The following is a 50403-nucleotide window of genomic DNA, read 5'->3' on the forward strand; positions in this document are numbered from 1 at the left end:
TGCTCTGTCGAAGGGGTTTGTGATAGCTGGTGCACGAGGACCGCGTTACGTTTTGAGTTTTATTGCTGTTTTTCTGCTGACACAAGTCACAGGCGGGCTGATGGGGTCTGCTTTTTTTGGCAGCCTGCAGTTCTTTTTCGCTCATAAAAACTTTGAGTCCTTAACGCAAAATATTGTTGTTGCGGATCCGGTTATTTCAGGGGAGATTAATACCTTATTTTCACCCTCTTACGGTATTTCCCTTTCCCATCTGTTGGGCAAAGAGCAAGACGCATCTCAATTAATTGAAAAGTTTAAGTTAACAGCCAATATTTTTGCTTATGGTGATGTTTTTCGGCTTTATTTTTATATTGCAATGGGTGTATTTGCTGTTTTCCTTGTCAAAATATTTGTCAAGTCATGCTTTTTGCGTAGATGCAAAAAGTAGAGTAATGCCATGGTAGTGTAGTGCCATAAAAGAGAGGGATGCAAAAAATGATAAAATTACTACGGTCAAAAGCGACACTTATTGCATTCTTCTCTGGGGTTATTGGTGTTTTGTTAATTTTATGGGCTTGGAAACTTCCTCCCTTTGTTAGTACTATACAAATGACCGATAATGCTTCCATTAAGGGGAATGTGATCTTGGTGAGTTCACGGACCTCTGGAGTGATTTCACGGATTTATGTGCAAGATTATCAACGCGTTGAAAAGGGAATGCTGCTCTTTGAACTCGATGATTCTCTCTTTCGTCAACAGCTTGCAAGAGCACAGGCTGTTCTGGATGCAAAAAATGCAAAACTTGAAAGTATCGCCTTTCAGGATAAGCTTTTGCAAGGAGAAATTAATACAGTAGAAGCAGAATTGGCGCGGTCGCGTGCGTTCTCTAATGTTCTTTCTGAACACAAGAAGCTCGGTTTTGGGGATGCTGCAAATTCCGTTTCTCGTCCTCTTTCCCAATTATTGGCTGCACTTGAAACAAAACGGCAATTGCAAAAACAATTAGATCTTGAACGGAAAAATTTAGAGTCAGAGGTCACAGAAGCAAAAGTTGGTGTTGAATTGGCTAAGCTCAATTTGGAGCATACGAAGATTTTATCTCCTAGAACAGGAACCGTTGGATTGGTTGGTGCACGGGTAGGACAATATGTTTTTCCTGGTACGCAATTGGTGTCGGTCATTTCTAATGATGTTTGGGTTATCGCCAATTATAAGGAAACACAGCTTTCTCAAATGCGTGTGGGACAGCCGGTTATTTTCTCTGTTGATGCATTGGATAATAAAAAATTAACAGGGCGGGTGGTTCGTTTCGCTCCTGCGACAGGTTCGGAATTTTCCCTCTTAAAAACAGATACAACAATTGGAAATTTCATTAAAATTGCGCAACGTATTTCGGTACGTATTGCTTTAGATCCTGGACAAGAGGGGATTGAAAAACTCATTCCTGGAATGTCCGTCGTCACCTATGTAGATACTTCACAACGCGCTTCTGGAGGCTAAGATTTTGGGCTTTTTGACTTTGATTTTTATTCCCTTTAATTATAGTAAATGGGTATTCACTTTAGAAGATTTTGTTTGGTATGTTATGATTCATCTCTTTAAATTCTTATATGCTGTACTGTAAAATATTGTCCTTTAGGATCTTTAGAGGAATCTTAAAGGCAGTGTTTTTTGCATCAACCCTGTGCAGAAATGTAAAGTTGAAGAGAAGATGTAAAGACTGAATTTGCCTTATGTGTTTATGAAGTAAATTAACTCAGGGGTGTGTGGAATCCACGAGGAGAAGCCAATTGTCCATCAGATTGATATTAAAATATTCTCATCTTTTAGAATGGGAGGGAGGTCTGGGAGGTCTATTTTAGACAAAATGATGATGGTGTTTTGTCACGTTTTGTTAAAGCTATAGAAAAATGCCCGACTCAAAGAAGCATTAAAGGGCTGGGGCGATCATTAAGAGGTTGGACGGGCATTAAAAGGTTGGTTGTTGATTGCGTTGTTAATTTTTACGTTTTAGCAAGAAGCTTGCTAAAATGATGCTTGCAGCTAATGCAATGGTTTTTTTAGGATTTTCTTTAGCTTTTTTCTTCCATTGTGTAGCGTGTTTATTAAGATGGTAAAGTGCATGCTGGACTTTTTGTTTCCATGTGTCAAGCATATCAGAGATGGTCTCAAAGCTGCTGTTATTGGAATGCCATGGGCTTATGGAGCTTAGTTCGTTTTTTAATTGTGCAATAGGCTTTTTAATTTTAGCATTTTTGGAATGGGTTGAAAATAGACACATCTGTTAACTCCTTCATATTTTATAATGTTTTGCGATAGTTGAAATGATATTCAGGGTTTTTGTATAATGGCTTGAGGAAAGAAAGGTTGCATTGATTGCTTTGCTTGTTGGCATGTAAGAGCAGACGAAAATTTTATCACAATGAGGCATTTTCTTTTATTCCTTTTTAAAATTATATTATGACGGGCGTTGCCGAAATGATGATCAAGAGCGCTTTTTTGAAAATTTGAGGATTTGATGAGTACAACCTATTCTTTCTCTAAACCTCTTGAGCGCCGCCGGTCTGTTGCGGTTGCAGTTGGCGATGTGGTGGTTGGTGGTTTGAGCCCGATCGTTGTGCAGTCAATGACAAATACTGATACTGCTGATGTTGATGCAACGGTTGCGCAAGTTGCTGCTCTTTGGCAAGCAGGTTCGCAATTGGTGCGGATTACCGTTGATCGTGACGAAGCTGCTGCTGCTGTACCAAAAATACGAGAACGTTTGGAGCGGTTGGGCTTGTTTGTACCATTGGTGGGGGACTTTCATTATATTGGTCACAAGCTCTTATCAGATCATCCTTCTTGTGCTGAGGCGCTTGCAAAATATCGCATTAATCCTGGAAATGTTGGTTTTGGTGCGAAAAAGGATAGGCAATTTGCCGAAATTATTAAAATTGCCTGTCGGTATCAAAAACCTATTCGCATTGGGGTGAATTGGGGTTCTCTTGATAATGTATTATTGACACACCTTATGGATAAAAATGCACAACAGCAAAATCCCTTATCTGTTGTTGAGGTTATGCGGGAAACTGTTGTTCAGTCGGCCTTGCATTCAGCTGCTTTTGCTGAAGAGTTGGGCTTGGGACGTGATCGCATTATTCTTTCTGCTAAGGTGAGTGATGTTCAAGATCTCATTGCTGTTTACTGCTCTTTAGCAGAGCGTTGTGATTATGCACTCCATTTGGGATTGACTGAAGCAGGGATGGGAACAAAGGGGGTGGTAGCTTCTTCCGTGGCTTTGGGAATTTTGTTACAGCAAGGAATTGGCGATACCATCCGTATTTCATTAACACCTGAACCTGGTGGAGATCGAACACGAGAAGTGAGGGTGGGGCAAGAACTCTTGCAAGTGATGGGGTTTCGGCAATTTTTGCCCGTTGTGGCCGCTTGTCCTGGATGTGGTCGTACAACTTCCACAGTATTTCAGCAATTGGCACAAAAAATTGAAGCGGATTTATACAAAAATATGCCCCTCTGGCGTGAAAAATATCCTGGAGTTGAAAGTTTAAAGGTTGCAGTGATGGGATGTATTGTCAATGGACCAGGAGAATCAAAACATGCGGATATTGGAATTTCATTACCTGGAATGGGGGAAAGTCCAGCGGCACCTGTTTTTATTGAAGGACAAAAGGTAAAGACTTTGCGTGGCAATCATATTGCTGAGGAATTTGAATCTCTTTTAAGTGACTATATTCATAAACGCTTTGGAAAAGAGTGAAACCAAACCGCTACTTATCATTGGCATTCCATTGATTTATTATGAGAATTCCTCGTTTTTCATGTTTGGATTATAACGCCGAATAGACGAAAATTGTCTTATCTTGAATCCTTAAAATCACTTGCTTGCACGCCATAAACGGAGTTTTTGTGGGAGATAAAACACTGAAAAAGAGGTAAAATGCTCTTCATGGTCTCTCTTCATGCAAGGGGTGCTGTAACATTGAGCACTAGAAAATGGAATGATGGTGGTAGCTTGTTTCTTCACAATGGTCAGATGGTGATGGACAATGGTTTTACGGTTTAGAAAGCTTTGGTTATAGCATTCGTGGGCGCTATCGTGAGATGGGCTTTTGTACCTTGAAAAATGTTTCTTAAGAAAAATGCGTGCATTGATACAGAGAAAAGCTTTTATTTTGCAAATCCTTCTGCGGGGGAGCTGTTGGTAAAATAGGGAGCTGTTAATTTTTGCGCGTTGCACTAAAATGCGCTGCTTGTTGGAGTGGTTTTGCTTTTTCACCAAATGGGTGTAACAGTGATTCTGCTTTAGCAATCAGTTCGTCTCGTTTTTTTTGCGTTTCTTGGATGCCGTAAAGACGAACAAATGTCGCTTTTTTGGCTGTCTCATCTTTACCAGCAGTTTTGCCTAAAACTTCACTGTTGGCAGTCACATCCAGAAGATCATCCGTCAACTGAAAGGCTAAACCAAGATATGTTCCAAAAGCAGCAAGTTTTTCCGTTAATTTTTGAGGAGCATTGCCGATGATTGCTCCTGCTTGGCATGCAAAACTTATAAGCGTAGCTGTTTTCATGCGTTGGAGAGTTATAATATTGCGGCTCTCTTGCGGTGTTTTTTCTGCTTCAAGGTCAAGCATTTGGCCGCCTATCATACCACCAAGCCCTGCGGATTGCGCAAGAGCTGTGATCAGTTTTATTCGGGTTGCAAAAGAGAGTGCAAAAGCGTGACGAGCGATGATTTCAAAGGCAAATGTCAAAAGAGCATTGCCCGCTAGGATTGCTGTTGCTTCATCGAATGCTTTGTGGACGGTGGGTTGTCCACGACGAAGTGTGTCGTTATCCATGGCGGGGAGGTCATCATGAATGAGTGAGTAACAGTGTATACATTCTAAGGCGCAGGCTACATCAAGAGAGTGTTCAGGGGGGATATCAAAAAGTACTCCACTTTGAATGACCAAAAAAGGACGTAAGCGTTTTCCACCATTCAAGACACCATAGCGCATAGCTTTGAGGAGAATCTCAGGGCGGGCAATTTCACCATTTTGAACTTGATCATTTAACAGTATGTCAAGCCGATTTTCAACGCTGCGGCCATGTTGTGCAAGAAGGGTGGTAAATTCATGCATTCTTGCTTCCTTTATTTTTGCAAACTGAGAGAAAAAGAGAAAAGTGTCATTTTTTTTCTTCTTTTAAACAATCTGCATCGTTTTTTTATTAAAAATCAATTTCTTTTTTGACCTTTAAAACATACTGTATGCGAGCGCTGTCTTAAAGCCAAATAAAAAATAAAGTGAAAATCTCATTAAAAGCTTTTCATCAAAGTATAAAATGGTCAGTTTTGAGCATAACTTTATCATTTGTGTATCTTTTTTAATGAAGCTGCGGTCATTTTGACATTGCCTCTTCTTTCTTATCAGTGTATAAGTCTGCTAGATTTTCTGATGTTATGGATAAAGGCTCTGTCATTTTGACATTGCCTCTTCTTTTTAGTGGATTTGGAGTGTCTCTTTATGGCTGTACCTAAACGAAAAACCTCTCCCTCAAAGCGGGGTATGCGCCGTTCGGCTGATGCCCTTAAGGCGCCAACTTATATCGAGGATAAAAATTCTGGTGAATTGCGTCGTCCTCATCATATCGATTTGAAGACTGGGATGTATCGTGGGCGTCAGGTTTTATCCGCTAAAGATTGAGATTCTTCTCTCTATTAGTGGTGAGGTTTATTTGATTCCGCAAGTAAGTTATATGCATGAGCAGAGGGGTGCTGTTCAATAATTCTTTTCAATGAGAATTTGAAAAGAAAGGTTTTTCTTTTTGTCACGCGGTGAGTTTTTATGGGCTCTTTGTTTTCTGAAGTAATCATTTGAAGCGTTATGCGTGTGTTTTTTTAAATCCGTATATTGCGGGACCGTTAAAAGCTTTCTTCTTAGAAAGTTTATTTTTAGCATCGGATAAATGACTTGAAGGATTCTCGTGCGCTATGGTATATGCTGAGAGAGTGTGGTGAAAGCAGCTCTCGAGGAAATAAACTTTAGGTGAGTATTTTCCTCAATGACACATATGCATTTAAAGTTCTAAAAGAACAATCAAAATATAAATTTTATCATGAGATATAAGGCTATGATACCAATTGTATCATACTCATTCCACCATCATCTTTCCGCTTATGAAGGTGCAAGCCGGCACCATCATACTATTTACCGGCACCCAATGTTGCGACAGCCCTTGCATTAAGCGATTCATTAAAGGCATTTTACTCCTTTCTTCTCTCTTTTTTATCCATACGATAATCCCGCTTGTGACGTGCAAGGGGATGATTTTGATTGATTCAATATAAGCAGGTTTGAAATGAGAGAATTTTAGGATATTTGGGACTCTCATTCAACATGCAAAACAGTGAATTATCATTATAAATCAATGTCTTGTCCACTACCAACAAAGTGTTGAATGACAACACATAGATTTCTAACTCCTTGTGTCACGAAAAATATATAAATCATAAAATAAAACCAGCAGAACGCTGGTTTTGTTGTGATAAAAATATCTCAGTTCAATCATTATGCAGCATAAACATTACCGTTTGCATTTGTTTCATTTCTTTCAGCTTTAAATTCACGCTTTGGTTTGTTTGAAAGATGCATCTCTATAAGATTGATGGCCTCTGTTTCAGAAAGATTATTAATAACAGCTATTTCACGTGCCATCCGCTCAAGTGCAGCGGTATAGAGTTGACGCTCAGAATAAGATTGTTCAGGCTGCACGTTCGAGCGAAAAAGATCACGCACCACTTCAGCGATACAAAGAAGATCTCCCGAATTGATTTTTGCATCATATTCTTGTGCGCGGCGCGACCACATGGTTCGTTTAACACGTGCTTTTCCATGTAAAATTTTTAAGGCGCGTTCAACGGAATCACCGGCGGATAGTTTGCGCATTCCAACGGAAATGGCTTTAGCGATGGGTACTTTGACATCCATTTTATCTTTTGCAAAATGAATGACAAAGAGTTTTAATTTATGTCCTGCAACTTCCTGATCTTCAATCGCGATAATTTGCCCTACTCCATGGCTAGGGTAGACGATATATTCAGAGGTTGCAAATCCTTTAGCATTGGAGGATGTTCCGTGCTGGGATGCCATATTTTAGTTTACTCCCTTTATAACCAATAAATGTACCGGAAAACAGGCTATAAACCTGAGGGTTGAGCGCTCTTTAACCAAGTATACTATACTAATTGAATGAGCATAAAAGCTGAGTACTTTTAAATCCAACAAAAATACATCGCTTTATAACAATAAAGCAAAAAACAATACTTAGAAAGATGATCATATTAAAACAACATTAACACCAAACTTTAAAAGAATCAATCATTTCACTTAAGAATTTTTCTTTTTAAAAAGAATGTTCTCAACTTTTTGAAGGAGCATGAGAGGGCTGATAGAATTATTCACCGCTTCCTGGATTTTCTGAAAAATACTTTTCTAATTTATTGGTAACGCCATCCATTTCTTTTGCTTGTGGAAGAGGATCTTTTCGGGCGGTTAAGTTTGGCCATTTGTTCGCATAATGAAGATTAAGCTCTAACCATTTCTCTAGACCTGGTTCGGTATCAGGTTTAATAGCTTCCGCTGGGCATTCTGGTTCGCAAACACCGCAATCGATACATTCATCGGGATGAATGACAAGCATATTTTCACCTTCATAAAAACAATCAACAGGGCAAACTTCAACACAATCTGTGTATTTGCAATGAATGCAGTTGTCGGTTACTACATAAGCCAAGATCGAACTCCATCTTTTTTAATGATCTTTGGAAGAAACTGTATGGGGGTCTTTATCCTTTGTGAGTTGATCGCGTAGCGCAGCTAATTTTGCAAAAGGAGAATCAGGATTAGGGCGTTTTTCTTTTTGAAAGGATTTATGATTGGTACGTTTGGTAAACGGTTTATGAGACTTATAAGAGTGTTTTTCCTGTGATATGGCTGCTTGCGGAGCGGTTTCATTGGCGTTTTCTCCTTTTTTGAAAGCCCTTTTCGGTTTGTTTTTTCCTCTGTGCCCCGATTTATCACGGTTTTTGTGTGCAGAGTGGTGAAATTGAGGGTGATAACGCCACAATAAAATAACTTTTTCTTCTGTTGTAACGCGTTTTTGTTTGGCAAAATCACCAACAGGTTCAGCTGCCGGTAAGCAATTTGTGGTACCTTGCTGTGTTTTAACACACGGAGACAAAGTTTCTTTCTCTCCTACGGTTTTTGAGACTTTCATTGTTTGCCATTGATCGCCAACACATTCTGCTGCTGGAATATGTTGTGCATGCATATTTGTATGAGTAGAGCTTTGTTGCGTAAGAAGATGTTGTTCAAGAACAATACTGCTTATGGGGTGAGATTGATAGCCAAGCCCTTTAAGAATTTCTTCCATATCGGTTCCATTGGCTCCAAGAATGGACATCATTGCGGATGTGACAAAAAAACTTTTTCCATCATAGGCACCATCGGGCTTTGGTTTATGCTCTTGTTTCCAATGAAGTGTGGGGCGGATCAGGTTGGCAAGGCGTTCTAAAATATCAATGCGTACAGCACGTTTTCCTAAGATTCGATAACCGGCTAATTGATAAAATTGGCGATTATAGGTAGGATCAACAGCTAGTGAAGTTCGTCCAGCAGCCAACGCGGAAAAAATTTCACCCATACCTGTTTGATCATGCCCCTCATTTTGAAGGTTCCACAACAGTGTAATTGCTTGGACTGGTGCTGGTTTAAGCATTGCTGCAATATAGATGTGAAAAGCGCCAAAACGAACCCCAAGTTGCCGCAGAACTGCACGCGATTCTTGGTCAAGATTTTTGACAACGGTGGCAACTTCTTGACGCGGTAATATTCCTAAAGCCTTGACAAGTTGTAAGGCAAGACTGCTTGTTGAATCCGTCAAGCTATCACTATTGCGCAAATCAAACAGGGGCTTTAAAGCCGTTTCAAAATGAAAAGCAACAAAACGCTCTAACCGTTTTATCACATTATCTCGAGCTTCTCCCATTAATTGCGTATCTGCTAAAACGATAAGTTTGGGTTTTAAAAAATCTTCCGTTGCAACAAGTTGCCCTACAGGTTGGCCAATCCAGCGCACAATTCCATCAGAACTAAGTGTAAAATCTCCATTAGCACAAGCACAAAAACGCGCTGCACGTTTGGAAAAAGCAAGAACCAAATCTTCATTATCGGCTACATTTTGTCTCTCAGTGGTTTGATCGGTCTGGTTTTTGTTAGCATAAAAACGAAAACCTTCAAACTTACCATTTCCATGTTTTTCAATAAGAATATCATCCTGAAGAATATCATTTTGTGGAACAATCTTGTTATCCATGATCAATTTCTTTCTCAGTGCAACACACTGGTAAAAAGCTTATTCTCTACAATTCTATCATTGTGTTGCTCCTTTAACACGTTTGTTACGTTTGCTTCAATCATTCTTGTCGTTTTTTGATGCTTTAATTTGAGCTCTTTCCTTTTCATTCATGTTTCATTCATTCGGTATGCTTTATAGGCATCACACCTGTTGGTTGTATTGCCATGCTGTAAGCGTAAAATGACTTCTTCATGAAAAAGGCAAGATCAGTCGAAATGTAAACAAAATAGTAATTGGTTCGGTTGAGCCTTTTATTTAAGGAATGTTGTTTTTGTACACGCGCGCATTTCTTATGAGAGGCATAAAGCAGAGCGTCTTTTGTTGATGAATCGCTGTCTTTTAACAAGAAGTTTTACAATTACCGTAAAAAACAATTGCGATTATAAATTTACACGCTAAAGTAGTAGGAAATGAAAGCAAACAACTTTTGCGTTCTTTTAAGAAAGAATAATGATGTCGTTGCCAAATCAATTTTGATATTTTTAATCGCAAGGGGTTATTATGAGTAATCTTTCAAATGCTGTTTATAAAAGCAGCAAAAATTATAGCGACGCTGACAAAAGCTTGGGACGTAATATGATGCGTTCTGCTATGCAGGCACCTTATCTTGAACGAGAAAAAGAACATGATTTGGCCCTGCGATGGAAAGACAAGCGCGATGATGAAGCTATGCATCAAATTGCAGCAGCGCATATGCGTTTGGTGATTGCGATTGCTAATCGTTTTAAACGTTTCAAAATGCCATTGGGGGATCTGGTGCAAGAGGGATATGTGGGTTTGCTAGAAGCTGCTGCGCGTTTCGAGCCTGATCGGGAGGTGCGATTTTCAACTTATGCAACATGGTGGATACGCGCTTCTATTCAAGATTATATTTTACGCAATTGGTCTATTGTGCGAGGAGGAACAAGTTCTTCGCAAAAAGCACTTTTCTTCAATCTTCGACGTTTGCGGGCCAAATTGGTACAGGATGATAGTGCTCTTTCAAAACAAGATATCTTTCGCACAATTGCTGAAAAACTCGGCGTTTCAGTCCGCGATGTTGAGACCATGGATTTTCGTTTTTCTAGTGCTGATAATTCTTTAAGTGTTTCTGTTTCTGAAAACAGCGATAATCCTATTGCTAAAATGGATGCTCTTGTGGATGATAGTCCTCTTCCTGATGCGTTAATTGAGCAAGCGATTGATGGTCAACGGCGCACACAATGGCTTTATGATGCATTGCAAATTCTCAATGAACGCGAGCTTGAAATTATTCGTTTCCGTCGCTTGAATGAAGAGGGAGCTACCTTAGAAGTTTTGGGTGAAAAGTTGGGAATCTCAAAAGAGCGGGTGCGCCAAATTGAAGCACGAGCTTTGCAAAAGTTACGCTCCGCTTTGCTTACCGTCAATCCAGCAGATGCTTATGATGTGTAAACACTTGAGAGTCTCTCAAAAAACTCTGGATTGGGTATAGGACATTGGAGGAAGAAAAGTGCACATGTGAGGCTAGTTTTAAAGGTTAAGTAGATTGCTATAGAAGATGCCTCACTGCGCCAAGGGATAAGAGGGGGGGAGGAGGGAATCAAGAGTACAGAAAGTTATGAAGAAAACTGAAACTATTGGGTAACAATTTTAACGTTTGAACCTCTCTGTAAAGTTTGCGTTGGAGAGAGGGCATTGAGAATACGAAAGAATTGTTCTTTATTTGCTGTATTGTGCATTTGATTTGCAAGGTTTGCAACAGTTTCTCCCTGTTTAACGCGTACAATACGAATTCTTAAGGGTTTCAACTTTTTTAACTGTGATGAGGAAAGGAAATGAAAACTTCGTACTGTTTTTTCAGAAACCTCTTTAAAGTTTTGAGAATTATGCGGAGCAGCTGTCAAAAAACGAAATATGTGATTGTTAAGGAGAATGACAGTTACATCAAATTGCCACTTTTCATTGGCTGCACGGGCACGAGCTCCAGAAAGTCCGTGAAGGATAATTGGTTGGACAGACGATTCATCTAGTCCTGCAACCCATCCGCTTTTCAAGTAATCACACGCAGACATTTCAATGGGACGCGGTACAGCGTCAAAACGAATGGCAATTTTATCTGGTCCACTTGCCCAAGCTGTCTGCACTGAATTTTCTATTATAAAATTGTTGGGAACAGAAAAAGTGATGCGCAATTGCGGATGAATAAATTGGTTTCCACGTACAAAGCCCGTATGAAAACTACCTCCAAAAATCATGCCATCAAGGCTTTCCAAAAAAGAATCACGTTTCCTGTTACCCATCAGAAAAGAAGCACCATCAGTATTGCTCGTAGAAACCGTACTGATTTTACGTGCTTTTTCTGTCGCAAGACGAATCCGTTGTGGAGTGCTTGGATGGGTTGCTAGAAAATCTAAGGAGGCGTTTCTCGCGCCTGCGGTATTACGAAAAACTCTATATGCTTCCATTGTTTGGAGAAAACGCGGGGAAGCAAAGGGATCATATCCTGCTTGTTTGAGCATATCGAGTGCAAGTGAATCGGCTTGTAATTCCTGATTGCGTGAAAATTGCGCAATTTGTTGCTGGTTTTCAATAGGCGTTTTCTTTTCTACGTGAGAGAAAAGCCGTGGTGACGTGTGATTTGCTTTCTTCAATTCGGCTGCTTTTTGTAGGCGTAAAATACCATGTTTTGCGGTAATATGGGCTATTTCATGGGCTAAAATGGCTGCAACTTCTGAAGAATCATTGGCTAATGCCAGCATACCACGTGTGATGTAAATAAAGCCTCCTGGGAGCGCAAAGGCATTGACACTTTCAGAGTTTAAAATTGTTACAGAATAGTTTTGCTGAGAATTGTGTGACACAGCTGTGAGTTTGCGCACAATCTTTGCTAATAAGCGATCAAGTTTTGCATCATAATAGGCTCCGCCATAGAGTTGCAAAATACGCGGGTGTTGTATCGTGCTTAATGTGACATAAATATTGTTGTTGCTGGTACGTTTGATCGTTTCAGAAGAATCTAAAGAAGAAAGCGTATCGTTTTTGGAAAGATGCGTATGACAAGCAGAAAGGAGAAGCATGAAGCTTAGGAGAGTCGCTTTATACATTTTGCTGCGAAAAGAAAAAGCGCGTTGAAGAATGGAGTGTCGAAAGATCTGGTGTCTTTGACTCTTTTGCCTCTTGTTTTCTGCGTGTATTGTGACGACGTTCATTGGTATCTTTAGTATGTGTTATTTTACAATAAAGAAGCTTTTGAAAAGGATTCTTTTGCCTATATCACGGTTATTGTCTATAAAAAACGGCTATTTTTATAATAAAGGCAAACAGTACGAAAGGCAGAGTATGGCATGACGACATTTACGATATTGTTAAATGGAGATGTTTGTGTCACCGATCGTTTGCGCAATCAAATTCGCAACAGTCGTGTGATTGCTGCTGATGGGGGAATGCGTCATGCTGCAGCGCTGGATGTGATGCCTGAGTTGTGGTTGGGGGATTTTGATTCCTCTAATCAGGCTTTAAGAGACAAATATCGTCATGTTCCCTGTGAGTTTTTTTCCTCTGATAAAGATATGACGGATTGTGCTTTGGCATGTGAGAGAGCTCTGCAAAATGGTGCTCAAAGGCTTATTTTGTGTGGGGCTTTGGGGGGAGGAAGGAGTGATCATAGTCTTTCGCATATGACACAAGCTGTGATGATGGAAGAAAAAGGCATTTCAGTCTTATTGACCAGTGGTCTTGAAGAAGGATGGCCGCTGTTGCCAAAGCCTTTTTCAGGTGATTTGCCTGAGGGGTGCTTGTTTAGTATTATCGGTTTTTCTGACTTACAAAAATTAACACTCTCAGGCGTGAAGTGGCCACTTTGTAATAAAAATGTGTCTTTTGGATCATCTTTAACACTTTCTAACCGTGTTTGTGGAACCTTTTCTTGCTATTTAGGTTCTGGAAAAGCTATATTGTTAGTGTCTGTACCTATTCCATGAAGCTCTTCCGGTAATTTGAATAAGGCAGAGGGGGGCATAGTGAGGAAGTGCCGGCATAAAATATATTTATGTATTGATCTTGATAAGGAAAGGTTTTTTATATGTTGAAATCAATTTTGAAAGTAGCAGTTGTTTCTGCCATTGGTATAAGTACGGTGGCATGTACGACAACTGATGAAAGAGTCGCACGTTATGGTGTTGGGGGAGCAGCAATAGGTGCCTTGGCAGGAACAGCAATTGCTGGAAGCACGCCGGGTGCAGCATTGACCGGAGCAGCATTTGGTGCACTTGCCGGGACAGTAACGGGGGCTGCTGCCAATCAGAAAAGACAACAAAGACAGATGGCTGCTCAGCAGTCAACGCTGTGCGAATATCGTGATTATAGAGGACAAATTTACCAAGCACCTTGTTCTCAAAGAGTCCGCATGCCCCATAAATCCCATGCACCGCGTTTGTGCGTTTATCATGATGGAAAAGGGGTGATGTATAAGGCGCCTTGTCGTCATCATCGTCACGGGCGTTAATGGTGGTGCCGCTGCTGCGGCTTGACCGCATTTTCCTAACTTTTGGAACAACTCCCTTGCTTGACCAAGCTTGCTTATCGGTTGAGCAAGGGGCGCGTATCGCGCTGGTTGGCCGTAATGGTTGTGGAAAATCAACTCTGTTAAAAATTGCCGCTGGTATGAAAGAGCCCAATGGTGGTGAAATTTTTCGCCACCCTCGGGTTACTGTCCGTTATGTTTCGCAAAACCCTGATTGTTTAGGCTTTGAAGATGTTCATACTTTTCTGGAAGATGGTTTGGACAATATACCTGATAGACAGTGGGTAAACACTCTTCGCACAAATCTTGGTTTTTCAGGAACTGAAAAATTAGCGACGCTTTCTGGTGGTGAAAAGCGGCGCGTGTCCCTGTTACGCGCTCTTGCAGCAAAACCGGATATTTTGCTCTTAGATGAACCAACCAACCATCTTGATCTTCCAACCATTGAATGGCTTGAAGGCGCTTTAAGTGCTTTGCCTTCAGCGATTGTAGTGATTTCCCATGATAGGCGCTTTTTAGAAAATGTGACACGTTCAACCATTTGGCTTGATCGGGGGATGACAAAAAGACTGGAAATGCGTTTTTCGCAGTTTGAGAATTGGCGTGATAAGGCACTTGAAGAAGAAGCGCAAGAGCAACATAAATTGGCACGCCAAATTGTGCGTGAAGAACAGTGGTTGCGCTATGGCGTAACAGCACGGCGTAAACGTAATGTGCGTCGTTTGGGGATGTTGAAAGAACTGAGGCAGCAACATCAAACCTATAAGGGGCAACCAGGAAATGCTCTTTTGACAGCTGCGAAAAGCCATCATTCCGGTCAATTGGTACTTGAAGCAAAGCGAATTGCAAAATCCTATGGTGATCGCGTTATTGTGAAAGATTTCTCTTTGCGCATTCAACGGGGGGATCGAATCGGTTTGATTGGTCCCAATGGTATTGGAAAGACAACATTGCTTTCTGCTCTAATCGGTAAGGAGGCGGTGGATAGTGGTACGGTAAAGCATGGATATAACCTTTCCATGGCACTGCTTGATCAACAGCGTACTGTAAATGAAGAAGAAACATTAGCGCAGTATCTGACCGGTGGGAGGGGCGATACTCTTTTGATCAATGGGCAAGAACGCCATGTTGTTTCTTACATGAAAGATTTTTTGTTTTTACCCGAACAAGCACGGACACCAATAAAAGAATTTTCAGGTGGAGAAAGAGCGCGCCTCATGCTTGCGCGCCTTCTTTCACGTCCAGCAAACTTTTTGATTCTTGATGAACCAACCAATGATTTGGATATGGAAACATTAGATTTGTTGCAAGAGTTTATTGCCGATTTTGCTGGAACAGTATTGCTTGTTAGTCATGACAGAGATTTTTTAGATCGAACTGTAACACATATGTTGGCCCCTCAAGGGGATGGTCATTGGATTTTATATGCCGGCGGCTATAGTGATATGATAGCACAAAACAAGCAAGCTGCACTGTTAGAGCGCAAAGATAAAGATAAGGAATTACAGCGTAAAGTGTTGTCAAATCCTCATGCGCGGGGGCAGGAAAAACAGGTTTCGTCAAAAAATCATGGCTTTGAAGAGCGGGAGAAAACAACGCCACGCAAATTGTCTTATAAGCAGGTTTATGCACTGGAAAAATTACCGGAACAAATCGCTGTTTTGCAAAAGGAAATCAAAAAAATTGAACAAGAGCTTTCCGATCCAGCACTCTATTGCAATGATAAAGAGCGTTTCGAGCGTTTATCAACAGCGCTAGAAGAGAAGAAAAATGCTTGCACGCAAAAAGAAGAAGAATGGTTGAAACTTGAATTGTTGCGTGAAGACATTGAGTGTGTGAAATCATAAAACGCTACAGCGTTATTTCTCTCAAGAAGATTGTTATCAATTTGGCTGCGTGTTTTTCTTTCACGGTGTGTTTGTTTTTTGCATCATTCTTTATGAGATGGATGTATGGATTAGAGAAAAATTTTCTGTGCCAAAGAGAAGAATGGCTGGAGTTTGAATTTTTACGTGAGGATACGAAAAGAGAGTGAATGTGCCTACAAAGTGAAAAAGAAAAGTTTTTTGAATTTTAAAAACTCCATGGTAGCACATTTAAATCTGGTAAAAATGAACATCCGTAAAATACCTCAATGCTTTATTCTAATTTTTGGGCGACTTTATACGATTCATTTATACGCGAAGTAAGAATATGGTCTCTCCATTTGCCAGAAATCGTGAGATAATCTTTCGCATATCCTTCTTTTTCAAAACCAAGACGCTTCAATAAAATTCCACTTTTGGTGTTTTCCGGTCTATAGTTTGCCATCACTCTATGTAGATGAATAACATCAAAGATATGAAATATCAGAGCAGATAAAGCTTCAAACATGAGGCCTTTGCCTTGTTGCTTTTCATCTAGAGAAAAGCTAAGATGACAGGCTTGAAAAACACCACGTACAACATTTGTAAAATTAACAACGGCGATGATTGCGCTTTTATTTTTCAATCGTACGGCATATCAGTATGCTTGGTCTTGTTCACTTTCATAAGCAAACGCATTTGCTCGTGCTTTCCAAGCTGTTAGGGTGTGATAATCATCAGATTTTAGTGGTTCGAAAGGGCGGAGAAAGTCCGCATTGCGCAGGTAATAGGACGACAATTCATCAGCATCATCCTCATTGATTAATGTGGAAATTGTTCGTTTTGTTTTAATTGCCATGGTCTTCTGTTTATATTTTCCATTCGATTTGTGAATGAAGAGATTTTATGCTTGTCAACACTTATGAAGGTACAAGCCGTCCCCGTCATATTCTTTACCATCCACCAATGTTGCAACAGCGCTTGGTCTTTAGACGATTCATTAAAGGTATTTTTGTTCCTTTCTTTTCTATTTTTTATCCACACAATAATCTCGCTTGCGATGTGCAAGGGGATAGTTTTGATTGATTCAACATAAAACAGGTTTGAAATGAGAGAATCTTAGGATATTCGGGTCTCTCATTCAACATGCAAAATAGTAAATTATCATTATAAATCAATATATTGATACAATCTTCTCTTGCTATTGAGAGGCTTTCTTTTATGCTCGATTTGTTCATTTACGAGAATGTTATACGAATGGGAGTGTCCAAGAGTTGCCCATGTATGTCAATTTGTAAGGCGCAAAATGTTTTGGAATGTGCAATGTTGGTGCTATGTTTCGTCTTTCGAGTTGTAAAAATACTCGATAATAAATGAATTTACACCCATCTGTTTTCTTTATCTCATCACTTAATGGCGATTGAAGTATAAGAATCTTTCTGGGTGTAAGGAACATTGTGCAGTCTTCTACGCCCTCGATTTTATGCTCTTGATTTTTGATGCTCTCTTAAAAATTTATGCCGAAATTGCGATTCATGCTAGAATTGTTTGATGTTTTGCAGATATTCTCCTCATAAGTTGTAAAAATTGCTAAAATTTCTGGCTAAAATTTATAATTATTCGTTTTTTCTATTTTCTCTTCATTTCATTTTTATTTTGAAAAAAGATTTCATGCTCTCTATGGTATTCATTTACCCTACAGGCATTCTACAGAATCGGATGAATTCTTCCTCCATTTATTCATAGGCTTCACGTTTACGCAATACGTGATAGCGCTGCCAAGAAAAGGAAAACTCTTGTGCGCAAAAAGAAGAATGGTTGGAATTTAAACTTTTCCGTGAAAAGAAACGCTTTAACGTTAACTCATACCAAGCGCATTTTTGTAAAGCTGGATGACTGCTTCTTCTTCCATTCGTTCATGCTCTTCTTTTTTACGTAATCTGATAATGCTGCGAACAGCTTTACTATCAAAACCAGAGCCTTTAAGTTCAGTATAAACGTCTTTAATATCGTCAGAAATGGTTTTTTTCTCTTCTTCTAACCGCTCAATACGTTCGATAAAAGCACGTAATTGGTTTACGGATATAGCATGTGTTTGGTCGGTCACTGTATTATTCATTGCATTTTTCTCCATACTTTATTTAAACTGTTTTTCGATGATAAATTTGGTTGGGAAAGCTTGAAAAACAAAAAGTGACTCAAGCTGTATAGTTTTTTTACAAATTGATTTTAAATATTTTGTAAAATTTAAAATAGGGGTTTTAATAAAAAGGCTATAAGAGCTAGAGAAAAATAAAAATATATCTCTACACACTTGAAAGGTTCTTGAAAAAGAGAAAAAAAGGAATGTATGTTTTGTCTTAAGGGCTTACGTCATATAAGTGGTTTGGTGATTTCTCAAAAACAGCAAAGGATATTTTGTAAAAGACTGAGGAGTAAAAGATTGAGGGTTTTTCTTTTGAGTATTCTGCTCTTGTTTTCGTTGAGTGTTTTTGCAAAAGCTGACTTTAGGGTTTGTAATACGACACAACAGTCGGTTGGTGTTGCGCTTGGTTATCGTACGCTTTCCGGATGGGTAAGCGAAGGGTGGTGGACGGTTCCGGTGACAGAGTGTAAAACCTTAATCGAGGGGCCGCTTGCTTCGCGCTTTTATTATTTTTATGCAGAGGGAGCGCAGAAAAGAGGCAGCTGGACAGGCTCTATCACCATGTGTGTGCAAGATAGCCAATTTACCATTCAAGGGGTTCATGATTGTTTTCCCCGTGGCTACCAAAAGGCTGCGTTTAAGGAAATTGATACAGGCAATCAAACCAGTTGGATGGTGCAGTTGACTGAAGAGTCTTTGTTCAATGATTCGGCTATCAATTCTCCCCCTTTTTCAGGAGATTCTCCGCCGTGAAGCGCGCACGTAAAGTAAAAATTATTGCGACTCTTGGACCCGCTTCTTTTTCTCCTTCGATGATTGAAAAGCTTTTTGTGGCGGGGGCGGATGTTTTTCGTCTTAATATGAGCCATACTGACCGTGAAACAATGGCTGACCTGGTGAAGCGTATACGGGAAGTCGAACAAATTGTTCGTCGCCCCATTGGTATTTTAGTAGATCTCCAAGGACCAAAATTGCGTCTTGGCTGTTTTGCTAAGGGGCAAGAGGATTTGCGTGTGGGGCAAAGCTTTACTTTAGATCATCGTGATATCCTTGGTGATGCACAACGTGTTTTTTTCCCGCATGAGGAAGTTTTTGCGGCTGTTAAACCAGGGGAACGGTTATTGATTGACGATGGAAAGCTGGAACTGCGTGCTGAAGTGTGTGATCCGCATTTTATTCAGTGTCGTGTGGTTGCTGGAAACCATATTTCTGATCGAAAGGGGGTTAGTTTTCCCGATACGATTTTGCCCTTTGGTTCTATGACACCAAAGGATAAGGCTGATCTTCAGGCTCTTTTGGAACAACCTGTTGATTGGGTTGCTCTGTCATTTATTCAGCGTCCAGAAGATATTATGGCGGTGCGCCAGTTGACAAAAAACAAAGTGTCTTTAATGGCTAAAATCGAAAAACCTCAAGCCTTGGAGCACATAGAAAAAATTATTGATATTGCTGATGGTATCATGGTTGCACGGGGAGATCTCGGTGTGGAAATGCCCTTAGAAAGGGTTCCTGCTCTTCAGATGGAGTTGATTAAAGCGTGTCGTTTAGCGGGAAAACCTGTTGTGGTAGCAACACAAATGCTCGAATCAATGATCACATCGCCTGTTCCAACGCGTGCAGAAGTGTCTGATGTTGCTACAGCGGTTTATGCGGGAAGTGATGCGGTGATGTTGTCTGCTGAATCGGCTTCTGGGCATTATCCTGAAGAATCAGTGCTTATGATGGACCGTATTGCGCGGCAAATCGAACAAGACCGCACTTACGCTGCTATGGTTGAGGTACAGCATCCTGCACCACAATCAACAGGGACAGATGCGATTTCTCTTGCTGCACGGCAAATTGCTGAAACACTTCAATTAGCTGTGATTGTTGCTTACACGGCTTCAGGCACAACGGGTGTTCGTGCATCACGGGAGCGTCCCAATAGACCCATTATTGCTTTATCCCCTATCGTGGAAACAGCGCGGCGCTTGGCTTTGGTTTGGGGGTTGCATTGTGTGGTGACAGAAGATGCACGAGATTTAGAGGATATGGTAGATCGTGCGGCAGCCATTGCTTTTCAAGAAGGTTTTTGCCAAGGTGGGGATCGTTTTCTTGTGACGGCAGGGGTTCCTCTCGGTACGCCTGGTGCTACAAATTTGTTACGGATTGCCGCTGTTTCTCAAGATGGGAAAAAAGGCATTTGAATATTTGTGCGTAACGCTTTTTTCTTGTTTGGTTCCTCTCTGGCAAAAGCATCTCTGGGCAAAGTTGTTGGATGTGCTTTAACGGTTTAGGTTGAGAGCAATATTGTAATATTATCTGCTCAATCCGCATCTGGTCTTTAGGTCTTTATCCTGAAGAAGCTGTGCCTCTCAGAAAAACTATAAACTACAGAAACTTTTTCATTTTTATTGTAAATCCCCTGAAATTCCTTTATGATTCAAAAGGTAGTTTTGGTCGCATACGCAACGACCAATAAGGGCCTTGAAAACCCGAAAGCTTAATACATTAAAATCGATACCCCTTTGTGGGTATCTCCCGGATTCCGGGAGTTTTTGCTATGTCCAGGTGCTTTTAGCACTAAAAGCAAAAAGGCTGATCGAGTTCAGTATTTTAGACTCCCGGAATACCAACGCGAGGGCGCTCGCACCCGGTGGGGGGGCATGAAATGCAAAGCAAAAACCTTTTTCACGACATTTTTATCGGAAAAAAAATCCGCTTTAAGCGAAAAATGTTGAAAATATCTCAAAAAGCATTAGGGCAATCTTTAAATCTAAGCGCGCAACAAATTCAAAAATATGAAACAGGTCTCAATCGTGTAAGCGCCGGTCGTTTGAAGGAAATTGCCGATATTTTTAATGTTCCGCTTTCCTTTTTTTATGCTGATCTCTTAACAAAGCAAGAGCCCCCATACCATTATGATGAGATCATCTCGAGCAAAGAGGAATATCTGCTTTTAAAAAGCTTTAGAGTGCTGAACTCTGTCAAACAGAAAGCCATTTTACAACTCATCTCTGATCAGAGTTAAAAGCTTTTATTATAAGAGGGTTTGAGGTATGAAGCAAAACGATTTGAGAAATATGTTAGCTTGTCTCTCAGTGATTGTCTCCATGCAAAAGCAATTACAAAATTGCCTGTAAGTAAATGACAGTGCTGTGTTTCTGCATGTATAAAGAGATGACGATGTTCAACGGATTTTTATCCATTCATGGGAAAATATTCTATGGCAAAAGCAGCTTATAGGGAATATGACGACTTTTATTTTTTGAAGAACACGCTTTTTACTTGTTGGCGTCTTTTGTTTGTTGCTGTTCTTTGCACTCGGATTCTTTTACAATGATGTAGCTGGGATGTGGTTGGGATATGGCCGGCGGGTTTAAGAATGCATATGCCTTTATGCGTTTTCCTGTTCTGGAATATCAAGACTGTTTTGGTTATCTTTAAGCAATTGATTGGTGAGTTTTTCAATGCGCTCCGTTGTGTCACGCATAATCTTTCCCATGGTACGGTCTCTTTCATTGTGGAGTCGTAAAAGAGCTTCATAATCTTCTTGTAGTTTTTTATTTTCTCGTTTTATCTCTTCCATTTCATCCAGTATCATAATACCGGCCATAACCGATAAACGGTGGTCACCCATTTCACCAAAATTGTTTTTGAGGTGTGTGATATACTGATCTAATTGAGCGGCAAGCGCAATAAGATGGTTCTCTTGTCCTTTATCGCAAGCCATGCGATAAACTTTACTATCAATGGTGACGGAAACAGTTTCCATACATTCAAACCTTTATCTATCAATTACGACACGAATTGTTTCCATTGCTTTAACGAGACGCTTGGAAACTTCTTTGTTGACCGCTTCTAGTCGCTCAACCTGGGCTTCGGCTTTGTCAAGTGCTTGGGCAAGATGACTACGATCAGCATTCATTCGTTGAATTTCTTCTTCCCATTCGTTGTTTTTATCAATCACGGCATTGCGGTTTATAATGGTAATCTCTAAAGTTCTGAGTGCTTTTTCCAACCGCTCTAAAGCCTGTGGTAGAACCGTATTTTCTTGGTTCATGATGCTTCTATCCTTTGGCTCATTCTATCCCTTATCAGTTTTTTATGCAAAAGCGAATCACTTATTTTCTTTTCTTACGCGAATTTTATTTTTCAATATGTAGGACATTTTAGCAAGCAAAGCAGGGGAAGCATGTGAATTAAAGGCTAGATTTTTTAAGAGTATTGGCATAAATGATTATACTATAAGGAAGTATGAGGGGAATGTTATTTACGTAATAACAAGAAATTTTGCGCTGATGGTTTTAAAAATTGAAAAGTACTTCTCAAAAAATGAAGAGAATACAAAAGAATACAGAAGAAGCAACCAACATACGTGTTTAACAAAATGGTTTATCATTCATGACAAATACTGAACAACAGAATCAGATGGCCAATGCTATCCGTTTTCTTGCTATTTATGCAATTGAAAAAGCAAATTCTGGTCATCCTGGCTTGCCAATGGGGGCAGCTGATATTGCTACCGTTCTTTATACAAAGTTCCTTGCCCATGACCCCAAAAATCCTCGTTGGCCCAACCGTGATCGTTTTATATTGTCGGCTGGGCATGGCTCTATGTTGCTTTATGCCTTACTTTATCTCTCTGGTTATGAAGATATTTCCCTTGAGGATCTCAAAAATTTTCGCCAATTAGGGGCAAAACTTGCGGGGCATCCAGAATATGGACATGCTGCCGGAATTGAAACAACCACTGGTCCTCTAGGACAGGGGTTGGCAAATGCTGTGGGAATGGCTCTTGGGGAACGCTTGCAAAATGCCCGTTTTGGAGATCTCATCAGTCATTACACTTACGCATTGGTGGGCGATGGGTGCCTCATGGAAGGAATTTCCCAAGAAGCGCTTTCTCTTGCGGGTCATTTAAAACTCAAGAAGCTTATCGTGCTGTGGGATGATAATAATATTTCTATTGATGGAAAGATTTCTCTTGCTGACAGTACAGATCAGATAGCGCGTTTTAAAGCATCTGGTTGGAATACGCACAAAATCGATGGGCATGATCAAGCCGCAATTGCACATGCCATTGAAACAGCACAAAATTCCGATAAACCAACTTTTATTGCCTGTAAAACAACCATTGGCTTTGGAGCGCCAAATAAAGCCGGAACCAATAAAGTTCATGGAGCGCCTTTGGGGGCACGGGAAATTGCTGAAACCCGTATTGCTTTGGGATGGGAGGCGGAGCCTTTTGTTGTTCCAGCGGATATTCTCGATAATTGGCGCTTGGCTGGTTTGAATGCTGCTAAAAAACGGCAAAAATGGGAAACAAAATTGGAAAATTTGCCTGTCTCAGAACGGTTGGAGTTTGAAAGACTGATGCGGGGCGATCTGTTGGGTGGATTTGATAGCGCTATTGATACTTATAAACAGCAGCTTATTAAAGAATGTCCTTGCGTTGCTACGCGTAAAGCTTCAGAAATGGCTCTTGAAGTTATCAATGAGGCGGTTACTGAAACCATTGGTGGTTCGGCAGACTTAACGGGGTCCAATAATACAAAAAGCAGTCAGATGAAAAGTATTTCTGCTGAGGATTTTTCAGGGCGCTATCTGCATTATGGAATTCGCGAACATGCCATGGGCGCGGTGATGAATGGTCTTGCCCTTTATGGAGGCTTTATTCCTTATGGCGGAACCTTTTTATGCTTTTCTGACTATATGCGTCCTGCAATGCGCTTGTCTTCTCTGATGGGATTGCGGGTCATTTATGTTATGACCCATGATTCCATTGGTCTTGGTGAGGATGGTCCTACCCATCAACCCGTGGAGCATTTGGCTTCTTTGCGTGCAATGCCCAATCATTTCGTGTTCCGCCCTGCAGATGCAGTTGAAACCGTTGAGTGTTGGCAATTGGCTTTAAAAGCACGCAACACACCTTCCACTTTGGCGTTGAGCCGTCAAAATTTACCGCTTTTGCGTCAAGAGCATGAAGAGGAAAATCTTTGTACGTTGGGCGCTTATGAGTTATTAACCGCAAGTGATGATGCGCAAGTGACGCTGTTTGCCTCCGGTTCAGAATTGCAAATTGCCGTAAAAGCACATGCGCTCTTAGAAGAAAAGTCTATTCCAACGCGTGTGGTTTCTGTGCCTTGTTTTGAACTCTTTGCACAGCAATCCCTCTCTTATCAGCGTGCTCTCATTGGGGATTCGCCCATTAAAATTGCCATTGAGGCTGCTATTCGGCAAGGATGGGACCGCTTTATTGGCTGTGATGGTGTGTTTATCGGCATGGAGGGCTTTGGGGCAAGCGGGACAATGGATGCGCTTTATGCGCATTTCAACATCACTTGTGAGAATGTCGTTGCGACTGTTGAAAAAGAGCTTGAAAAGATCAATAAGGAAAATGTGCAATGACTTTTCGCATTGCAATGAAGGCGTTTTGTTGTATTGGGTACAATATTTTGATTTTGTACACTATTGTGGAAAGTAACGGATCAAGATAGTGAAGGGTATCGGAGTTCATGATTTGGGACTGGTGAAAATAAAAGTCCATTTGTTGCACTCTCAAAGATCGATAAGGAAAATGGAAAATGGCTGTTCGCGTTGCAATTAATGGGTTTGGTCGTATTGGGCGCAATATCTTGCGCGCCATTGTGGAAAGTGGGCGAAAAGATATTGATGTGGTCGCTCTGAATGATTTGGGATCGGTGGAAACAAATGCCCATTTGTTGCGCTATGATTCAGTGCATGGACGTTTCCCTGGGGCCGTTAAGGTGGTGGGTGATGCACTTGATGTCGGATGTGGTTTGATAAAAGTGTTCGCAGAGCGTGATCCAGAACAGTTGCCTTGGAAAGCTTTGGATATCGATATTGCTTTGGAATGTACGGGCATTTTTACTGCGCGTGACAAAGCAAGTGTTCACCTAGATGCTGGGGCAAAGCGTGTGCTTGTTTCTGCACCTTCTGAAGGTGCAGATCTTACCGTGGTTTACGGGGTGAATCATCAGTCTTTAAATAAAGAGCATCGGGTTGTTTCGAATGCTTCTTGTACAACCAATTGCTTGGCACCTGTTGCGCAAGTTTTGCACAACACTGTTGGCATTGAAAAGGGTTTTATGACAACCATTCATTCTTATACCGGTGATCAACCCGTGTTGGATACAATGCATCGTGACCTTTATCGTGCACGGGCGGCGGCTCTTTCTATGATCCCTACATCAACAGGAGCTGCAAAAGCTGTGGGATTGGTCTTGCCAGAATTAAAGGGCTTGCTTGACGGTGTGTCGATTCGTGTTCCTACCCCCAATGTTTCCGTTGTTGATTTGACATTTACGGCTAAGCGTTCGACAACGGTTGAAGAAATTAATACAGCTCTCTGTACTGCTGCTCGAGGACCGCTTAAAGGAATTTTGGATGTGACAGAGGAAAAACTCGTCAGTTGTGATTTTAACCATAATCCACATTCTGCCATTTTTCATAATGATCAAACGAAGGTGATTGATGGTCAGCTCTGTCGTGTTTTGGTTTGGTATGATAATGAGTGGGGTTTTTCAAACCGTATGAGTGATACAGCTGTAGCTTTTGCCAAAACAATATAAGAGGACCTTTGGGGACTCTTTTTTCATAAAAGGGTAAAATTGCTTTATAGAGTATTGAAGCGTGTTTTTTGAAAAAAAAGCAGGAGAGGTTTTTTCGTTAAAAAACGTTGCGTTAGAAAAAGAGATTGCCTCAAGGGTGAGTGGAGACTGTTTTGGTGAGTATGGTTTTGCTATTTTTGCTCAATGGATGAGAGAAGCAAAATTGGCAAAAATAACACCTGAAGGAGATAAAGCTTGGAGCAAAATAAAAGATGCGGGTCTCTGTGCTCTTACGCCAAAAAGGGGAATGGAGAAAAAGTTTGAGTTGGTGCGTTTTGGTTTGAAACAACGGAAAGTGAAGAGGAAGCAATGATGGGTTTTCGGACACTTGATGATGTTGATGTTACGGGAAAACGTGTTCTTGTGCGGGTCGATTTTAATGTTCCAATGGCGCAAGGAAAAGTTTGTGATGAGACGCGTCTCAAACGGCATAAAGAGACACTGGTAGAATTACAAAAGCGTGGTGCTAAACTTATCCTTCTTTCTCATTGTGGGCGCCCTAAGGGAAAGGTGGAACCAGAATTCTCACTGCGCCCCGTTGTGCCAGTGCTGGAAAAAATAATCAATCAACCTGTGATTTTTGCACCAGATTGTATTGGTCCTGCAGCGCAGAAAGCGGTTGAGGCATTGCAAAATGGTGGTGTTTTGCTGCTTGAAAATGTGCGTTTCCATTCTGGAGAAGAAAAAAATGATTGCTGTTTTGCTGAAGCTTTAGCCCATCATGGCGATCTCTATGTGAATGATGCTTTTTCAGTCTCTCATCGTGCGCATGCTTCTGTAGAGGGAATAACACATTTATTGCCCTCCTATGCGGGGCGCTCGCTTCAGTGTGAATTGCAGGCATTAGAAAAAGGGCTTGGAAATCCAAAACATCCCGTGGTCGCAATTGTTGGAGGAGCAAAGGTTTCTAGTAAGCTTTTTGTGCTCAACCATTTGGTTGAAAAGGTTGATCATTTGGTTATTGGTGGGGGCATGGCTAATAGTTTTTTAGCAGCACAAGGTATGCATATTGGAAAGTCCTTGTGTGAAGATACACTCATGGAAACGGTTAAAAAAATTATTAAAAAAGCACAAGAATGCCAATGTACAATTCTGCTTCCTGTAGATGCGATTGTTGGATTTCGCTTTGAAAAAAATACCCCGCATCGTCTCTATGATATGGGAGATATTCCCGAAGAGGGCATGATTTTGGATATTGGAACACGCTCCATTGCCCATATCAATGCCGTGATTGATCAGGCTGCTACTCTTGTTTGGAATGGACCCCTTGGTGTTTTTGAAATGCCTCCTTTTGATCAAGGAACAATTGCTGTTGCACGTTATGCTGCAGAACGCAGTTTAACAGGGCAATTGGTTTCTATTGCTGGAGGAGGAGATACGGTTTTTGCTCTCAACCATGCTGGTGTTGCGCATGACTTTACTTATCTTTCAACCGCAGGAGGCGCTTTTTTAGAATGGATGGAAGGCAAAGTACTGCCTGGTATTCTTGCTCTCATGCAGGCTTAAAGGCTGATGTGAAGGGAATTTATATTCATAGGATTGTGTAAAGTGTGTCAATGTGTTGCTCACTTTTGAAAGTTAAGACAGAATGACAGAATAAAGAGGATTTTTTTATGAATGAACGTCTCGAAGATATAGCACTTGCGCTGGTTTGTGCAGGGAAAGGTATTTTGGCAGCAGATGAAAGTACTGCAACGATTGGAAAGCGTTTTGAAAGCATTGGTGTTGAATGCAACGAGGATAATCGCCGCGCTTATCGTGAAATGCTTTTTAGCGCAAAAGAAGCCATGGAAAGCGCTATCTCTGGTGTTATCTTATTTGATGAAACCATTCGTCAAAAAGCATCATCTGGGAAAATGTTGACAGATCTGATTCGTGATGCGGGGGCTTTGCCCGGTATTAAAGTTGATAGCGGTGCTAAACCCTTGGCGGCTTTTCCGCAGGAAATGATTACAGAAGGATTGGATGGTCTTCGTGAACGTTTAAAAGATTATTATGCTTTAGGAGCCCGTTTTGCCAAATGGCGGGCGGTGATTGCAATTGATGGACACACTTTGCCAACAAGAGGAGCAATACGCCAAAATGCACAAGCTCTCGCGCGTTATGCTGCTTTGTGTCAAGAAGCTGGACTTGTGCCGATTGTTGAACCAGAAGTGCTTATGGATGGGGTTTCGCGTCAACATTCTATTGCGCGCTGCTTTGAGGTAACACATGCTGTCTTACATACGGTGTTTCAAGAATTGTTTGAGGCACGGGTTAGCTTGGAGGGCATGATTTTAAAGCCCAATATGGTGATTGATGGAAAAGATGCGCGTAACGCTTGCGTTGAAGAGGTGGCGGAAAAAACGGTTCAGGTTCTTAAACAAACGGTCCCTGCTGCTGTTCCAGGAATTGCTTTTCTCTCTGGAGGACAATCCGATCAAGAAGCAACGGCACATTTGTCTGCTATCAATGCTTTGGGAAAACACCCTTGGAAATTGACCTTTTCTTATGGACGTGCTTTGCAAGCCGCCGCCTTAAAGGCATGGGGTGGAAAAGCAGAAAATGTTGCTGCCGCACAAAAAGCTTTTTGTCATCGTGCACGCATGAATCATCTTGCTGCTTTAGGACAATGGACACAAGAGCACGAAAAAGCTTGTGCTTGAAGGATAACATCTGGAGCAGTAACACTATGATAATGCATCAATTTTATGCTGCTTAAAAGAGTCTGAGATGGCGGGAGTATTCTCTTTATGCGCCTTTTTTCATGTGTAAAAACATGATCGGATGGTGGACGGTAAAATTCGGCATGCGGTTTGTGGATCGCATGTGCGTAGCAGCAGGCAACATTTGAAGATTAAAGTTTCTCAGAACAATTTTTGAATCTAAAAAGTGGAGACAATCCTCCAACCCATGATTATAATTTCTTTGTCTACGGGCTGTTTATCTGGTGGATGCGTTGTTCGCTTCATGTTCTAAGCTGTTTTTTTCTCGCAGTCGCTGTTTACAGTTTAAGCTTTCCTTGATTTCTCAATAAACAATAAAACCCCACTTTGAAAGTGGGGTTTTATCTGCATTGTTAAAGTGCTTTTAACAAAACGCTCAACTATAAAAGTCCTAAAACTGTATTTTCTCTAAAGCTAGAGCAGATTGACTGTCGCAACAACCACTCAATGCTTTGAAGAATCTTTTCGCTCATTATAGTCAGAAGGAGGTTTTTATAGCCCTAGACTTCCAAAACGATTTTTGAACTTGGAAACACGACCACCACGATCTACCAATGTTTGAGAGCCGCCTGTCCAAGCGGGATGAGTCGTTGGATCAATATCGAGATTCAGGACATCTCCTTCTTTCCCCCAAGTGGAGCGCGTTGTATATTGGGTGCCATCCGTCATAACAACGGTAATTTTGTGATAGTCTGGATGAATATTCGCTTTCATGTGGCAAACCTTTTGCGTTTATAAAATGACCTTTTGCGTTTATAAAATGAAATGGCACTTTTTCACTTTTTAAGTGCGTTTCTCTTATCTTTTTGATAAATTGATTAAAGTACTACTCCTATAACTGAGCACGCATTAAAAAACAAGTGTTCAAGATACATCATTTGCGTCAACAGTTATAGACAACCTCATAAAGTGAGCGAAAACCTATGAATTTTTTCAATCATTCAGAAAAATCGACAAAACCTTCTACGACGAAACCTTCATTGTCTTCGCTTGCAACTTTTAGCCCTTATTTTGTGCGCTATCGCTGGTTGTTTATCTTTGCTTTTCTTGCTTTGACTGTTGCTGCTGTTGTTACATTAGCTTTACCCGTTGCTATCGGAAAAATGTTTGATTATGGCTTTTCCACTTCAAGTCACGGTCATATCAATTTTTATTTCTTTATTTTATTTGTCTTAGCTTTGCTTCTCGCACTTGCCTCCGCCTGCCGTTATTATTGCGTCATCACCTTGGGAGAACGCATTGTTGCTGATTTACGGCGTGATGTTTTTGTCCATATTATGAAGCTTTCTCCTGCTTTTTTTGATAAATCTCATTCTGGTGAGCTTGTCTCAAGGTTGCTTACTGATACAACGCAAATAAAGTTAGCTGTTGGCTCAACTGCTTCTACGGCTTTACGTCATCTGATTGTGGTGATTGGCGCAATCGTGATGATGGTTATTACCAATGCTAAATTATCTGCGCTGGTGCTGCTCGCGATTCCTTTTGTTGCTATTCCATTGATTGTCTTTGGGCGCAGGGTTCGTACACGCACACGCGCAGCACAAGACCGCGTCGCCGATGCTAATGCATTGGCAACCGAACAGGTAAGCGCTATTCGTACTGTTCAGGCTTTTACTGCTGAAGGGCACGTTGCGACACATTTTTCACAGTTGATTGAACGCGCCTTCCAGACAGCACGGGCTTCTGTAATCTTGCGTTCCTTTTTTACCGGTTTTGCGATTTTTCTGGTTTTTAGCAGTGTGGTTGCTGTTTTATGGATTGGCTCACGAGATGTCTTGAATGGTACTATGACGGCAGGTGCTTTAGGTCAATTTGTTCTCTATGCCGTTTTTGGAGCGACAACTTTTGCACAATTATCGGAACTTGGTGCCGAACTTATCCAAGCGGCAGGTGCTGCTGAACGGCTTGCCGAATTGTTGCAAGAACAGCCTACCATTTCAACACCAAAAGTTCCTGTGCCATTTACACAACCTGTTCAAGGTGCAATTGTTTTTGACCAAGTTGATTTTAGTTATCCTTCCAGACCAGAAGAGAAGGTTTTGCGCTCTGTTTCCTTTTCTATCAAAGCGGGTGAGACGGTGGCTTTTGTTGGTGCTTCTGGTGCTGGGAAAAGTACACTTTTTTCTTTGATTCTCCGTTTTTATGACCCAATCAGCGGTAAAATCCAGTTTGATGGCGTGGAAATTAACCGTCTTTCTCTTCAAGATTTACGCGGTGCAATTTCTTATGTTCCACAGGAGGTCGCTATTTTTGACGGAACATTGCGTGATAATATTGCTTTTGGTACTGAAAATGTCCGTGAAGAGCAGATTATTGCCGCTGCTAAAACAGCCAATGCACTTGAATTTATTGAATCCTTACCAAAAGGTTTTGATACGCAAGTCGGAGAGCGGGGGACAATGCTTTCTGGTGGGCAAAAGCAACGTGTTGGGATTGCGCGGGCGATTTTGCGAAATGCACCCCTGTTGCTGCTTGATGAAGCAACGTCAGCCTTAGATGCAAATAGTGAAAAATTGGTGCAAGAAGCCTTAGAAGGTTTGATGCAAAATCGCACAACCCTGGTTATTGCACACCGTTTGGCAACAATTTTGAAAGCAGATCGTATCCTAGTGATGGATAAAGGGACAATCGTTGAAGAAGGAACACATGCAGAACTCGTTGCGCAAAATGGTGTTTATGCCTACCTCGCTAAATTGCAATTTGCACACGAATAAGCTTCCTCAATAAAGAATTAGTCTTTTTATCGTTTTACTGTCAATTGCACGTCCCCTTTCGGCTTTTTGTGGGGGGCTGTTGTTGGTAAAAAGGCATCTCTGGATGATAAAAACACGCACGTTTTGCAGAATTTAAGAACACGGCATCGTTTTTAAGGGCGCGTAGCACCCGATGAGAGATTATAAGCAAAAAAAGCGGCATTGTTAAATACAATTTGTTGCACAATTTCTCATGACAAGATCTATATTTTGTATGTTATTCTTTTAATGATGGAATATCTAGTGGATTGAAGTTTTCAATGAAACATATTGATACAACGGTAAAGAATTAATTAAAGAGCTGCACAAATGATTAACGAACAAGAAGGCGGCAATAATGAGTGCATCTACTGTAATGATGGTGATAGTCTTTGCAGGAATCATTATAGTTGCTTTTCTTTGGGATGCAGTAGTTAGGCATAAAAAGGCATTTGTCGAACTATACGAGCAATTTGAGAAATTCGCGACACTCAAAAATCGCGAGTGTGAGATATATAAAGATATTATTGCACAATGGGAGGAAAAGCTTTTTAAAAAAACCAAAAAATACCAAGTGAATGGATTGAACAATGGGATGAGGGAGTAGAACAGTGGGAAGATGACATTCTCAAAATAAAGTGCCCTGGAGAGTTTGTTTCCACAAGTGGACAGCGACATCCCATGATAGAAGGTATTTGTGCACAAGGATATGCAGATACATTTTTCTTTATGAGCAAGCGCTGAAAGCAAAGCTCACTGCTGAGCACATTGAAAGATTCAACGAACTAATGACGCGCCCAATTTTTAAGACCACTTATCGTAAAGTTGTGCGATTGATGAAAAAGAATGGGATAATTGTTGAAAGATTTATAGATCCGCTGACGAAAAAAAACAACACAAACCTACGATGTTGTTTCTTCATTGGTGGTTATATATGGTTGATGATATGATTATGGCACTGTACGAACAGCAACAAAAAGATAAGGCTTCAGAGGAGGCTGGGGGATATTATTGTGATTTAGCATTTTGGGGAGACGACTTGGAATATACACCTCGTCGATATGATGATATACCTCAATATACAGAATATGAAACGCTAAAAAAGATAATAGGACGATTTGGTTCTATGCCAGGTAATTGTGAGGTATTATGCATTTGTAAAAGAGAGCTTTTATCATTATTGTATGATACTTCCAGCGATTATAAAGCGGCAAGAGAAATTTTTATTCATTATAAGATGCTGATTGATGCGGTAAAAGAGGGCTATCTTTCCTTTGATTTTGATAATGCTTATTATGAAGTTAAACACAAACTCAGTAAGTATAAAAAGAGAGATAAAGAGAAGAAAAAAGATCTGTGCTTTGATGAGGAGCCTCCAACATTTGAAGAGGCTTATAAATTGGGAGTTATAGAATGGATGAAGAGTGCAAATAAGGAATGTTATGATCTGTTGATTTTTTGGAAGAGGCTTGTCAAAATAGGAAATTCAATAGAAAAGCTAAAAATCATCTTTGGTGATGAAAAGGTGGAGGCACTGAGAGAGGCTATCGAAAAAGAACAAGAACAGTTTGCAAGTGAAATAGAAGCAGCGATTCTTAGAAATCAATATTTTCGTTGTCATAAATCTCGTGCCTATTTGACCGGTTATCTTCAATGATTATAATGTGTGAAATGATCATAGAAATGCAGTGGTTTATTGGAGCCTCTCGCGTGTTTTGGTGAAAAATGTTGAGAATAAAACGCAAGGGGGGCTTTAAGATATGCGTGGAGGGTGGTTTTCTAGATGATGTTGCAGAAAGATGAGAGAGAGGCTGCGGGCTTGCTTGCTTCAATCATAGCTTTAGCAAATTGGGGGCTTTTAAAATCCTTGCAAATCTATTGTGTGAAATTGTGTGGATTGAAATGAGGGGGAATATTATTATGACAAGTATAGGATAGAGGGCTCGAATATCTGAGAGAGAAATGCCTTTGTGAGGTGTTTTTCCCGTTTCATGGGAATGAGTTCATTGCTTGTGATGGTACTTTTTTGTGAAATAGAGCGTTTTCGTCTGCTTTATCTGTGTCAGTAATAAAATTACCAGCTTTATGAACCAATAACATATTGGTTTAGAAAGTGGAAAGTGATGCTCTCAAGGGTGCTTTGAAGAATATTTTTTGAGATTTAAAGACCTTTTTTGAGGGTTTCTTCTAATTTTTTGCGAATGCGTTCATTGCCCGCGATGATATTTTTTTTGCGAAATATCGCGTCGCCCCCTTCTTTATCGGTGACAAAACCACCAGCTTCGCGCACCATCAGTATTCCAGCAGCCATATCCCAAATTTGCAAATTGTCTTCCCAAAATCCATCGGTTCTGCCAGCTGCAACATAAGCTAAATCAAGAGCAGCAGCACCAAAACGGCGAAGTCCAGCAACTTCCGCCATTACATTGCGCAATTCGATAAGATATGCTCCATGATTTGGACGCCCAAAATGGGGCATGCCCGTTGCAATGACACAATCTTCTAATCGGCGGCGTGCGGAAACACGACAGCGCCGGTCATTAAAAAAAGCACCACCACCGCGTTCAGCAGTAAAGAGTTCATCACTCACGGGATTATAAATGACAGCAGCAACAATTTTCCCCTGACTTTCTAAGGCAATGGAAACAGCAAAAAAAGGAATGCCATGGAGAAAATTGGTTGTGCCATCCAAAGGATCAACAATGAAACGATGTTGTGAATCTTCACCAATAATTTCTTCAGATTCTTCCATCACAAAACCAAACTTGGGCCGTGCTTTGCTTAATTCATTGAAGATAATTTTTTCTGCTTTGCGATCCGCTTGGCTTACATAATCTGCTGGTCCTTTTAAAGACACTTGCAAATTTTGCACTTCACCGTAATCACGCACCAGAGAGCGTCCAGCTTTCATTGCGGCTTGCACCATGACATTCATGATTGCAGAATGGGCCATCTGTTCTTCCTTCATTTATCCTTTTTCATTTGCACGACGCAAATAAATCAATTCGTTGGTGTCGACAATGACACGTTCACCGGCATTAATAAAAGGTGGTACAAGAATCCGCATACCATTTTCAAGAATGGCAGGCTTATAAGAGGAGGTGACCGTTTGCCCTTTGATGGCAGGGTCCGCTTCTGCAATCGTTACAGTGACTTGATCTGGAAGTGAGATGCCAATGGGCTTTTCTTGATAAAGTTCAACGGTAACTGTCATCCCATCTTGGAGAAAAGCGGCACGCTCACCAACAAAATCTTTTTGCAATTCAAGTTGTTCATAGGATTGGGAATCCATAAAGACCAAAGCATCCCCTTGTTCATAAAGGAAGGTAAAATCCTTTTGTTCAAGGCGCACGCGTTCAACCGTTTCAGCGGCACGAAAGCGTTCATTGAGTTTTGTACCATCAATCAAATTTTTCATTTCAACTTGATTAAAGGCACCACCTTTTCCTGGTTTTACCGCATTGCATTTTACAGCAACCCATAAGCTTCCTTGGTGCTCGATTACATTGCCAGGACGAATTTCATTGCCATTAATTTTCATCGTTTCTATCCAATTCCATTCTTGCAAAAAGAACTCTCTTGTTGTCTTTATGGCGCTTTTCTTTGCTGCCTTTAACAATAAGCTCTTTTGTTATTTTCAGGCTCAAATCCATTTGATAAGCTTTGCAGCTCTCTCATGGTCCTGTGTGCTCTTCATGAGTTTTCTCATGTTTTTGGCAAAGAGAAAAGCTTAAGTAAAAAGGACCTTTATGTTTTTTGCTTTTCATTTCTTTGCAAGACCATAAAAAGTGCTCAGACGCAAGTCTTTTAAAAATTTGCACAAAATTTTTTTAGAATTTTTTAGGGGGGCATCCCGTTGTGTCGTAAAATATCATAATTGATGGCAATGATATAATTGATGAAGATGATATAAGTTCCGTAAAATCATGAGATGTTTTTATGAGAATATGTGATGAATATTTGAAGATGGAGTTTGTTATAGTGTCTCATGTGATAGAGCTTGGTGTGTACTATCGTATGATGTTAGCTTGCATTTTAATCAGAGATCAGCGGTAAAATGGCTCTTTGTTTCATCGAGGTTAGAACTCTCAATCTTTTGAGCAGCAGGTATTTCCTGTGCTTAATGCAATTTCATTGGAAGGTTGCTGTTTTGTTAAGAGATCAGCATAAAAAAAGACAAGCAGAACATTCAAGATATAGACAATTTCTTTTAAGTGCCCTGCGCTGACAGGATTTAAGCTTTTTTCATATTTTTGAATTTGTTGCGCGCTTACACCTAAATGGTGCCCTCATGCTTTCTGAGACATTTTCAACATTTTTCGCCTAAAACGAATTTTTTTGCCTATAAAAATATCGTTATGAGGATTTTACCAATATCCTAGAAAATGCTACAGGGTATATAGAAAGCTATTTAGCTGCTTCAATTACAGATAAGCCAAGTTTTGCATCTACATCTTCACATAATAATTCGCTAGGGTGTGGAGCATTTTCATTGTTTTTAGGACTCTTCTTTCCTTAAATCTTAAAGCTATAACTTACATTATTTTATATCGTTACAATATATAATAAAATTTATCCGCTCTGGCTAAACTGAGGGTTTTTATTGAGGTGCAAATTTCTTTGCTTTTCGCAAGAACTTTTAAGTCTTGACGTTTAAAATATAAATAACGTTTACATTAAATAGTGCGTTCATCTAGGACGAGTACTTATATGAGCACGTGGCTCTCCGGCAACATTATACTGAAGAAGAGATAATATAACTCTATTATTTAATCGTATGCTATAACTCAAATTTACGCCCATGTTTTTCTGCTTTTGAGGTTGATCTGTGTAGATCACATTATATCCATTCTGTCGCAATAGATTGATAAATAAAGGAGTAAAATTGTCTGCTGTATCATTTTTCTTTATAAGAAGTGTGGTTGTAGCTGGTGGTAAAGGTCTTTTTATATTGCCAATAAAATCGCCAGCGACTAATTTTGCCTGATGTTTCGTAAGACTTTGATCAACATAATTTGATGAATAACTGCCTACAGATGCACACCCTGCCACCAACACAACCGGTGATACCAATAAATATTTTAACATTTTAATTCCCCCTTATTATTGCTCGTTATTGCTAGACTCTCTTGAGAAGTTTCTATTCCAGAAATAAGAACAACTTTACTCATAACGACACTAACAACATATCAGGTTTCAATCAAGCGGTAATTAATCAATGAATAATGGCTACAGCTTTCGTTTAAGGCTGCTTGAAGTGTTTCTTGCGGCGTATTTTTAATAAACTGCTGCTTTTAGTGATTGCGATAAAAAAGCAATTTTTGTGTTTGCATTTTCACGTCGGTTGCGAGCACCCTCTTATGCGTATTCTGGGAGCTTGAAAATACTGAACTCTAGTCAGTCTTTTTTGCTTTTAGTGCTTAAAGCATCTGAACAGTGCAAAAACTCTCGGAATTTCTATAAATTTTATCTCTTGGAGGTAAAAAAAATAGCATTGCTTTCAAAGCGTTCTTAAAAAATAGGAAGGAGTTTTATTGCCTCTTTTTGCGCTTTTTCCAATTGTGCATTGTTCATCCCTTGGAGCATCATTTCAAGGTCAGGCGCTTCCATTTTCGCTTGCTTGGCAAGGATATACCATGCGGCAGCCATGATGATATCGCCTTTTGTGCCTATTCCATCCCGATAAAGCCTTGCAAGAGAAATCTGTGCTGGTGGAATCATGTCGTGCGCATTACTGAGAAGCAAACGAAAAGCACGTTGAAAATCGGTTTCTCCTCCACGCCCTTGCACAAGCCATTGTGCCAAAAGAATTTGTGCCTCAAAATGTTTATTTTGTGCGGCTGCTTCCATGAGTCTGCGTGCATTACGGTCATCCTTTGGCCGTGTTAATGTGCCCGTGGCAAGTATTCTTGCTGCGGCAAAAGCAGCATTCGCATCACCAAGGGCAGCGCCTTTTAAGAACCATTTTAAAGCTTGTTCTTTCGCTTCATTTTCATGGTTTTGTGAGGAAACACCAGGAAGAGCCTGCTTTTCACGTGAGGCTTTGTAGAGAAGCATTTTTCCATAATAAAAATAGGCTTCTTTTACACCAGCTTCGAGAGATTTTTGAATAAACTGTTCGCCAAGTTCTTGATTTTGTGTAACAAAATGACCATCAAACAACATGAGTCCATAGCGCAATTGTGCTTGCGGTTCGCCCTGTTTTGCTGCGCGTCCATACCACAAAGCGGCGCGTGCACCATCAATAGGAACGGCGCATCCTTCCATATAAATGCGCGCAAGAAGGGTTTGTGCAAAGGGATCATTTTGTTCTGCACGCTTTAGCGCTTCACGAAAAGCTTTCAAATAATAGCCTTGGATATAATAGTCATAGGCTTGATCATATTGCCCTGCCTGTAAGGGTTGGAAAGGTTCTTTTGTTTCTGAAGATTCTTGAATGGTATTGAGGGAATGCTCAAAATTTGAGGCTTCTTCGGTAAGGTTAGCAGAGCTTTCAACAATGGTTGCAAGCCACATCACACTCAAAATGAACAGTGTCGTGCTTGTTTTTATCATGCCTTGCTTTATCATTGATGCTCTCTCCCCAGCAATGGAAAAATTTTACATTTTTTTTTCATCATTTCAAGTGTTGGTAAGGGATTGTTGTGGGTAAAGAGGATATCAGCAATGGCAATAAATTCATAGATTGTTTTAATCGTTCTTCGAGAGTTGTAACGCATTTTTGAATATTTTTATCTTCTTGTGTCTTTGATTGTTTTATAGAAATTTCTAAATTTTTTTCTATAAGCTCCGGCAAAAAAATCAGTTGTAAGATTGTTTTCTGCTTGAAACAGTGTGAGGATTTTTATCCTTTCTGCACATCATTTCCTTCACTGAAGATTGCGCGTTTGTGTGAATTGGCATTGTGCGGGTGTCGAGGTGGTTTTTTTCATGGATATTTTGCCATAGATTCAAAATCTACTGAAAAAGACGGATGGCTGTAGCCACTGAAATGAGATGGATGGTGAAAAAAATGGATGGCCTTTTATCATTTTTGTTAAGAAGCTTTGTTTGCTGTCCATCTCTTGTTCGGGATTGTTTGGCTGTCCCATTTAGTGTGGTCATTTTTCTATTGAATGTTTGTGAACAGAGAAGGAGGAGGCTATTATGATTTGAGGGGTAAAAATGCCTGTTATGCATTGCCTTAAGGCAAGAGCTGTTGCAACAATTGGCAATCGGTAAACAGAATAATGATGTTGGCTTGTTCTTTTATAAGATTAAAGATGGTGTTCAATGGATTTACCGTTAAATGGTGAGAGCCACCGTTAGATAATGTATTAGGTGCGACTTCAAATTGACCCAATAAATTTTCAACCGTTGTTTTTTGAAATTTGTCCTCTTAGAAAATGTTCATGAATAAAGAGAGGGGGCTACCATGATTTTAAACGTTTTCCTTTTGATCAGAGATGAGTTGTAAAATGGCTTTCTGTTTGACAGAGTTCAGCACTCTAAAGCTTTTTAAAAGCAGATATTCCTCTTTGCTCGAGATGATTTCATCATGAGGGTATGGGGGCTGTTGTTTTGTGAGGATATCAGTGTAAAAAAAGGAAAGTGGCACATTGAGAATATTGGCAATTTCGTTCAAACGACCGGCGCTTGCACGATTGAGACCTGTTTCATATTTTTGAATTTGCTGTGCGCTTAGATTTAAAGATTGCCCTAATGCTTTTTGAGAGATTTTCAGCATTCTTCGCTTAAAACGAATTTTTTTGCCTATCAAAATGTCGTGAAAAAGGTTTTTGGTTTGCATTTCATGCCCCCCCCACCGGGTGCGAGCGCCCTCGCGTTGGTATTCCGGGAGTAACAAGTACTGAGCTCTAGTCAGTTTTTTGCTTTTAGTGCTTAAAGCACCTGGACATAGCAAAATCTCCCGGAATCCCGGGATACCCACAGAGTGGGTTCATTTTACGCTAGAGCTTAGGGCTTGTTTTCCCTCTTGATCGTTGCGTAGACGACCAAAATCACCTTTTGAGTCATAAAGGAATTTCAGGGGATTTACAATAAAAATGAAAAAGTTTCTGTAATTTATAGTTTTTCTGAGAGGTTCTGTGTTGTGCATCAAATCAAATGGAGAGTGGAAATTCACGGCGGGCGTGTGCTACGGTAACAATCTCAATTTTCCTTGTCGCTACTCGGTACAATATAAGATAGTTCGGATGCGCTATGATTTCTCGCAATCCTAGCACCCCTGCGTTTGTTTATGAAACGTAGAAATATTAGACCTACAAAAGTTAAGCCAATCATTACTATGCCAATGGTCGTAAGAAATCGCTGTTAAAACGATTAAGGTAAGCTATACCAAGTTGATCGTCCACCACCATGACGTATCAAAAGACCTTTTTCAACGAGTGATGTAAAGGTTGCTTTAAGTGTGTTTGGGCTTGCTCCGATTTCACGCACCATATCACGAGATGTAACGCGTCCATGATCACGGACATAATCAAGAATATTAAGAGCCAATTCAGATAAGGAAAAAAGAGCATTTTTTTCACTCTCTATTTTTATTTCTAATTGGCGTTTTTGTTTTTGTAGAGCACGTAAAAAAAAGAGTATCCAAGGCTGCCAATTAGGTGTTTTAGTATAAATTGTTTTTTGAGTTTGATTCAAAGCTAAGTAGTAGCTTTCTTTATTATTTTCAATAATATTTTCAAGTGACGAATATGGTACATAAACATAACCTTTTTGTAACAAAAGCAGAGTGGTTAAGATACGACTTAAACGTCCATTCCCATCTTGAAAAGGATGGATAGCTAAAAAAGTAACATTAAAAATACCAATCGTAAGCAAAGGGTGAAGATTCTTCAATTCATTGGTTTTATTGAACCAAGTAATAAGTTCTTGCATTCGATATGGTGTATCAAATGGTGTGGCTGTTTCAAAAACGATACCAACCATTTTTCCTTGAGAATTAAATGCTGCTACGTCATTGCGTAGAGTCTTATATTCGCCTCGATGTCGTTCATCTTTATCGCTACAGCACAAAAGGTCACGATGAAGTTGTTTTATATGATTTTCTGTAATAGGAATATCATTCCAAGATTGAAAGATTGTCTCCATGACCTTGGCATAGCCGATAACTTCTTGTTCATCACGACTCTTAAAATGTTTAATTTCTAAATTTACCAAAAGCTGTTCAATCTCGCGGTCTGTTAATTTGCTGCCTTCAATGCGCGTGGAAGAACCGATACTTTCAACAGTAGCAATATGGCGAAGAGCATTCAATCGCTCAGGCGCAAGAGTACCAAGAGCGCGCCATGCACCTTTAAATTCATCAATCTCAGAAATGAGATTCAGTAACTCTTGTGTAATTTGAAGTGTATCTGTTTGCATACCGGAATATATGCCTGATTATACCTGATTGTCAATTAGTACATACAAAATACGTAATAAATATTTAATAAAGCTGTTAGACAATATTCCACAACGAGCCTTATTAGGTAAGAGTTGACCACAATCCACTTCGTGTCATGATGGACAACTCTCGTTATGAAAAATTGTTGTTTTTATTAAGCTTACTTGCTCGTATAGATTGGTCACTACAGCGCTATATGGGAGCGCGTTCCCTCTCACGTTGGCGATACAGGTACGGATGTTCGGACAATGGCAGGACACAAGCTTCCAGAAGTTTTTTCATTCGCCGCGCAGCAGGCGGATTTTCTCGAGCAATGTAAGTTAAAATTTGACGTAAATCATTGCGCGCCGAAGGCAATCAGACAACTGGTAGCATTAGAATTTCTTCTGTTCAGCTTCAAGCTGTTCTATGATAGTTTCCATTTCAGCCATAACTTCATCATGCGCAAGTGCAGGATATGGATTTGCAAGGCTCCTTGCTGCTTTTTCACGGAGCCACGTAGTATAGCTGTTTTCCTGTTCAATGGTTTCAAATTCTGAGACGAACGGAGAAAGGGTACTTTTCATGATAGTATTTCCTTTCCATTTTCCTCTATTTTAGACGCTATCATTATTATGCATCCACACTCTGTTGTCCATAAATTTTTCAATACTCCTTTGGCTTAAACGATAAATTATTCTATAAGTTGCTCTTTCACGGAAAGGGATACAATATTCTCCACTGGAATACTCCAATTCTTTCTCGATTTTTAAATCGAACAAATTTCTTTCATCTTTATTTCAAGAAGTTGTTTGAAATCCTCAGTGGGCGTTGTTTAAATTTAACTGAATGCATAAGCAATTGCTTTTGGATCAATAGTAACCAGAGTCTATTAATTGTTCAGTAAGTTTTGGAACTGTTTCTTTTACGTGTTCTTGGAAAGGAATGTACATAATTCCACTCATATCTGAAGGTTTCTCAATATTTTGGTCTTCTTTTATGAGAATAGCAACATTTTTGCGAGAAAGTGCGGACATTAACATGCCCATTTCGAGAATAACATTTTGTCGTGCACGAGGTTTTGCTGCTGTTGCACCGGCAGATTTGGCATAGCCCATGTCATCAGGAGTAAGCAGAACAATACCAAATTTTATTGAACGGGTTGGTGTACAGATTTCTGTTTCTAAAGCTTCAATGATGGTTGAACCATTTCCACTCGTATTTTGCAAGACGTATGGTTCAAGCTTAAGCTTATGAAGAATAAGTTCAAGTTGCTCTAGAGCAGCAGAATCATGACCATGAACGATAAAAACTTTTAGAGAAGGAGGGGATGATTTTTCCTTTATATGCTTAGCCAACTCTTTTTCTATGGTTCTTTCACCGTGACAGTAGACTATTCCTGTGTTTGTAAACCAAGTAATGGTTTTTCCCTTAGAAGTTTTCATATTATGCGCTATCCCAGTGAGAATGCGTTGGGGCCCAGCGAAAATTGGTTCGGATGTAACGTTTATGATTTTATATCCAGCTTTGCGCACTATGTTTTGAAGATCTTCAAACGTTCCATCGTGTCTTATGTGACTCACTTGTGTCCCCCCTCTGTATCACTAATCGTTCATGATAGTTTCTGCGCATTACAGGGGCGATTTTTTACATTTTTCTTTCATCATTTCAAGTATTATCAAGGGATTATCGTGGGTAAAAATGATTTCTTCAACAGCGATAAATTCACAAGCGGTTTTGAGCACTTCATCAAAACTTGCAAAATCGCTCCCCGCTTGAACAATGGCAGGGATTTCCATCACTTCTGCCCACCATTGTCCTAACTGCACATTGCGCGGGTGTGCATGTGGTTTTTTATCAGCACCAAGTTTTCCAAATAGCAGATAGTCCACGCCGGCTTCTCCAGCAAGCATGGCGCTATGGCGATTGCGCACATTTCCAAAACCTATGATTTTTTGCTCCTTTTTTTGATTTTCAAGGTTTGCAAGAGCGTTAAAATCACCCTCTACATGCAAGCCATCCGCCTTTATTCGTCCTGCAATGCGGCTGTCACCCGCAATAAGAAGGGCGCTATCCGCTCGTTGAATATCTTCTCCGTAGAGTTGTGCTTGTTTTTGTAAAAAAACATCATCATCTTGGGAATCATAGAGAATGACGCATGCAAAAGATTTGGTTTGCAAACTTTGGGGTTGCACGGTTGGGGTTTGGGTGCTTTGCCTTTGCGAGGTTGGGGTGTACAAGAGTTGGCGCAAAAGCTCAGAATCTAAAGACCGTCGAACATCTAATGTCAAAACCAATTGAGGATAAGATTCCGTTTGAGGATGCGATTCAAGATGCGATTCGGGCGGTTTATTTTTTTGTTTTGTCATGTAAAGTCCTTGATTTTAAAAAATAAACTTGACTTTTAAAAATAAACTTTCATCATATAAGTGCGCTTTGCTAAAAGCGAATGATCTCTTTTGTTGCGTATGGAGGTCCGTTTATGAGTGTCCAAACCGTTTTTAAGCATAAAACACATCCTTCTTATCGTGATACACGTATTGATGTTTTTCGTTCTTTAGCCTTATTGACGATTTTCATCAACCATATTCCTGGAACCTTATACGAACATATCACACATAAAAACTTTGGTTTTTCCGATTCAGCAGAAGTCTTTGTTTTGCTTTCAGGGGTTTCGCTTGGATTAAGTTTTCATGCGCATTTATATCAAGAGTCTTTTGTTTTTACTGTTCGCAAACTTTGGCAGAGAGCTTTGCAGCTTTATGGAGCCTATCTTTTTACAACTTTTGTAACGCTTAGCCTTTTTTTAGGGGCCTTCTTATTATGGCGTACAGAGCGACTTTTAATGATGAACAATGTGGGGCTCTTTTATACCCAACCTTTTGTTGCTTTTTTTAGCATCTTAAGCTTGGGGCATCAATTGGGATATAATAATATTCTTCCCCTTTATATGACTCTGATGTTTTTTGCACCTCTTCTCCTTTATTGCAGTTGTAAGCACAAAGGGCTGCTGCTTTTGAGCTCGTTCATGCTCTATCTCCTCTGTGGGTTTTATGAGATTGCTCCACCTTCTTATCCTTTACCAGGACAGTGGTTTTTTAATCCTTTGTCTTGGCAATTCTTGTTTGTTATCGGTGTGACGAGCACTTTGTCTCTTAAACAAGGAAAAACCATCGCTTTTCAGCCTTTTTGGCTTGTGCTTGCTGCTAGCTATCTTTTGCTTTCGCTGTTATGGGTCCGCTTGAATTGGTGGGGTGTTGTACAGTGGCTTGGCTGGTCTTCTTCCCCTTTGATGAATTTTAATAAAACTTTTTTAAGTTTGCCGCGTCTGCTTCATGTGATTGCTTTAGCGACGCTGTTTCTCTGTTTGCCGCGCTTGAGTGCGTGTTTTCGTGTCTCTCCACAACATCCCTTGGCAATCTTAGGAAAACACAGTTTAGCAGTCTTTGTAACCGGTACGGTGTTTGCTATGTTTGGGCAGATTTTAAAAACAATGATGACAGGAACGTTTTTTTCCGATACCCTTCTCATTGTAAGTGGTATTATAGTGCAATTTGGGGTCGCTTATTATTGTGAAAAACGTCACTCTTTGCAGCGGTTTTCTGCAAAAAAAACTGCCAGTTTGTAATGCTGCTCTTAGACGCGTTAACCTTAGCTTAAGAAGCACATTGCGCAAGAATTTTAAAAGAGGTAGTTAATTAAAAAAATTATTCACTATAGAAAATAAAGAAACTTTTTCATTCTCACTTCGTTGAAGATCGTAATTTTTGTGAGGATATTTGGAGTATAAAGCGTGAGTGCACCTAAACATTCCGATGATGAACCCATCATCATGATTGAGCATAGTGCTTTTGAAAATGCTTTTAATCGCCTCTATGAAGAGACGATGACATTGATCGAAGAAACAGCAACCTATATCGACACCGAAGGAAAATTCGTTGCACGTTCTCTTTCAGCAGAAATTTCTGCTCTTTATGCAAAAGAAGCAATGTTTCTCAGTACAAGGCTAATGCAAATTGCCTCTCAACTCCTCCTTCTTCGCGCCGAGCGCGAAGGAGAAATGACACCAGAACAAATACAAAAAGAAATTGCAAAAGTATCATTGCATACACCAACACTAGAATTAGAAAGTGCTCATTGGCAAGAATTACCAGCAGTCTTCCGCAATTTTGTTGCACGTTCGCTGCGTCTCGAAGCGCGTATGCAATATATACGCACCAATAAAGAAGACGGATTACCTCATCTCGTAGAAGAGGAAAATCCCGTAGGAAAACAAATCGAATTTCTGAAAACAGCATTTCGGCATTCTTAGTTCTTAGAAAATTTTGTATCGCGTTTTTTGTATTTCGCATCACATCAAAACTGGTGAGAAAAGCAGTGGCACTTTTGCGTATTGATCTTACTTATTCAAGATTTTACTTCTGATCAGAGATGAGCTGTAAAATTGCCCTTTGTTTTACAGAATTGAGAACTCTAAAGCTTTTTAAAAGCAGATATTCCTCTTTGCTCGAGATGATTTCATCATGAGGGTATGGGGGCTGTTGTTTTGTAAAAATCTCCGCGTAAAAAAAAGAAAGTGGCACATTGAGAATATTGGCAATTTCGTTCAAACGCCCTGCGCTTATACGATTTAATCCTGTTTCATATTTTTGGATTTGTTGCGCGCTTACCCTCAAGTAGCTCCCTAATTCTTTCTGAGACATTTTCAGCATTTTGCGCTTAAGGCGAATTTTTTTGCCTATCAAAATATCGTGAAAAAGATTTTTGGCTTGCATTTTATGCCCCCCCACCGGTTGCGAGCGCCCTCGCGTTGGTATTCCGGGAGTCTAAAAACACTGACTCAAATCAGCATTTTGCTTTTAGTGCTTATTGCACCTGGACATAGCAAAATCTCCCGGAATTCCGGGACACCCGCAAAGCGGGGGAAATTTTATGTTTGAGTCTTCGGGTTTTTAGATCCCTATTGATCGTTGCGTATACGACCAAAATCACCTTTTTAGTCATAAAGGAATTTCGGGGGATTTACAATAAAAATGAAAATGTTTCTGTAATTTACAGTTTTTCTGAGAGGCTTTGTCTTTAGCACTATGCTTGGCTCAAGGCATTTCAATCTCTTTTTTCTTTGTTTATAAGTGCATCTGTTCAAACACGGCAAAAGTGTATAGACTTGCGATTTATGGCAGAGACGATTCGTATTATAGGCATTGATCCCGGATTACGGCATACAGGATGGGGGGTCATCGATCTCTTAGGAAATCGCCTTCAATTCATTGCAGCAGGGACGGTTTCTTCTAATGTACGCTGTGACCTTGCTTCCAGACTCTGCCAACTCTATAGAGGACTTTCAGAGATCGTGCATCAATTTATGCCCCATGAAGCGGCTGTGGAACATGTGTTTGTCAATAAAGATGCTACGGCTACTTTAAAACTTGGTCAAGCGCGTGCTGTTGCTCTGCTTGTTCCAGCGCAAGCAAATCTTCCCGTTTTTGAATATGCGCCAAATAAAGTAAAAAAATCAGTTATTGGTGTTGGTCATGGTGCTAAAGAACAAATTCATATGATGGTAAAAGTTTTGCTGCCTCGTGCTGAATTTGATAGCAATGATGCGGCTGATGCGCTCGCTCTTGCTCTTTGCCATAGCATGCACCGCAGCAGCATCTCTCATCGTTCAAGAATTACAGCATGATCGAGGTTATGGTATGAGTGAGATTACAGCATGATCGGTAAATTAAAAGGGACCCTTGAACATATCTTTGATGATCATATCCTTGTTGATGTTCATGGGGTGGGGTATGTTGTTTTTATCTCAAATCGGCTGCGTCCTTCTTTACCGGCTCTTGGTGAAAATATAAGCCTCTTTATTGAAACACATGTGCGTGAAGAGGCAATTCGTCTGTTTGGTTTTGCGACAAGAGCAGAACAAGAATGGTTTTGCTTGCTGCAAAATGTGCCGGGTGTGGGGGCGAAGGTTGCTTTGGCAATTTTGGGAACTTTATCACCAGATGAACTCGCACAAGCCATTGCATTAAATGATATTGCCATGATAAGCCGTGCTCCAGGCGTTGGTAAAAAAGTCAGTGAAAGAATTGTTCGTGAACTCAAAAGTAAAGCACTTCCCTTCCATGACAATGCTTTTCAGTCTGCTCCTATTGCACATCTGGAAATGGCTAATCAACCAACCAACGAGGCACTTTCTGCTTTGATCAATCTCGGTTTTGAACGAGATCAAGCAGCCCGTGCTCTTGCTTTGGCAAGGAAAGATCTTGAAGGAGAAGATGTTTCCTCTGCTGTGCTTATTCGCCATAGCCTCAAACTGCTTTCTTCCTCTAGTTGAGTAAAAGGTAACAATGCATAAAGATGAAGAACAACGCCTTTTGGGGGCCATTCCCCTTCCTAACGATCCAGATCGTTCCTTAAGGCCGCAAGTGCTCGATGACTTTATTGGTCAAGAGGCGGCACGGGCAAATTTGAAAATATTTATCGAAGCAGCAAAAGCGCGCCAAGAGGCGCTCGACCATGTTTTGTTTGTCGGCCCCCCTGGTTTGGGAAAAACAACCCTTTCACAAATTATGGCTAAAGAATTGGGTGTTAATTTTCGCTCTACCTCAGGACCCGTGATTGCTAAAGCAGGAGATTTGGCAGCTCTTTTGACTAATCTAGAAGAACGTGATGTGCTTTTTATTGATGAAATTCATCGTTTAAGTCCAGCAATTGAAGAAATTCTTTATCCAGCTATGGAAGATTATCAGCTGGACCTTATCATTGGGGAAGGACCAGCAGCCCGTTCGGTTAAAATTGATCTTGCTAAATTTACCTTGGTGGCTGCAACGACCCGTTTGGGGCTGTTGACAACCCCATTACGAGACCGTTTCGGTATCCCAATCCGTCTCAATTTTTATACCATAGAGGAATTGGAATATATCGTTAAACGCAATGCTCGGCTTTTTGCTGTACAGATTAGTGATGATGGTGCCCATGAAATTGCCCGCCGTGCACGTGGGACACCACGCATCGCCGGGCGGTTATTGCGCAGGGTTTGTGACTTTGCTCTGGTGAAGGGTGCCGGAAAAATTGACCGTAATGTTGCCGATGAAGCGCTGTCTCGTCTTGAAGTTGACCATTTAGGACTCGATCCGCTTGATCGTCGTTATTTGCTGTTGATTGCGGAAACTTTTTTGGGTGGTCCGGTGGGAATTGAAACAATTGCGGCGGCTCTCTCAGAGCCGCGGGATGCCATTGAAGATATTATTGAACCCTATCTGCTCCAGCAAGGTTTTATTCAACGCACGGCACGAGGGCGAATTCTTACAGAACAAGCGTGGGGGCATTTAGGATTGTCTGCTCCGCTCTCTACAACTTCAACACAAAAACGCACTCAATTGGCTGGGAGACAAAATAATTCATCCTTTCAAACGACTTTGTGGGATGAAGAAGATGACTAAAAGAGTGTTTTTTAAAGCTGTCAGTGTTGATTATAGATAACAATAGAGTGTCTGTATGGGGATATTGTCTCTATAGGGGCTGTAGGGGAATGCTTATAGAATAAGCTTGGAGCCTTTGCGGGTGTTGTGCCCTCAATTCCATGATTTTAACACAAAAATACCGTCAATGATGTGATATAAAGGACAATTTACAACTCCAAAAAATGGGATGGGATGGCACAAGTGATGGAAACATCTTCTTTTAAAAATGATCATACAAACACTTTTCATGATTTTCAGGTACGCGTGTATGTTGCTGATACAGATTTCTCTGGCGTGGTTTATCATGCTCGCTATCTGGAATTTTTTGAACGAGGACGTTCAGAATTTTTACGGGAGACAGGTTTTAATAGCAAGATGTTAGCATCTGGGATTGAAGGGGAAAAACTGTTTTTTGTGGTTCGTCATATGGATATCAATTTTTTACATCCAGCGCAAATCGATAATCTTTTAACAATCAAAACACGGATTAATCGTCGTCAAGGAGCACGCTTTTTTATGGAACAGGTGCTTATGCGTGAAGATGAGATGTTGGTAACAGCAAAAGTGGAAATTGCTCTCATTAATGAAATAGGAAAACCACGACGTTTACCTAAAGAGCTTTTTTCGACAATGCTTGTTTAAAATTGTACTCTGTTCAAAATGAACATTGTTTTGGTACTTTGGGTCTTGGTGCTTTGGCTGAGCAGAGTGAAATTTTTTCTGAAATTTAGAAACTATAAAACAATCTGTTTTATTAACTTTTAACAAATCAATCTTTCATTGAGAGGGACAAAAAAAATGCCGCATGTAGAATTAACAAATCCAGAGGTGATTGGAATATTGCATTTGTTTATGCAAGCGGGTTTTGCTGTTAAAGCTGTGATGATTGGCTTGCTGCTCGCTTCTATATGGAGTTGGGCGATTATTTTTGATAAAATTTTGACCTATCGAAGAATACGGCGTGATATAAAACAATTTGAACGTATCTTTTGGTCGGGTAAAGCGTTAGAAGATCTTTATACAGAATGTAAAAGTCGGCGCACCAGCAGTATATCTGCTGTTTTTATGGCAGCGATGGTGGAATGGCAAAAATCCCTTGAAAAGGGCATTCATACTTCGATAAGTTTGCAGAGTCGCATTGATAAGGCGATGGATCTTACGCTGGGACGTGAAAGTGCAAAAATAGAATCAAAATTAGGTTTTTTAGCTACATTGGGATCGGCGGGACCTTTTATCGGTCTTTTTGGAACAGTGATTGGAATTATGAGTTCCTTTCTTTCTATTTCAGCATCTCAAAATACCTCATTGGCTATTGTTGCACCAGGCATTGCCGAAGCACTTTTAGCAACCGCTATCGGGTTGTTTGCAGCAATTCCAGCGGTTATTGCTTATAACAAACTGGTCCATGAAAGTACGCGGATTATTGCACAAATAGAAAATTTTGCTGATGAATTTTCAACAATTGTCTCACGGCGTATTGATGAAACGACCACATCACATTCACCATTATAAGGGGAGATTTTATGGGAATTTCTGTTGCTTCTTCTCAAAAAAAGACACGCAGGCGGCATCATTCGCATCGTCAATTAATGAGTGAGATCAATGTTACGCCATTTGTTGATGTCATGCTGGTGTTGTTGATTATTTTTATGGTCTCTGCTCCTCTTTTGGTCAACGGGGTGCCTCTTGATTTGCCTCATAGTCAGGCGGGACCCGTGCACATGCAAGACACGCCGCTTACGGTTTCATTAGACGCGCGAGGGCGCTTCGCCATTAATCAAGACTATTATGAAACAGCTGAAGCGCTGATTGCACAACTTAAAGCCAAATTGGACTCTGAACCTGCACAAAAGAACAAACGTCTTTTTGTGCGTGCTGCTAAAACTGTTGAATATCAACAAGTGTTAAAATTGCTCGCCGATATTCAAAAAGCAGGTTTTTCACAAGTGGCTTTAGCCAGTTTGGCGCAATAAGATGATGATGAACTGTCACATGTTGTACGTAAAATACACCTTGTCTGTGAAGAAACAGGCAGTTCTAAAAAAACACAAGGCATGGAGATGAACAAAGACTCTTATCATAGCATGAAACGAGGCTTGGCTTTATCCCTTGTTATACATGGGATTTTGCTCAGTTGGGCGAGTGTCCATTTCATCAGTGTGGTCTCTTTGCCACAGCAATTGGAAGCAATTCCCATCACCCTTGCTCCTTTAACGCAAGAGCTGTCTTCTCAACAAGGGGCAGCGGAGGCTCCTGTGGGGGAAATTCCAGCAATAAAACCAACGACCAAACCACAAGAAAAAGAGGATGCACGTCATTTTGGAGAAGGAAAAATTGACAGTCTCGCACCTTTTAAACCAAACGAAAAACCACGGATCATTGAAGCAACCCCTCCGTCATCAGGAGAAAAGAATCCGTTGGAAAAGCCTTTACCAGAATTGACAGAACAGGAATTCTCACAAGCAAAAACAGAAATGCCGCCAAAAATAGAGCCTCCGCAAGAGGATGCGTCAAAGCTTATGCCCGATGCGCCTTTGGAGCCCCCCCAAGAGGATACTCCAGGGTTGAAGCCCGAGGTGCCTTTAGAGCCCCCCCAAGAGGATACTCCTAGGTTGAAGCCCGAGGTGCCTTTAGAGACCCCCCAAGAGGATACTCCAAGGTTGAAGCCC

49 protein-coding genes and 3 pseudogenes (1 of these 52 running past the window's edge) are annotated in these 50403 nt (G+C 40.5%); 29 read left to right on the forward strand and 23 right to left on the reverse strand.

The window, feature by feature from the left end; all coding sequences use genetic code 11:
- Together NPX99_RS01395 and NPX99_RS01400 are read left to right on the forward strand one after the other, a co-directional pair.
- Positions 1–427, forward strand: partial view of an MFS transporter gene (locus NPX99_RS01395; protein WP_269029969.1) — the 3' end only. The gene continues 1202 nt to the left of window position 1, outside the view; 427 of the gene's 1629 nt are visible here — the last part of the coding sequence; the start codon falls outside the window, past its left edge; the stop codon is at positions 425–427.
- Between the two features lie 47 nt (positions 428–474).
- Entirely contained in the window at positions 475–1479 is a 1005-nt protein-coding gene (locus tag NPX99_RS01400; protein ID WP_269029970.1) for an HlyD family secretion protein, read from the forward strand.
- A 496-nt stretch (positions 1480–1975) separates the two neighbouring features.
- Here the strand turns inward: NPX99_RS01400 and NPX99_RS01405 are convergent, their stop codons facing one another.
- Positions 1976–2260, reverse strand: a complete 285-nt coding sequence (locus NPX99_RS01405) for a hypothetical protein (RefSeq protein WP_269029971.1) — start codon at positions 2258–2260, stop codon at positions 1976–1978.
- A gap of 237 nt (positions 2261–2497) precedes the next feature.
- Here NPX99_RS01405 and ispG point away from each other — a divergent pair, with 237 nt between their 5' ends.
- On the forward strand, positions 2498–3739 hold the full coding sequence (gene ispG, locus NPX99_RS01410; protein ID WP_269029972.1) for a flavodoxin-dependent (E)-4-hydroxy-3-methylbut-2-enyl-diphosphate synthase: 1242 nt from the start codon (positions 2498–2500) through the stop codon (positions 3737–3739).
- 460 nt (positions 3740–4199) lie between these two features.
- Here ispG and NPX99_RS01415 read toward each other — a convergent pair whose 3' ends face one another.
- Positions 4200–5102, reverse strand: coding sequence for a polyprenyl synthetase family protein (locus NPX99_RS01415; protein WP_269029973.1), 903 nt, complete (start codon positions 5100–5102; stop codon positions 4200–4202).
- A gap of 384 nt (positions 5103–5486) precedes the next feature.
- Here NPX99_RS01415 and rpmF point away from each other — a divergent pair, with 384 nt between their 5' ends.
- The gene (gene rpmF / locus NPX99_RS01420) at positions 5487–5666 is read left to right on the forward strand and encodes a 50S ribosomal protein L32 (protein WP_269029974.1); all 180 of its coding nucleotides are present in this window, start codon (positions 5487–5489) and stop codon (positions 5664–5666) included.
- 864 nt (positions 5667–6530) lie between these two features.
- Here the strand turns inward: rpmF and NPX99_RS01425 are convergent.
- The 3 genes from NPX99_RS01425 to NPX99_RS01435 form a co-directional block, all read right to left on the reverse strand.
- Positions 6531–7112: a CarD family transcriptional regulator gene (locus NPX99_RS01425; protein ID WP_269029975.1), complete on the reverse strand. Its 582-nt coding sequence runs from the start codon at positions 7110–7112 to the stop codon at positions 6531–6533.
- A gap of 304 nt (positions 7113–7416) precedes the next feature.
- The gene (gene fdxA / locus NPX99_RS01430; RefSeq protein ID WP_269029976.1) at positions 7417–7755 is read right to left on the reverse strand and encodes a ferredoxin FdxA; all 339 of its coding nucleotides are present in this window, start codon (positions 7753–7755) and stop codon (positions 7417–7419) included.
- An 18-nt stretch (positions 7756–7773) separates the two neighbouring features.
- The gene (locus NPX99_RS01435; protein ID WP_269029977.1) at positions 7774–9336 is read right to left on the reverse strand and encodes a hypothetical protein; all 1563 of its coding nucleotides are present in this window, start codon (positions 9334–9336) and stop codon (positions 7774–7776) included.
- A gap of 543 nt (positions 9337–9879) precedes the next feature.
- On the opposite strand from NPX99_RS01435, the gene NPX99_RS01440 reads away from it, so the two are divergent.
- Positions 9880–10791, forward strand: a complete 912-nt coding sequence (locus NPX99_RS01440; protein WP_269029978.1) for an RNA polymerase factor sigma-32 — start codon at positions 9880–9882, stop codon at positions 10789–10791.
- Between the two features lie 182 nt (positions 10792–10973).
- Here NPX99_RS01440 and NPX99_RS01445 read toward each other — a convergent pair whose 3' ends face one another.
- Positions 10974–12548 (reverse strand): M48 family metalloprotease, encoded by a 1575-nt coding sequence (locus NPX99_RS01445; protein ID WP_269029979.1) that lies wholly within the window; start codon positions 12546–12548, stop codon positions 10974–10976.
- Between the two features lie 135 nt (positions 12549–12683).
- On the opposite strand from NPX99_RS01445, the gene NPX99_RS01450 reads away from it, so the two are divergent.
- From NPX99_RS01450 to NPX99_RS01460, 3 genes are all read left to right on the forward strand, one after another.
- A complete protein-coding gene (locus NPX99_RS01450; protein WP_269029980.1) occupies positions 12684–13319 on the forward strand; it encodes a thiamine diphosphokinase in 636 nt (211 codons plus the stop codon).
- A 101-nt stretch (positions 13320–13420) separates the two neighbouring features.
- Positions 13421–13843 carry a hypothetical protein gene (locus tag NPX99_RS01455; protein ID WP_269029981.1) on the forward strand — a complete coding sequence of 141 codons (423 nt, stop codon included), beginning with the start codon at positions 13421–13423 and terminating at the stop codon, positions 13841–13843.
- Positions 13843–15708, forward strand: coding sequence for an ABC-F family ATP-binding cassette domain-containing protein (locus NPX99_RS01460; RefSeq protein ID WP_269030032.1), 1866 nt, complete (start codon positions 13843–13845; stop codon positions 15706–15708). The genes NPX99_RS01455 and NPX99_RS01460 overlap by 1 nt, the downstream gene beginning before the upstream one ends.
- 292 nt (positions 15709–16000) lie before the next feature.
- Here NPX99_RS01460 and rimJ read toward each other — a convergent pair.
- Positions 16001–16564: pseudogene (rimJ, locus tag NPX99_RS01465) on the reverse strand (ribosomal protein S5-alanine N-acetyltransferase).
- A gap of 47 nt (positions 16565–16611) precedes the next feature.
- Here rimJ and NPX99_RS01470 point away from each other — a divergent pair.
- A complete protein-coding gene (locus NPX99_RS01470; RefSeq protein WP_269029982.1) occupies positions 16612–16791 on the forward strand; it encodes a hypothetical protein in 180 nt (59 codons plus the stop codon).
- A 772-nt stretch (positions 16792–17563) separates the two neighbouring features.
- On the opposite strand, the gene NPX99_RS01475 is transcribed toward NPX99_RS01470, so the two are convergent.
- Positions 17564–17824 carry a DUF2312 domain-containing protein gene (locus NPX99_RS01475; RefSeq protein WP_004862771.1) on the reverse strand — a complete coding sequence of 87 codons (261 nt, stop codon included), beginning with the start codon at positions 17822–17824 and terminating at the stop codon, positions 17564–17566.
- Positions 17825–18055: 231 nt separating this feature from the next.
- Here NPX99_RS01475 and NPX99_RS01480 point away from each other — a divergent pair, with 231 nt between their 5' ends.
- The 3 genes from NPX99_RS01480 to NPX99_RS01490 all read left to right on the forward strand — a co-directional run bounded on the left by NPX99_RS01480 (position 18056) and on the right by NPX99_RS01490 (position 20861).
- Positions 18056–18604 carry a DUF1036 domain-containing protein gene (locus NPX99_RS01480; protein WP_269029983.1) on the forward strand — a complete coding sequence of 183 codons (549 nt, stop codon included), beginning with the start codon at positions 18056–18058 and terminating at the stop codon, positions 18602–18604.
- On the forward strand, positions 18601–20037 hold the full coding sequence (gene pyk / locus NPX99_RS01485; RefSeq protein WP_269029984.1) for a pyruvate kinase: 1437 nt from the start codon (positions 18601–18603) through the stop codon (positions 20035–20037). The genes NPX99_RS01480 and pyk overlap by 4 nt, the downstream gene beginning before the upstream one ends.
- A gap of 464 nt (positions 20038–20501) precedes the next feature.
- Positions 20502–20861: a helix-turn-helix domain-containing protein gene (locus NPX99_RS01490; protein WP_269029985.1), complete on the forward strand. Its 360-nt coding sequence runs from the start codon at positions 20502–20504 to the stop codon at positions 20859–20861.
- 366 nt (positions 20862–21227) lie between these two features.
- Here NPX99_RS01490 and NPX99_RS01495 read toward each other — a convergent pair whose 3' ends face one another.
- Together NPX99_RS01495 and NPX99_RS01500 are read right to left on the reverse strand one after the other, a co-directional pair.
- Positions 21228–21605: a cell division protein ZapA gene (locus NPX99_RS01495; RefSeq protein ID WP_269029986.1), complete on the reverse strand. Its 378-nt coding sequence runs from the start codon at positions 21603–21605 to the stop codon at positions 21228–21230.
- Between the two features lie 12 nt (positions 21606–21617).
- On the reverse strand, positions 21618–21893 hold the full coding sequence (locus tag NPX99_RS01500) for a DUF4164 domain-containing protein (RefSeq protein WP_269029987.1): 276 nt from the start codon (positions 21891–21893) through the stop codon (positions 21618–21620).
- A 341-nt stretch (positions 21894–22234) separates the two neighbouring features.
- Between NPX99_RS01500 and tkt the strand changes: the two genes are divergently transcribed.
- The 5 genes from tkt (at position 22235) to NPX99_RS01525 (ending at position 28109) form a co-directional block, all read left to right on the forward strand.
- A complete protein-coding gene (gene tkt / locus NPX99_RS01505; RefSeq protein WP_269029988.1) occupies positions 22235–24241 on the forward strand; it encodes a transketolase in 2007 nt (668 codons plus the stop codon).
- Between the two features lie 176 nt (positions 24242–24417).
- Positions 24418–25425: a type I glyceraldehyde-3-phosphate dehydrogenase gene (gene gap / locus NPX99_RS01510; RefSeq protein ID WP_269029989.1), complete on the forward strand. Its 1008-nt coding sequence runs from the start codon at positions 24418–24420 to the stop codon at positions 25423–25425.
- A gap of 61 nt (positions 25426–25486) precedes the next feature.
- Complete coding sequence (locus tag NPX99_RS01515) at positions 25487–25777, forward strand: hypothetical protein (RefSeq protein WP_269029990.1); 291 nt, start codon at positions 25487–25489, stop codon at positions 25775–25777.
- Entirely contained in the window at positions 25774–26970 is a 1197-nt protein-coding gene (locus tag NPX99_RS01520; RefSeq protein ID WP_269029991.1) for a phosphoglycerate kinase, read from the forward strand. Before NPX99_RS01515 ends, NPX99_RS01520 begins: the two co-directional genes overlap by 4 nt.
- A 107-nt stretch (positions 26971–27077) precedes the next feature.
- On the forward strand, positions 27078–28109 hold the full coding sequence (locus tag NPX99_RS01525; protein WP_269029992.1) for a class I fructose-bisphosphate aldolase: 1032 nt from the start codon (positions 27078–27080) through the stop codon (positions 28107–28109).
- A gap of 552 nt (positions 28110–28661) precedes the next feature.
- Here the strand turns inward: NPX99_RS01525 and rpmE are convergent.
- The gene (gene rpmE, locus NPX99_RS01530) at positions 28662–28883 is read right to left on the reverse strand and encodes a 50S ribosomal protein L31 (RefSeq protein ID WP_269029993.1); all 222 of its coding nucleotides are present in this window, start codon (positions 28881–28883) and stop codon (positions 28662–28664) included.
- 209 nt (positions 28884–29092) lie between these two features.
- Here rpmE and NPX99_RS01535 point away from each other — a divergent pair, with 209 nt between their 5' ends.
- The 3 genes from NPX99_RS01535 to NPX99_RS01545 all read left to right on the forward strand — a co-directional run bounded on the left by NPX99_RS01535 (position 29093) and on the right by NPX99_RS01545 (position 32558).
- A complete protein-coding gene (locus tag NPX99_RS01535) occupies positions 29093–30883 on the forward strand; it encodes an ABC transporter transmembrane domain-containing protein (protein WP_269029994.1) in 1791 nt (596 codons plus the stop codon).
- Between the two features lie 376 nt (positions 30884–31259).
- Positions 31260–31508 (forward strand): hypothetical protein, encoded by a 249-nt coding sequence (locus tag NPX99_RS01540; RefSeq protein WP_269029995.1) that lies wholly within the window; start codon positions 31260–31262, stop codon positions 31506–31508.
- 327 nt (positions 31509–31835) lie between these two features.
- Entirely contained in the window at positions 31836–32558 is a 723-nt protein-coding gene (locus NPX99_RS01545) for a hypothetical protein (RefSeq protein WP_269029996.1), read from the forward strand.
- A gap of 504 nt (positions 32559–33062) precedes the next feature.
- On the opposite strand, the gene NPX99_RS01550 is transcribed toward NPX99_RS01545, so the two are convergent.
- The 11 genes and pseudogenes from NPX99_RS01550 to NPX99_RS01600 all read right to left on the reverse strand — a co-directional run bounded on the left by NPX99_RS01550 (position 33063) and on the right by NPX99_RS01600 (position 42640).
- Positions 33063–33854, reverse strand: coding sequence for an inositol monophosphatase family protein (locus NPX99_RS01550; protein WP_269029997.1), 792 nt, complete (start codon positions 33852–33854; stop codon positions 33063–33065).
- A 15-nt stretch (positions 33855–33869) separates the two neighbouring features.
- The gene (efp, locus tag NPX99_RS01555) at positions 33870–34442 is read right to left on the reverse strand and encodes an elongation factor P (protein WP_269030033.1); all 573 of its coding nucleotides are present in this window, start codon (positions 34440–34442) and stop codon (positions 33870–33872) included.
- Between the two features lie 494 nt (positions 34443–34936).
- Positions 34937–35217: pseudogene (locus tag NPX99_RS01560) on the reverse strand (helix-turn-helix domain-containing protein).
- Positions 35218–35590: 373 nt separating this feature from the next.
- Positions 35591–35989, reverse strand: coding sequence for a hypothetical protein (locus tag NPX99_RS01565; RefSeq protein ID WP_269029998.1), 399 nt, complete (start codon positions 35987–35989; stop codon positions 35591–35593).
- A gap of 423 nt (positions 35990–36412) precedes the next feature.
- Positions 36413–37456 carry a tetratricopeptide repeat protein gene (locus tag NPX99_RS01570; RefSeq protein ID WP_269030034.1) on the reverse strand — a complete coding sequence of 348 codons (1044 nt, stop codon included), beginning with the start codon at positions 37454–37456 and terminating at the stop codon, positions 36413–36415.
- 865 nt (positions 37457–38321) lie between these two features.
- Positions 38322–38690: a helix-turn-helix domain-containing protein gene (locus tag NPX99_RS01575; protein ID WP_269029999.1), complete on the reverse strand. Its 369-nt coding sequence runs from the start codon at positions 38688–38690 to the stop codon at positions 38322–38324.
- Positions 38691–39223: 533 nt separating this feature from the next.
- On the reverse strand, positions 39224–40270 hold the full coding sequence (locus tag NPX99_RS01580; RefSeq protein WP_269030000.1) for a Fic family protein: 1047 nt from the start codon (positions 40268–40270) through the stop codon (positions 39224–39226).
- A 214-nt stretch (positions 40271–40484) separates the two neighbouring features.
- Positions 40485–40649 carry a type II toxin-antitoxin system RelE/ParE family toxin gene (locus NPX99_RS01585; RefSeq protein ID WP_269030001.1) on the reverse strand — a complete coding sequence of 55 codons (165 nt, stop codon included), beginning with the start codon at positions 40647–40649 and terminating at the stop codon, positions 40485–40487.
- Between the two features lie 17 nt (positions 40650–40666).
- Positions 40667–40858, reverse strand: a complete 192-nt coding sequence (relB, locus tag NPX99_RS01590) for a type II toxin-antitoxin system RelB family antitoxin (RefSeq protein WP_269030002.1) — start codon at positions 40856–40858, stop codon at positions 40667–40669.
- 285 nt (positions 40859–41143) lie between these two features.
- A complete protein-coding gene (locus NPX99_RS01595) occupies positions 41144–41716 on the reverse strand; it encodes a nucleotide-binding protein (protein ID WP_269030003.1) in 573 nt (190 codons plus the stop codon).
- Between the two features lie 186 nt (positions 41717–41902).
- The gene (locus tag NPX99_RS01600; protein ID WP_269030004.1) at positions 41903–42640 is read right to left on the reverse strand and encodes a thiamine phosphate synthase; all 738 of its coding nucleotides are present in this window, start codon (positions 42638–42640) and stop codon (positions 41903–41905) included.
- 113 nt (positions 42641–42753) lie between these two features.
- On the opposite strand from NPX99_RS01600, the gene NPX99_RS01605 reads away from it, so the two are divergent.
- Positions 42754–43899, forward strand: coding sequence for an OpgC family protein (locus NPX99_RS01605; protein ID WP_269030005.1), 1146 nt, complete (start codon positions 42754–42756; stop codon positions 43897–43899).
- 165 nt (positions 43900–44064) lie between these two features.
- The gene (locus NPX99_RS01610; protein WP_269030006.1) at positions 44065–44583 is read left to right on the forward strand and encodes a DUF1465 family protein; all 519 of its coding nucleotides are present in this window, start codon (positions 44065–44067) and stop codon (positions 44581–44583) included.
- Between the two features lie 103 nt (positions 44584–44686).
- Here NPX99_RS01610 and NPX99_RS01615 read toward each other — a convergent pair whose 3' ends face one another.
- Positions 44687–45046 carry a helix-turn-helix domain-containing protein gene (locus tag NPX99_RS01615; RefSeq protein WP_269030007.1) on the reverse strand — a complete coding sequence of 120 codons (360 nt, stop codon included), beginning with the start codon at positions 45044–45046 and terminating at the stop codon, positions 44687–44689.
- A 401-nt stretch (positions 45047–45447) separates the two neighbouring features.
- On the opposite strand from NPX99_RS01615, the gene ruvC reads away from it, so the two are divergent.
- The 7 genes and pseudogenes from ruvC to NPX99_RS01650 form a co-directional block, all read left to right on the forward strand.
- Positions 45448–45957 carry a crossover junction endodeoxyribonuclease RuvC gene (ruvC, locus tag NPX99_RS01620; protein ID WP_269030008.1) on the forward strand — a complete coding sequence of 170 codons (510 nt, stop codon included), beginning with the start codon at positions 45448–45450 and terminating at the stop codon, positions 45955–45957.
- Between the two features lie 30 nt (positions 45958–45987).
- A complete protein-coding gene (gene ruvA / locus NPX99_RS01625) occupies positions 45988–46605 on the forward strand; it encodes a Holliday junction branch migration protein RuvA (protein ID WP_269030009.1) in 618 nt (205 codons plus the stop codon).
- Positions 46606–46618: 13 nt separating this feature from the next.
- On the forward strand, positions 46619–47713 hold the full coding sequence (gene ruvB / locus NPX99_RS01630; RefSeq protein WP_269030010.1) for a Holliday junction branch migration DNA helicase RuvB: 1095 nt from the start codon (positions 46619–46621) through the stop codon (positions 47711–47713).
- A gap of 225 nt (positions 47714–47938) precedes the next feature.
- Positions 47939–48376: a tol-pal system-associated acyl-CoA thioesterase gene (gene ybgC, locus NPX99_RS01635; protein WP_269030035.1), complete on the forward strand. Its 438-nt coding sequence runs from the start codon at positions 47939–47941 to the stop codon at positions 48374–48376.
- Positions 48377–48532: 156 nt separating this feature from the next.
- Positions 48533–49246 carry a protein TolQ gene (gene tolQ, locus NPX99_RS01640; RefSeq protein ID WP_269030011.1) on the forward strand — a complete coding sequence of 238 codons (714 nt, stop codon included), beginning with the start codon at positions 48533–48535 and terminating at the stop codon, positions 49244–49246.
- Positions 49247–49257: 11 nt separating this feature from the next.
- The gene (gene tolR, locus NPX99_RS01645; protein WP_269030012.1) at positions 49258–49707 is read left to right on the forward strand and encodes a protein TolR; all 450 of its coding nucleotides are present in this window, start codon (positions 49258–49260) and stop codon (positions 49705–49707) included.
- 87 nt (positions 49708–49794) lie between these two features.
- A pseudogene (locus tag NPX99_RS01650) lies at positions 49795–50403 on the forward strand (cell envelope biogenesis protein TolA); the annotation flags it as partial.

Origin of the sequence: Bartonella sp. 220B, from assembly GCF_026930205.1 — a bacterium.
Taxonomy (GTDB): domain Bacteria; phylum Pseudomonadota; class Alphaproteobacteria; order Rhizobiales; family Rhizobiaceae; genus Bartonella.

What these genes read in the sequence shown, in the direction of transcription:
- NPX99_RS01615 (WP_269030007.1), bottom strand. Translation starts at nt 45,046, where the DNA reads ATGCAAGCCAAAAATCTTTTTCACGATATTTTGATAGGCAAAAAAATT.
- NPX99_RS01480 (WP_269029983.1), top strand. Translation starts at nt 18,056, where the DNA reads ATGTTTTGTCTTAAGGGCTTACGTCATATAAGTGGTTTGGTGATTTCT.
- NPX99_RS01460 (WP_269030032.1), top strand. Translation starts at nt 13,843, where the DNA reads ATGGTGGTGCCGCTGCTGCGGCTTGACCGCATTTTCCTAACTTTTGGA.
- tolQ (WP_269030011.1), top strand. Translation starts at nt 48,533, where the DNA reads ATGCCGCATGTAGAATTAACAAATCCAGAGGTGATTGGAATATTGCAT.
- NPX99_RS01605 (WP_269030005.1), top strand. Translation starts at nt 42,754, where the DNA reads ATGAGTGTCCAAACCGTTTTTAAGCATAAAACACATCCTTCTTATCGT.
- NPX99_RS01400 (WP_269029970.1), top strand. Translation starts at nt 475, where the DNA reads ATGATAAAATTACTACGGTCAAAAGCGACACTTATTGCATTCTTCTCT.
- rpmE (WP_269029993.1), bottom strand. Translation starts at nt 28,883, where the DNA reads ATGAAAGCGAATATTCATCCAGACTATCACAAAATTACCGTTGTTATG.
- NPX99_RS01595 (WP_269030003.1), bottom strand. Translation starts at nt 41,716, where the DNA reads ATGAAAACTTCTAAGGGAAAAACCATTACTTGGTTTACAAACACAGGA.
- ruvC (WP_269030008.1), top strand. Translation starts at nt 45,448, where the DNA reads ATGGCAGAGACGATTCGTATTATAGGCATTGATCCCGGATTACGGCAT.
- tkt (WP_269029988.1), top strand. Translation starts at nt 22,235, where the DNA reads ATGACAAATACTGAACAACAGAATCAGATGGCCAATGCTATCCGTTTT.
- NPX99_RS01435 (WP_269029977.1), bottom strand. Translation starts at nt 9,336, where the DNA reads ATGGATAACAAGATTGTTCCACAAAATGATATTCTTCAGGATGATATT.
- NPX99_RS01575 (WP_269029999.1), bottom strand. Translation starts at nt 38,690, where the DNA reads ATGCAAACCAAAAACCTTTTTCACGACATTTTGATAGGCAAAAAAATT.
- NPX99_RS01450 (WP_269029980.1), top strand. Translation starts at nt 12,684, where the DNA reads ATGACGACATTTACGATATTGTTAAATGGAGATGTTTGTGTCACCGAT.
- NPX99_RS01425 (WP_269029975.1), bottom strand. Translation starts at nt 7,112, where the DNA reads ATGGCATCCCAGCACGGAACATCCTCCAATGCTAAAGGATTTGCAACC.
- NPX99_RS01535 (WP_269029994.1), top strand. Translation starts at nt 29,093, where the DNA reads ATGAATTTTTTCAATCATTCAGAAAAATCGACAAAACCTTCTACGACG.
- NPX99_RS01500 (WP_269029987.1), bottom strand. Translation starts at nt 21,893, where the DNA reads ATGAACCAAGAAAATACGGTTCTACCACAGGCTTTAGAGCGGTTGGAA.
- gap (WP_269029989.1), top strand. Translation starts at nt 24,418, where the DNA reads ATGGCTGTTCGCGTTGCAATTAATGGGTTTGGTCGTATTGGGCGCAAT.
- NPX99_RS01545 (WP_269029996.1), top strand. Translation starts at nt 31,836, where the DNA reads ATGGTTGATGATATGATTATGGCACTGTACGAACAGCAACAAAAAGAT.
- rpmF (WP_269029974.1), top strand. Translation starts at nt 5,487, where the DNA reads ATGGCTGTACCTAAACGAAAAACCTCTCCCTCAAAGCGGGGTATGCGC.
- tolR (WP_269030012.1), top strand. Translation starts at nt 49,258, where the DNA reads ATGGGAATTTCTGTTGCTTCTTCTCAAAAAAAGACACGCAGGCGGCAT.
- relB (WP_269030002.1), bottom strand. Translation starts at nt 40,858, where the DNA reads ATGAAAAGTACCCTTTCTCCGTTCGTCTCAGAATTTGAAACCATTGAA.
- NPX99_RS01440 (WP_269029978.1), top strand. Translation starts at nt 9,880, where the DNA reads ATGAGTAATCTTTCAAATGCTGTTTATAAAAGCAGCAAAAATTATAGC.
- ispG (WP_269029972.1), top strand. Translation starts at nt 2,498, where the DNA reads ATGAGTACAACCTATTCTTTCTCTAAACCTCTTGAGCGCCGCCGGTCT.
- NPX99_RS01445 (WP_269029979.1), bottom strand. Translation starts at nt 12,548, where the DNA reads ATGAACGTCGTCACAATACACGCAGAAAACAAGAGGCAAAAGAGTCAA.
- NPX99_RS01475 (WP_004862771.1), bottom strand. Translation starts at nt 17,824, where the DNA reads ATGAATAATACAGTGACCGACCAAACACATGCTATATCCGTAAACCAA.
- NPX99_RS01520 (WP_269029991.1), top strand. Translation starts at nt 25,774, where the DNA reads ATGATGGGTTTTCGGACACTTGATGATGTTGATGTTACGGGAAAACGT.
- NPX99_RS01570 (WP_269030034.1), bottom strand. Translation starts at nt 37,456, where the DNA reads ATGATAAAAACAAGCACGACACTGTTCATTTTGAGTGTGATGTGGCTT.
- ruvB (WP_269030010.1), top strand. Translation starts at nt 46,619, where the DNA reads ATGCATAAAGATGAAGAACAACGCCTTTTGGGGGCCATTCCCCTTCCT.
- NPX99_RS01600 (WP_269030004.1), bottom strand. Translation starts at nt 42,640, where the DNA reads ATGACAAAACAAAAAAATAAACCGCCCGAATCGCATCTTGAATCGCAT.
- NPX99_RS01550 (WP_269029997.1), bottom strand. Translation starts at nt 33,854, where the DNA reads ATGGCCCATTCTGCAATCATGAATGTCATGGTGCAAGCCGCAATGAAA.
- NPX99_RS01455 (WP_269029981.1), top strand. Translation starts at nt 13,421, where the DNA reads ATGTTGAAATCAATTTTGAAAGTAGCAGTTGTTTCTGCCATTGGTATA.
- NPX99_RS01495 (WP_269029986.1), bottom strand. Translation starts at nt 21,605, where the DNA reads ATGGAAACTGTTTCCGTCACCATTGATAGTAAAGTTTATCGCATGGCT.
- ybgC (WP_269030035.1), top strand. Translation starts at nt 47,939, where the DNA reads ATGGAAACATCTTCTTTTAAAAATGATCATACAAACACTTTTCATGAT.
- NPX99_RS01540 (WP_269029995.1), top strand. Translation starts at nt 31,260, where the DNA reads ATGAGTGCATCTACTGTAATGATGGTGATAGTCTTTGCAGGAATCATT.
- NPX99_RS01470 (WP_269029982.1), top strand. Translation starts at nt 16,612, where the DNA reads ATGCTTGTCAACACTTATGAAGGTACAAGCCGTCCCCGTCATATTCTT.
- NPX99_RS01580 (WP_269030000.1), bottom strand. Translation starts at nt 40,270, where the DNA reads ATGCAAACAGATACACTTCAAATTACACAAGAGTTACTGAATCTCATT.
- ruvA (WP_269030009.1), top strand. Translation starts at nt 45,988, where the DNA reads ATGATCGGTAAATTAAAAGGGACCCTTGAACATATCTTTGATGATCAT.
- NPX99_RS01525 (WP_269029992.1), top strand. Translation starts at nt 27,078, where the DNA reads ATGAATGAACGTCTCGAAGATATAGCACTTGCGCTGGTTTGTGCAGGG.
- NPX99_RS01405 (WP_269029971.1), bottom strand. Translation starts at nt 2,260, where the DNA reads ATGTGTCTATTTTCAACCCATTCCAAAAATGCTAAAATTAAAAAGCCT.
- efp (WP_269030033.1), bottom strand. Translation starts at nt 34,442, where the DNA reads ATGAAAATTAATGGCAATGAAATTCGTCCTGGCAATGTAATCGAGCAC.
- NPX99_RS01415 (WP_269029973.1), bottom strand. Translation starts at nt 5,102, where the DNA reads ATGCATGAATTTACCACCCTTCTTGCACAACATGGCCGCAGCGTTGAA.
- NPX99_RS01565 (WP_269029998.1), bottom strand. Translation starts at nt 35,989, where the DNA reads ATGTTAAAATATTTATTGGTATCACCGGTTGTGTTGGTGGCAGGGTGT.
- NPX99_RS01490 (WP_269029985.1), top strand. Translation starts at nt 20,502, where the DNA reads ATGCAAAGCAAAAACCTTTTTCACGACATTTTTATCGGAAAAAAAATC.